At 67.6% G+C, this 55610-nt stretch carries 53 protein-coding genes, 1 tRNA gene and 4 pseudogenes (2 of these 58 running past the window's edge); 24 read left to right on the top strand and 34 right to left on the bottom strand.

The annotated features are described in order from the left end of the window. A protein-coding gene (locus B9D87_RS11770) for an acyl-CoA carboxylase subunit beta (protein WP_007773997.1) crosses the window boundary here: on the top strand, positions 1–1322 show its 3' portion. It extends 175 nt beyond the left edge of the window; the window shows 1322 of its 1497 coding nt (coding positions 176–1497); its start codon lies off the left edge, out of view; it ends in the stop codon at positions 1320–1322. Positions 1323–1423: 101 nt separating this feature from the next. Here B9D87_RS11770 and B9D87_RS11775 read toward each other — a convergent pair whose 3' ends face one another. From B9D87_RS11775 to B9D87_RS11785, 3 genes and pseudogenes are all read right to left on the bottom strand, one after another. After that, the gene (locus tag B9D87_RS11775; protein ID WP_007773995.1) at positions 1424–2467 is read right to left on the bottom strand and encodes a TIGR03857 family LLM class F420-dependent oxidoreductase; all 1044 of its coding nucleotides are present in this window, start codon (positions 2465–2467) and stop codon (positions 1424–1426) included. Further along, complete coding sequence (locus B9D87_RS11780; protein ID WP_007773993.1) at positions 2464–2844, bottom strand: nuclear transport factor 2 family protein; 381 nt, start codon at positions 2842–2844, stop codon at positions 2464–2466. The genes B9D87_RS11775 and B9D87_RS11780 overlap by 4 nt, the downstream gene beginning before the upstream one ends. Continuing rightward, a pseudogene (locus tag B9D87_RS11785) lies at positions 2844–3182 on the bottom strand (alpha/beta hydrolase); the annotation flags it as partial. The pseudogene B9D87_RS11785 and the gene B9D87_RS11780, both read right to left, overlap by 1 nt. A gap of 134 nt (positions 3183–3316) precedes the next feature. Here B9D87_RS11785 and B9D87_RS11790 point away from each other — a divergent pair. The 5 genes from B9D87_RS11790 (at position 3317) to B9D87_RS11810 (ending at position 8244) form a co-directional block, all read left to right on the top strand. Beyond that, complete coding sequence (locus B9D87_RS11790; RefSeq protein WP_007773991.1) at positions 3317–4324, top strand: Rieske 2Fe-2S domain-containing protein; 1008 nt, start codon at positions 3317–3319, stop codon at positions 4322–4324. After that, complete coding sequence (locus B9D87_RS11795; RefSeq protein WP_007773989.1) at positions 4321–4950, top strand: cysteine hydrolase family protein; 630 nt, start codon at positions 4321–4323, stop codon at positions 4948–4950. Before B9D87_RS11790 ends, B9D87_RS11795 begins: the two co-directional genes overlap by 4 nt. After that, complete coding sequence (locus B9D87_RS11800; protein WP_007773987.1) at positions 4947–5567, top strand: PaaI family thioesterase; 621 nt, start codon at positions 4947–4949, stop codon at positions 5565–5567. The genes B9D87_RS11795 and B9D87_RS11800 overlap by 4 nt, the downstream gene beginning before the upstream one ends. Positions 5568–5575: 8 nt before the next feature. Next, the gene (locus tag B9D87_RS11805) at positions 5576–7228 is read left to right on the top strand and encodes an acyl-CoA synthetase (protein ID WP_007773986.1); all 1653 of its coding nucleotides are present in this window, start codon (positions 5576–5578) and stop codon (positions 7226–7228) included. A gap of 191 nt (positions 7229–7419) precedes the next feature. Beyond that, positions 7420–8244 (top strand): SDR family NAD(P)-dependent oxidoreductase, encoded by an 825-nt coding sequence (locus B9D87_RS11810; RefSeq protein WP_040631258.1) that lies wholly within the window; start codon positions 7420–7422, stop codon positions 8242–8244. On the opposite strand, the gene B9D87_RS11815 is transcribed toward B9D87_RS11810, so the two are convergent. Next, the gene (locus B9D87_RS11815; protein ID WP_040631255.1) at positions 8213–9658 is read right to left on the bottom strand and encodes a coniferyl aldehyde dehydrogenase; all 1446 of its coding nucleotides are present in this window, start codon (positions 9656–9658) and stop codon (positions 8213–8215) included. The two genes, B9D87_RS11810 and B9D87_RS11815, sit on opposite strands and share 32 nt — an antisense overlap. Before the next feature lie 195 nt (positions 9659–9853). Here B9D87_RS11815 and B9D87_RS11820 point away from each other — a divergent pair, with 195 nt between their 5' ends. Genes B9D87_RS11820 through B9D87_RS11830 form a run of 3 tightly spaced genes read left to right on the top strand, consistent with a single transcriptional unit; the run spans position 9854 to position 13502 of the window. After that, positions 9854–11062 carry a cytochrome P450 gene (locus B9D87_RS11820; protein ID WP_007773982.1) on the top strand — a complete coding sequence of 403 codons (1209 nt, stop codon included), beginning with the start codon at positions 9854–9856 and terminating at the stop codon, positions 11060–11062. 22 nt (positions 11063–11084) lie between these two features. Next, positions 11085–12299, top strand: a complete 1215-nt coding sequence (locus B9D87_RS11825) for a CaiB/BaiF CoA transferase family protein (RefSeq protein WP_007773981.1) — start codon at positions 11085–11087, stop codon at positions 12297–12299. Positions 12300–12356: 57 nt separating this feature from the next. Next, on the top strand, positions 12357–13502 hold the full coding sequence (locus B9D87_RS11830) for a thiolase family protein (RefSeq protein ID WP_007773980.1): 1146 nt from the start codon (positions 12357–12359) through the stop codon (positions 13500–13502). 27 nt (positions 13503–13529) lie between these two features. Here B9D87_RS11830 and B9D87_RS11835 read toward each other — a convergent pair whose 3' ends face one another. From B9D87_RS11835 to B9D87_RS11860, 6 genes and pseudogenes are all read right to left on the bottom strand, one after another. Further along, entirely contained in the window at positions 13530–14729 is a 1200-nt protein-coding gene (locus B9D87_RS11835; RefSeq protein ID WP_007773979.1) for an acyl-CoA dehydrogenase family protein, read from the bottom strand. Continuing rightward, the gene (locus tag B9D87_RS11840) at positions 14730–15776 is read right to left on the bottom strand and encodes an acyl-CoA dehydrogenase family protein (RefSeq protein ID WP_007773978.1); all 1047 of its coding nucleotides are present in this window, start codon (positions 15774–15776) and stop codon (positions 14730–14732) included. Positions 15777–15778: 2 nt separating this feature from the next. Continuing rightward, positions 15779–16609 (bottom strand): amidohydrolase family protein, encoded by an 831-nt coding sequence (locus B9D87_RS11845; RefSeq protein WP_040631199.1) that lies wholly within the window; start codon positions 16607–16609, stop codon positions 15779–15781. Further along, a pseudogene (locus B9D87_RS11850) lies at positions 16606–18230 on the bottom strand (acyl-CoA synthetase). Before B9D87_RS11850 ends, B9D87_RS11845 begins: the two are co-directional and overlap by 4 nt. Positions 18231–18234: 4 nt before the next feature. Continuing rightward, positions 18235–19427: pseudogene (locus B9D87_RS11855) on the bottom strand (amidohydrolase family protein). A 25-nt stretch (positions 19428–19452) separates the two neighbouring features. Continuing rightward, a complete protein-coding gene (locus tag B9D87_RS11860; protein ID WP_007773975.1) occupies positions 19453–20277 on the bottom strand; it encodes an enoyl-CoA hydratase in 825 nt (274 codons plus the stop codon). Between the two features lie 343 nt (positions 20278–20620). Between B9D87_RS11860 and mbp1 the strand changes: the two genes are divergently transcribed. Further along, positions 20621–20860: a microaggregate-binding protein 1 gene (gene mbp1 / locus B9D87_RS11865; protein ID WP_007773974.1), complete on the top strand. Its 240-nt coding sequence runs from the start codon at positions 20621–20623 to the stop codon at positions 20858–20860. Between the two features lie 61 nt (positions 20861–20921). Here the strand turns inward: mbp1 and B9D87_RS11870 are convergent, their stop codons facing one another. Further along, on the bottom strand, positions 20922–21938 hold the full coding sequence (locus B9D87_RS11870) for a dihydrodipicolinate synthase family protein (protein WP_007773973.1): 1017 nt from the start codon (positions 21936–21938) through the stop codon (positions 20922–20924). Between the two features lie 43 nt (positions 21939–21981). Continuing rightward, positions 21982–22779, bottom strand: a complete 798-nt coding sequence (locus B9D87_RS11875; RefSeq protein WP_040631198.1) for an SDR family NAD(P)-dependent oxidoreductase — start codon at positions 22777–22779, stop codon at positions 21982–21984. A 192-nt stretch (positions 22780–22971) separates the two neighbouring features. Between B9D87_RS11875 and B9D87_RS11880 the strand changes: the two genes are divergently transcribed. After that, positions 22972–23775 (top strand): TetR/AcrR family transcriptional regulator, encoded by an 804-nt coding sequence (locus B9D87_RS11880; RefSeq protein ID WP_040631197.1) that lies wholly within the window; start codon positions 22972–22974, stop codon positions 23773–23775. 19 nt (positions 23776–23794) lie between these two features. Here B9D87_RS11880 and B9D87_RS11885 read toward each other — a convergent pair whose 3' ends face one another. Beyond that, entirely contained in the window at positions 23795–24703 is a 909-nt protein-coding gene (locus B9D87_RS11885) for an enoyl-CoA hydratase/isomerase family protein (RefSeq protein ID WP_007773968.1), read from the bottom strand. After that, positions 24700–25395 carry a hotdog family protein gene (locus B9D87_RS11890; RefSeq protein ID WP_007773967.1) on the bottom strand — a complete coding sequence of 232 codons (696 nt, stop codon included), beginning with the start codon at positions 25393–25395 and terminating at the stop codon, positions 24700–24702. Before B9D87_RS11890 ends, B9D87_RS11885 begins: the two co-directional genes overlap by 4 nt. A 121-nt stretch (positions 25396–25516) precedes the next feature. On the opposite strand from B9D87_RS11890, the gene B9D87_RS11895 reads away from it, so the two are divergent. From B9D87_RS11895 to B9D87_RS11920, 6 genes are read left to right on the top strand one after another with little or no spacing between them, the layout of a single operon-like run. Continuing rightward, positions 25517–26338: an enoyl-CoA hydratase/isomerase family protein gene (locus tag B9D87_RS11895; protein WP_007773966.1), complete on the top strand. Its 822-nt coding sequence runs from the start codon at positions 25517–25519 to the stop codon at positions 26336–26338. 15 nt (positions 26339–26353) lie between these two features. Then, positions 26354–27166 (top strand): enoyl-CoA hydratase/isomerase family protein, encoded by an 813-nt coding sequence (locus tag B9D87_RS11900; RefSeq protein ID WP_007773965.1) that lies wholly within the window; start codon positions 26354–26356, stop codon positions 27164–27166. Then, the gene (locus B9D87_RS11905; protein ID WP_007773964.1) at positions 27163–27957 is read left to right on the top strand and encodes an enoyl-CoA hydratase/isomerase family protein; all 795 of its coding nucleotides are present in this window, start codon (positions 27163–27165) and stop codon (positions 27955–27957) included. Before B9D87_RS11900 ends, B9D87_RS11905 begins: the two co-directional genes overlap by 4 nt. Continuing rightward, positions 27957–29426, top strand: coding sequence for a class I adenylate-forming enzyme family protein (locus tag B9D87_RS11910; RefSeq protein WP_007773959.1), 1470 nt, complete (start codon positions 27957–27959; stop codon positions 29424–29426). The genes B9D87_RS11905 and B9D87_RS11910 overlap by 1 nt, the downstream gene beginning before the upstream one ends. Further along, positions 29416–30984 (top strand): class I adenylate-forming enzyme family protein, encoded by a 1569-nt coding sequence (locus B9D87_RS11915; RefSeq protein WP_007773957.1) that lies wholly within the window; start codon positions 29416–29418, stop codon positions 30982–30984. The genes B9D87_RS11910 and B9D87_RS11915 overlap by 11 nt, the downstream gene beginning before the upstream one ends. Continuing rightward, entirely contained in the window at positions 30977–32503 is a 1527-nt protein-coding gene (locus B9D87_RS11920; RefSeq protein WP_007773955.1) for a class I adenylate-forming enzyme family protein, read from the top strand. Before B9D87_RS11915 ends, B9D87_RS11920 begins: the two co-directional genes overlap by 8 nt. Here the strand turns inward: B9D87_RS11920 and B9D87_RS11925 are convergent. The 3 genes from B9D87_RS11925 to B9D87_RS11935 form a co-directional block, all read right to left on the bottom strand. Further along, positions 32500–32862 (bottom strand): Rv1352/Rv1906c domain-containing protein, encoded by a 363-nt coding sequence (locus B9D87_RS11925; protein ID WP_040631251.1) that lies wholly within the window; start codon positions 32860–32862, stop codon positions 32500–32502. The genes B9D87_RS11920 and B9D87_RS11925 overlap by 4 nt on opposite strands. A gap of 74 nt (positions 32863–32936) precedes the next feature. Next, a complete protein-coding gene (locus tag B9D87_RS11930; RefSeq protein WP_007773953.1) occupies positions 32937–33245 on the bottom strand; it encodes a hypothetical protein in 309 nt (102 codons plus the stop codon). 1 nt (position 33246) lies between these two features. Continuing rightward, entirely contained in the window at positions 33247–33903 is a 657-nt protein-coding gene (locus tag B9D87_RS11935; protein ID WP_007773951.1) for a DJ-1/PfpI family protein, read from the bottom strand. Positions 33904–33978: 75 nt separating this feature from the next. On the opposite strand from B9D87_RS11935, the gene B9D87_RS11940 reads away from it, so the two are divergent. Then, complete coding sequence (locus B9D87_RS11940; protein WP_040631194.1) at positions 33979–34935, top strand: GlxA family transcriptional regulator; 957 nt, start codon at positions 33979–33981, stop codon at positions 34933–34935. Here the strand turns inward: B9D87_RS11940 and B9D87_RS11945 are convergent. From B9D87_RS11945 to fabG, 5 genes are read right to left on the bottom strand one after another with little or no spacing between them, the layout of a single operon-like run. Then, positions 34932–35618, bottom strand: coding sequence for a GntR family transcriptional regulator (locus B9D87_RS11945; RefSeq protein ID WP_007773949.1), 687 nt, complete (start codon positions 35616–35618; stop codon positions 34932–34934). The genes B9D87_RS11940 and B9D87_RS11945 overlap by 4 nt on opposite strands. Positions 35619–35622: 4 nt before the next feature. After that, on the bottom strand, positions 35623–36816 hold the full coding sequence (locus B9D87_RS11950; RefSeq protein WP_007773948.1) for an acyl-CoA dehydrogenase family protein: 1194 nt from the start codon (positions 36814–36816) through the stop codon (positions 35623–35625). 24 nt (positions 36817–36840) lie between these two features. Next, entirely contained in the window at positions 36841–38040 is a 1200-nt protein-coding gene (locus tag B9D87_RS11955) for a CoA transferase (protein ID WP_007773947.1), read from the bottom strand. Then, positions 38037–39257, bottom strand: coding sequence for an acetyl-CoA C-acetyltransferase (locus B9D87_RS11960; protein WP_007773945.1), 1221 nt, complete (start codon positions 39255–39257; stop codon positions 38037–38039). The genes B9D87_RS11955 and B9D87_RS11960 overlap by 4 nt, the downstream gene beginning before the upstream one ends. After that, positions 39254–39988 carry a 3-oxoacyl-ACP reductase FabG gene (fabG, locus tag B9D87_RS11965; protein ID WP_040631249.1) on the bottom strand — a complete coding sequence of 245 codons (735 nt, stop codon included), beginning with the start codon at positions 39986–39988 and terminating at the stop codon, positions 39254–39256. Before fabG ends, B9D87_RS11960 begins: the two co-directional genes overlap by 4 nt. A gap of 128 nt (positions 39989–40116) precedes the next feature. Between fabG and B9D87_RS11970 the strand changes: the two genes are divergently transcribed. The 3 genes from B9D87_RS11970 to B9D87_RS11980 are packed head-to-tail and all read left to right on the top strand — an operon-like array spanning position 40117 to position 42638. Beyond that, positions 40117–41301 (top strand): acyl-CoA dehydrogenase family protein, encoded by a 1185-nt coding sequence (locus B9D87_RS11970; RefSeq protein ID WP_007773942.1) that lies wholly within the window; start codon positions 40117–40119, stop codon positions 41299–41301. A 37-nt stretch (positions 41302–41338) separates the two neighbouring features. Then, complete coding sequence (locus B9D87_RS11975) at positions 41339–42160, top strand: mycofactocin-coupled SDR family oxidoreductase (RefSeq protein ID WP_007773941.1); 822 nt, start codon at positions 41339–41341, stop codon at positions 42158–42160. Positions 42161–42209: 49 nt separating this feature from the next. Continuing rightward, positions 42210–42638, top strand: coding sequence for a pyridoxamine 5'-phosphate oxidase family protein (locus B9D87_RS11980; RefSeq protein WP_007773940.1), 429 nt, complete (start codon positions 42210–42212; stop codon positions 42636–42638). Positions 42639–42642: 4 nt separating this feature from the next. Here B9D87_RS11980 and B9D87_RS11985 read toward each other — a convergent pair whose 3' ends face one another. The 3 genes and pseudogenes from B9D87_RS11985 to B9D87_RS11995 all read right to left on the bottom strand — a co-directional run bounded on the left by B9D87_RS11985 (position 42643) and on the right by B9D87_RS11995 (position 48158). After that, positions 42643–43719, bottom strand: coding sequence for a phosphotransferase family protein (locus B9D87_RS11985; protein WP_040631192.1), 1077 nt, complete (start codon positions 43717–43719; stop codon positions 42643–42645). Positions 43720–43801: 82 nt separating this feature from the next. After that, complete coding sequence (locus tag B9D87_RS11990) at positions 43802–45538, bottom strand: ABC transporter ATP-binding protein (protein WP_007773938.1); 1737 nt, start codon at positions 45536–45538, stop codon at positions 43802–43804. Beyond that, positions 45535–48158, bottom strand: a pseudogene (locus B9D87_RS11995) (ABC transporter ATP-binding protein/permease). The gene B9D87_RS11990 and the pseudogene B9D87_RS11995 overlap by 4 nt, the downstream one beginning before the upstream one ends. A gap of 240 nt (positions 48159–48398) precedes the next feature. On the opposite strand from B9D87_RS11995, the gene B9D87_RS12000 reads away from it, so the two are divergent. Further along, positions 48399–48821 (top strand): thiol-disulfide oxidoreductase DCC family protein, encoded by a 423-nt coding sequence (locus tag B9D87_RS12000; protein ID WP_040631248.1) that lies wholly within the window; start codon positions 48399–48401, stop codon positions 48819–48821. A 6-nt stretch (positions 48822–48827) separates the two neighbouring features. Here the strand turns inward: B9D87_RS12000 and B9D87_RS12005 are convergent, their stop codons facing one another. Continuing rightward, complete coding sequence (locus B9D87_RS12005) at positions 48828–49157, bottom strand: hypothetical protein (RefSeq protein WP_007773935.1); 330 nt, start codon at positions 49155–49157, stop codon at positions 48828–48830. Positions 49158–49246: 89 nt separating this feature from the next. Then, positions 49247–49330, bottom strand: a tRNA-Leu gene (locus B9D87_RS12010). A gap of 94 nt (positions 49331–49424) precedes the next feature. Here B9D87_RS12010 and B9D87_RS12015 point away from each other — a divergent pair. After that, positions 49425–49805 carry a hypothetical protein gene (locus B9D87_RS12015; protein ID WP_007773934.1) on the top strand — a complete coding sequence of 127 codons (381 nt, stop codon included), beginning with the start codon at positions 49425–49427 and terminating at the stop codon, positions 49803–49805. Next, a complete protein-coding gene (locus B9D87_RS12020; protein ID WP_007773933.1) occupies positions 49802–50152 on the top strand; it encodes a DUF3817 domain-containing protein in 351 nt (116 codons plus the stop codon). The genes B9D87_RS12015 and B9D87_RS12020 overlap by 4 nt, the downstream gene beginning before the upstream one ends. Positions 50153–50309: 157 nt before the next feature. On the opposite strand, the gene rdgB is transcribed toward B9D87_RS12020, so the two are convergent. From rdgB to aosR, 7 genes are all read right to left on the bottom strand, one after another. Beyond that, complete coding sequence (rdgB, locus tag B9D87_RS12025) at positions 50310–50921, bottom strand: RdgB/HAM1 family non-canonical purine NTP pyrophosphatase (RefSeq protein WP_040631246.1); 612 nt, start codon at positions 50919–50921, stop codon at positions 50310–50312. Then, entirely contained in the window at positions 50918–51697 is a 780-nt protein-coding gene (gene rph, locus B9D87_RS12030) for a ribonuclease PH (RefSeq protein ID WP_007773930.1), read from the bottom strand. The genes rdgB and rph overlap by 4 nt, the downstream gene beginning before the upstream one ends. 22 nt (positions 51698–51719) lie before the next feature. Then, on the bottom strand, positions 51720–52502 hold the full coding sequence (locus B9D87_RS12035) for a cyclic nucleotide-degrading phosphodiesterase (RefSeq protein ID WP_040631191.1): 783 nt from the start codon (positions 52500–52502) through the stop codon (positions 51720–51722). Between the two features lie 72 nt (positions 52503–52574). Further along, complete coding sequence (murI, locus tag B9D87_RS12040; RefSeq protein ID WP_007773927.1) at positions 52575–53402, bottom strand: glutamate racemase; 828 nt, start codon at positions 53400–53402, stop codon at positions 52575–52577. Then, on the bottom strand, positions 53399–54109 hold the full coding sequence (locus B9D87_RS12045) for a rhomboid family intramembrane serine protease (RefSeq protein ID WP_085977865.1): 711 nt from the start codon (positions 54107–54109) through the stop codon (positions 53399–53401). Before B9D87_RS12045 ends, murI begins: the two co-directional genes overlap by 4 nt. An 82-nt stretch (positions 54110–54191) precedes the next feature. Beyond that, positions 54192–55253: a P1 family peptidase gene (locus B9D87_RS12050; protein WP_007773924.1), complete on the bottom strand. Its 1062-nt coding sequence runs from the start codon at positions 55251–55253 to the stop codon at positions 54192–54194. After that, on the bottom strand, positions 55250–55610 hold the 3' portion of the coding sequence (gene aosR, locus B9D87_RS12055) for an oxidative stress transcriptional regulator AosR (RefSeq protein ID WP_007773923.1). The gene runs 227 nt beyond the window's last position; only the last 361 of its 588 coding nucleotides appear in the window; its start codon lies off the right edge, out of view; it ends in the stop codon at positions 55250–55252. Before aosR ends, B9D87_RS12050 begins: the two co-directional genes overlap by 4 nt.

Genomic DNA, 55610 nt, shown 5'->3' on the forward strand with positions numbered 1-55610 from the left:
CCCTGGTCGGCGGCGAGATCGCGGCCGACGGCCTGATCGTCGGCTCCGGCGAGATCAACGGTTCACCGGTGATGCTGGGTGCCGAGGACTTCACCACCATGGCGGGCAGCATCGGACCCGGCGGCAACTCGAAGCGGTACCGGATCGCCGAACTGGCACTGCGGGACAAGGTCCCGCTGCTGATGCTGCTCGAAGGCGCCGGCTTTCGTCCCGGCGGCGGGCACTACGGCCGCACCCCCACCGACCTGCTGGCCCAGGCGCAGTGCTCGGGCCGCGTCCCGACCGTCGGCGCGGTGCTCGGCCCGTCGGCCGGACACGGCGCGCTGGTGGCCCCGGTCTGCGACTTCCGGATCATGAGCAGGCAGGGCGCGATTTTCACCGCCGGGCCGCCCGTCGTCAAAGAGTCCACCGGAGAAGACATTTCGAAGGAAGACCTCGGTGGACCGGATGTCGCTCTGCCCAGCGGGGTGATCCACAACGTCGCCGAAGACGACGAAACGGTGCTCGACGATATCCGGCGCTACCTGTCCTACTTTCCGTCGAGCGCCTGGTCCTACCCGCCATCGTTGCCGCAGGACGAGGACAGTGAGCCACGTGCCACGCCGGAGCTGCTCGACATCGTGTCGCGGGACAACCGCCGCGTTTACGACATGCGCGCGGTGCTCGACGTGGTCTTCGACCGGCCCGACTGGTTCGAAGTCCAGCCGCAGTACGGCAAGGCGATCATCTGCGCGCTGGCCCACCTCGGCGGTCACCCGGTCGCGGTGGTGGCCAACCAGCCCCAGGTGCTCGCCGGCTCCATCGACGCCGCGGCCGCCGACAAGGCGGCGCACTTCATCATGGTGGCCGACTCGTTCCACCTGCCCATCGTCTTCCTCGCCGACAATCCCGGCATGCTGCCCGGCAGCCGCTCCGAGCGCAGCGGCGTGCTGCGCGCCGGCGCGCGGATGTTCGCCGCGCAAACCGCGGCCACCACGGTGAAGTTGCATGTGACGCTGCGCAAGGCGTACGGGTTCGGCTCGATGGTCATGTCCCTGCTGGGTTTCGACAGCCAGTCCGCGACCTTCGCCTACCCGGGCGCGACGATGGGCGCCATGAGCGCGGCCGCGCTGGGCCGGGCGACACACGCCGGCGAGGACGTCACCGCGAAGTTGCGCGAGGCCGAGTTGCAGGCGTCCTATCGGTCTGCCGAACACATGGGCTTCGACGAACTCATCGATCCCCGTGAGACGCGTGACGTCCTGCTCGCGTCCTTGAAGCGCGGCCTGTCCAGCAGGCAGGCCGCCGCCGAACCGGTCACCCGGGCCGTCATCATGCCGTGAGTGGCGCGCGCAGGCATGCCAGGTTTTGCCCGCCTCGTAGCGACAATCTCCGTGTGGCGTCGCCGCGACGATGAGTTGTCGCTACGAGGCGGGCAAATCTCCTAATCCCCCGCGCGGTAAGCAGCGACGACCGGCTCGAGCTCGTCGGGGGTGGCTCCGTGCATGATGACCGCGTCGGCCCCGTAGTCGAATTCCTTGCGGATGCGATCCACACACTGCTGCGCCGACCCGGTGGCCGAGGGCTCCAGCCATTCGTCGGGAATCAGCGTCGCGATGTGCTCGATCTGCTCGGCCGTGCCCTTGTGATCGATCCCGCCGGCGATCGAGGTGACCACCGGATCTTCGCGGAACCGCTGCAGCACAGCGGGATCCCAGTCGTTGGTCGTGACCAACAGATCGCCGTAACCCTGCAGATAGGTGGCCAGGCGCGCCACGGTCTTCTTCAGCCGCAGTTCTTCGGGCAGGTGGTCGCCGACGGTGGCGAAGCACGACCACACCCGGACGCTGTCCGGGTCGCGGCCGGCCTTCTCCGCCGCGGACTTCACGGTGTTGACGCTGCGCTGCAACGTCTCCGGCGTGAAATACGTGTGCAGGATGACGTCGTCGAACGCGCGCCCGCCGAGCGCGAGCGTGTTGGGCCCGAAGGCCACCAGCGCCAGCCGAATGTCCTCATTGAAGTCGGGGTCCAAGAACAGGATCGGGTACGTGCCCATCGGGCCGTCGTGGTTGAAGATCAGCTCGCCGTGCCACAGCCGGCGCATCACCTGGGCCCAGTCCTCCATCTGCGCCGTCGTCACCGCCGGGATGCCGAAAGCCCCGTAGATCGCGGCGATGCCCCGGCCGATACCGAGAGTGAACCGGCCGCCGGACAGGCGATGCATCGTGGTCGCCCACGACCCGGTGATCAGCGGATGGCGGGTGTTGTGATTGGTTGCGGCCGTGGCGATTTGCATCCGGTTGGTCACCGCGCATGCCGCCCCGACCAGAGACGACGCCTCTTTGACGTTCCACCGCTCGGAGATGAAGCCGGTGCCGAAGCCGAGTTCCTCGCCGCGGCGGGCCTCATCCATCAATGTCGCCGGGCCCTCGCCGCCGGCCCCGGCCAGCAGGTAGAAACCCAACTCGTCAAGCGATCGGTCACTCAATTCCAAACCCCTTGCTGGTAGCCGCCGTTCCAAACCTCGGTTATCTTGCCATCGACCACGCGGAACACCTCGATGCTGGCGATGTTGGTCTCGGCGCCGTCCTTGCTGGTGATCGTCGAGTCGTAGACGATCGCCACGTGCTCGCCGTCGTCGCCCTCGATGACGACGTTGAGGTCGAAGTGCAACGACTCCGCCAGCTCCCACATGTCCACCACCCGCTGCACGGCTTCCGCGTGGGTCAACGTGCGCACCCCACCGACCTCGTGCCGAATCACCGTGTCGCCCAAGAGCTCGTCGGCCAGGTCGATATTGCGTTCGTTCCACACGACGAGGTTGTAGAGCTCGACCACGGTTCGCGCGGTCCACGTGGGTGCCATCAGTCGGGCACCACTGCTTTTCGCGCGATCACGTCGCGCAGGAATCGGTCGGTGATGCGCTGCACGCGCCGCGAGAAGATGTGGCCGACGTGGCTGCCGTCGTACCAGTACAGTTGGCCGCCCCAGCGTTCCTGCAACGCATCGGCGGGCTCGCGCATCGCCATCCGGTCGTGCCAGGCGCCGACCATCAGCCGGCGGTCCGGTGGCGGAGACGGAACGACCGACAGCGGATCGATCACCGAGGTCAGCTGGGTCACCGCGGGCGATTCCAGCAACTCGCGGAATCCTTCGCGCGACGAGCCCCACCTCTGCAGGTGTCGCGCGATGATCGCGTTGAGCGCGCCTTGAGCTGTCGGATGGCTTCCAGCTCGTCAGCCGCTGTCGTCATGTCACTCCCTTGCCGCGCGCGGGCCGGACTGCTGAAATCTATACTGTAATGGATTTAGTATCAACGATCGCGGGAGGCACCGGCGTGAAAGTCCCATTCACCTGGAAAGTCACCGGCTGGTTCATGGTCGGCTGGTCTCCAGAGTTTCCCGTCGGCGAGGTCCGGCCGCTGCAGTACTTCGGTGAGGACCTGGTGGCCTACCGGGATGAGCGGGGTGAGCTGCACGTCTTGGAAGCACATTGCAAACACCTGGGCGCGCACATCGGTCACGGCGGCAAGGTGGTCGGCGACTGCGTCGAGTGCCCCTTCCATGGCTGGCGCTGGGGTCCGGACGGCACCAACCGGTACATCCCCTACCAGCCGGACCGGCCCAACCGAGGGCTACGCCTGAAGGTGTATCCCGTCCAGGAGCAGTATGACTGCGTCTTCGTCTGGCATCACCCGGACGGCAAGGAGCCGCAGTGGCAGATGCCGGACATCTTCGGAAAGTTCCCGCAGTTCGAGACGGACCCGGCGGCGTATTACCGGGCGTACCCGGAGTTCTCGAGGCGAGCGGAGCGCGAACCGGTGCATCCGCAGATCGTCGCCGAGAACGCCCCCGACAGCGCGCATTTCGAGTACGTGCACCACGCCACCGTGACGCCGAGGGTGCTGGAGTGGAAGATCGTCGACCACGAATGGCAGTTCGTCGCGGGCTGGCCGGACGCGCGCAGCGACAACCCCGAGGATCTCGCGTTGCGGTTCCACAGCCACCTGTTCGGCCTCGGCGGGGCGATCAGCGTCTTCGAGGGCGCGCAGAATCATCGGCTGATCTTCACCTGCACACCGGTCGACGACGAATGCTCGGACCTGTTCTATTCGATCTGGTGGCCGCGGCTCCCCGGCGACACCGCCGACGTTCCCGAAGGCAAACTGCGCGACGTCATCGAGAAACAATTCCTGTCCACCGTGTTCGACGATCTGCAGATCTGGCGCTACCAGAAGTATGTGGAACACCCGGCGTTGTCGAAAACCGACGCGAAAGGCTATATGGCGCTGCGCAAGTGGGCGGCGCAGTTCTATGACGTCGCGCCGGTGGGAGCCCCCACATGACGGACCGGCTGACCGCACTGGCCGCACCCGAGCGCACCGCGATCGTCACCCAGGAATGCCAGGGCGCGGTGATGGGGCCCGACGCGGGACTGGCGATGCTCGCCGAGGAGGCGCGCCGCGAGGCGCTGCCCAACATCGCTCGCCTGCTGCCCGCGGCCCGGGCGGCCGGGGTGCGGGTCGTGCACTGCCTGGTGCAGCGGCGCCCCGACGGGCTCGGGTCCAACCACAACGCCAAGATCTTCGCGATGGGCGGTGCCGGCAAGGTCGATATCACACCCGGCACACCCGGTGCCGAGCTGCTGCCCGAATTAGGGCCGGAGCCTTCGGATTTGGTGCTGCGCCGGTGGCACGGCGTGGGCCCGATGGGCGGCACGGACCTGGACGCGATGCTGCGCAATCTCGAAGTGTCGACCATTGTCGTGGTGGGTGTTTCGCTGAACATTGCGATACCCAACCTCGTCATGGACGCCGTCAACGCCGGCTACCGGGTGGTGCTCCCCCACGACGCGGTGGCCGGCGTACCCGCCGACTATGGTGCAGCGATGATCGCCAACACCCTGTCGCTGCTGGCCACGATCACCAGCACCGACGACCTGCTCCGGGCCTGGGACGAAGGACTGCGATGACCGAAACCGCGCCGGAAGTTCGAGGCGGATTCCCCGACGTCAGGCCCGTCGAGGACGCGCCCACGGAGCTGGGCCCGTTCGTCGCCGCGCTGCGCCGCCTGCAGGACCTGACCGTGTCCACCAAACCCGACCCCGCGGCGTGGGAGGCCGCGACCGCGCACCTGGAGAACGCCTGCGCGTTGCTCGAGGGCCACCAGGTCCCGGAGACCGAGGCGGTGGCCGGCAGGGTGCTGAGCCTGCCGGGGTTGGCCCATCCACTGATACCGCCCTGGATGGTGACGGAGTCCGGGCCCGACGGCGTGCGGATGGCCGGTCATTTCAGCACCGCCCACATCGGGGGGAACCGGGCCGTGCACGGCGGCATAATCCCGCTGTTCTACGACTGGCTGTTCGGCATGGTCGTGACCACCGCGGACATCCGGCCGACGCGCACGGCGTACCTGCACGTCGATTTCCGCAGCATCACCCCCATCGACCAACCACTCACGGCGCACGGCCGCATCACCAACATCGACGGCAGGAAGGTTTTCATTGACGCTACTATGATAGCCGCCGATGGAACCTTGCTCAGCGAGGCCAACGGCCTGATGGTTCGTTTGTTACCCCACCAGCCGTGAGAGGCACAATGTCCGACACCACAACAACATTCACGGTTCCGGCCGTCGCGAAGGCCGTCGCCGCCGCGATCCCCGATCGCGAGCTGATCGTCCAGGGCGACCGGCGCTACACCTACCGGCAGGTGATCGAGCGCTCCAACCGGCTGGCCGCGTACCTGCACGCGCAGGGATTGGGCTGCCACACCGAGCGCTCGGCGCTGGGCGGCCACGAGGTGGGCCAAGACCTGCTGGGCCTGTACGCCTACAACGGGAACGAATTCGTCGAGGCGTTGCTGGGCAGCTTCGAGGCACGGGTCGCGCCGTTCAACGTCAACTTCCGTTACGTCAAGAGCGAGCTGCAATACCTGCTGGCCGATTCCGGGGCGACCGCGCTGCTCTACCACGCCGAGTTCGCGCCGCGGGTGGCCGAGATCCTGCCGGATCTGCCACAGCTGCGCGTGCTGATCCAGATCGCCGACGACTCCGGCAACGACTTGCTCGACGGCGCAGTCGATTACGAGGCCGCCCTGGCGTCGGTGTCCCCCGAGCCGCCGCCGGTGCAGCACTCCCCCGACGACCTCTATGTGCTGTACACCGGTGGTACGACGGGCATGCCGAAGGGCGTGTTGTGGCGCCAGCACGACATTTTCATGACGTCCTTCGGTGGCCGGAACCTGATGACCGGCGAGCCATCGACGTCGCTCGACGAGATCGTCGAACGCGCCGCGTCGGGCCCGGGCACCAAACTGATGATCCTGCCGCCGCTGATCCATGGCGCCGCCCAGTGGAGCGTGATGACCGCGATCACCACGGGGCAGTCCGTCGTCTTTCCCACCGTCGTCGATCACCTGGACGCCGAGGACGTGGTGCGCACCATCGAGCGGGAGAAGGTCATGGTGGTCACCGTGGTCGGGGACGCGATGGCGCGTCCCCTCGTCGCCGCGATCGAGCAGGGGATCGCCGACGTGTCGTCGCTCGCGGTCGTCGCCAACGGCGGTGCGCTGCTGACCCCGTACGTCAAGCAACGCCTGATCGAAACGCTGCCGAACGCCGTCGTCATCGACGGCGTCGGCTCGTCGGAGACCGGGGCCCAGATGCATCACATGTCGACGTCGGGAGCTGTGGCCACCGGCACGTTCAACGCCGGGCCGGACACCTTCGTGGCCGCCGAGGATCTGACGGCAATCCTGCAACCCGGCCACGACGGGATGGGCTGGCTGGCGCAGCGCGGCTACGTTCCGCTCGGATACAAGGGCGATGCGGCCAAGACGGCCAAGACATTTCCGGTGATCGACGGCGTCCGGTACGCCATCCCCGGTGATCGCGCGCGCCATGGCACCGACGGCTCCATCGAACTGCTGGGCCGGGATTCGGTGACCATCAACTCCGGTGGCGAGAAGATCTTCGTCGAGGAGGTCGAGACGGCCATCGCGTCACATCCCGCGGTGGCCGACGTGGTGGTCGCCGGCCGGCCGAGCGAGCGGTGGGGCCAGGAGGTCGTTGCGGTGGTGGCGCTCGCACCGGGAGCCAGCGCCCAGCCAAACGAACTGGTGTCGCACGCTGCGCGGACGCTGGCGCGCTACAAACTCCCCAAAGCGATCGTGTTCCGTTCGGTCATCGAGCGCAGCCCGTCGGGTAAGGCCGACTACCGGTGGGCGCGCGAGCAGGCGGTGAGTGGCTGACCGGTTGACCCGGCAGCCCGCCGCGGGAAGGCGAAGGGCATGTCGTTGCCGCAAAAGGACGAGACGCTGGCGCGTCTCACCGAAACGGTCCGGATGTGCGTGCCGCTGCCATTAGGCGCAGTGGCCTTCGAGCACCTGTTCTTGTTCGTCCGGGATCGTCGCCGAGTCAGGAGTGGATGCGTGAGGAGCTCATGAGGTACCAAGGTCGCGTCGCTGTGGTCACGGGCGCCGGTTCCGGCATCGGCCGCGCCCTGACCCAGGCGCTTACTCGGGATGGGGCGCACGTCGCCGCATCCGACATCGACCCGGCCGGCCTGGCCGAAACCCAGGCCGCGTGTCCGCCCGGGCAGGTCACGCCGTACCGGGTGGACGTCGCCGACCGCGACGCTGTGCTGGGTTTCGCCGACGAGGTGCGCGAGCAGCACGGGCCCGCCTCCCTGGTGTTCAACAACGCCGGAGTCGACCTGTTCGCCGGCGTGGCGGACATGTCCTGGAAGGACTTCGACTGGCTGATGGAGATCAACGTCGGCGGCGTCGTCAACGGAACCAAAGCCTTTCTGCCACAACTCATCGAGGCGGGTACGACGGGACGGCCCGCCCGGTTGATCAACCTGTCCAGCGCGTTCGGGCTGATCGCGGTTCCCTACCAAGGCGCCTACAGCATGTCCAAGTTCGCGGTGCGCGGCCTCACCGAGGCGCTGCGTCAGGAGATGATCATGGAACGCCGTCCGGTGACCGTGCACTGCGTGCATCCCGGTGTCGTGCGCACCAACTTCGGGGCGAACATGCGCACGGCGGACAACGAGGATCCCGAGATGGCGACCAAGATGTTCGATCGCGCGGCCCTGACGTCCGCCACCAAGGCCGCCCGGCTGATTCTGCGCGGGGCCGAGCGGAACCGCGCCCGCATCCTTATCGGGGCCGACGGCCGCGTGATGGCCGCGATGCCGCGCCTGCTCGGCGCGGGCTACGCGGGTCTGTTGGCTAGGGCCGGGAGACTGACCGACTCGCGCTGAGCCGGCGGCGGTTGCGGGCCTTCGTTATTCGCATCATGACGTCGGCGTACATTCGCATCGACTTCCCGAACGGCGGAGCGGCGCTTCCGGTGATGCTGAAGGGCAGGTCGTTGCCCACCACTGTCCGGTGATGGCTGAACGTGTCGAAACCGGCCTTGCCGTGGTAGGCGCCCATCCCGCTGCGGCCCACTCCCCCGAACGGCGCCGCCGACGGAATCATCTGTGCGGCAAAGTCGTTGCGGGCCACGCCGCCACTGCGGGTGTTGCGCACGAAGTCGCGGAAATCGGCGTCGTCGGCCCCGTACCAGTAAGCCACCAGCGGGGCCGGCCGCTGATTGATGTAGTCGATCGCCTCCGTCAGTCTGGAATACCCCCGCACCACCAGAACCGGGCCGAAGACCTCCTCGCCCGCGATCCTCATGCGTTCGTCGATGTCACGGACAATGGTGGGCGCGATCTTGCGCGAGGCGCGGTCCGGCAGCGACTCCCCCTCCGGGGCAATGGTTTCCACAGTCGCGCCCTTGTCGCGCGCATCCTCGATCAGCCCGATGACCCGGTCGAAATTCGCGTGATTGACGCTCGAACAGTAGTCCTTGTTGGACACGATCTCGGGAAACATGTCGCGCAGGGTGCGTCGGGCGTTGTCGACGAACGTGTCCAGCCGCGCCTCGGGCACGAACACATAGTCGGGGCACACGCAGACCTGTCCGCCGTTGACCATGCGAGCCTGGGCGATCCGCGCCGCCGAGCGGCGGATGTCGGCGCTCGGGGCCACGACGACGGGATTCTTCCCGCCGAGTTCCAACGTTACCGGGACCAGATTCAGCGCCGCCGAGCGTTGCACCAAAGCTCCGACCGACGGTGAGCCGGTGAAGAACAGATGGTCGAAGGGCAGGGCGGCGAAGGCGGCCGCCACGTCGGGACCGCCGGTGACGACGTGCAGCTCGTCGGACTCGAAGTACTCCGGTGCCAGCGACGCCATCAGGTCGGCGGTGTGCGCGGTGACCTCCGACATCTTGACCATCGCGCGGTTGCCGGCCGCGAACGCGGTCGCTGCGGGCAGCACCACGAGGTTGAGCGGAAAGTTCCACGGTCCGATGATCCCGATCACTCCGAGTGGCGAGGGCTGGACCTCGGCGCGCAGTCCACACAGCCGCGCCGCCCGCATCAGCTTGGTTGGCCGCATCCACTGAGCCACATGGGATCTGGTGTGCTCGATGACCGAGATCATGCCGATGACCTCGGTGAACAACGTTGCAGCCCTGGAGCGGGTGCCGAAGTCGGCGGCCATGGCGTCCACGAACGCGTCGGTGTTGTCGAGGACCAGGGCCATCAACCGGTCGATGCGATTGTGCCGCATCGCCAGGCTGGGCGGGCCCTCATTCATGAATGCTCGCCGCTGCCGGTCCAGCACCGCGGCCAGGGCGGCGTCCGGCTGTTCGACTGTGCCGTGACCACGTTCGTCGAGTGTGCTCATGAATCACCTTTCGGTGTGTGGACCGGCGAGCGACCTCGCATGGTCATGCCCATATTGCCTACTGTAATAATTACAGTACGATCTTACGAAGCAAGTGTCCGATCGTGCTGAGATCAAGATGCTGGAGTTCAGGTGACGACCAACGTTCACACCGCGGCCGGTGCCGGCGACGAGACCGTCAGCCTGCGTGACCCCTACCCGTTCTTTGGCCGCAAGCGGCGGGAGGCCGGCGTGTTCGCCGGCACGGTGATGAACTACTCCAAGACGCCGGAGTCCCTGCTGCCCAAGCAGGAGTACTCGGCGATGTCGTTCAACGCGGTCAACACGGTGTTCCGGGACGGCCGGGTGTTCAGTTCCAAGCCGTACGACAAGACCATCGGCCTGTTCATGGGGCCGACGATTCTGGCCATGGAGGGCAAGAAGCACCGCGACCACCGCAACCTGGTCTCCGCGGCATTCAAGTCCAAGGCGCTGGCGCGCTGGGAGCCCACCATCGTGCGGCCGATCTGCAACGGCCTGATCGACGAGTTCATCGAGGCCGGTCGGGCCGACCTGATCCGGAACTTCACCTTCGAATTCCCCACCCGCGTCATCGCCGAGCTGCTGGGACTGCCGGCCGACGACCTGCCGAAGTTCCGCAAGCGCGCCGTCCAATTGATCAGTTACCACGTCAATTACGAAGCCGCCTTCGAGGCGTCGGCCGCACTCAAGGACTACTTCCTCGCACAGATCGAGCAGCGCAGGTCCAAGCCCACCGAGGACATCATCGGCGACCTGGTCAGCGCGGAGATCGACGGCGAAAAGCTCAGCGACGAAGCCATTTACTCGTTCCTGCGGCTACTGCTGCCCGCCGGCCTGGAGACCACCTACCGCTCGTCGGGGAACCTCCTGTATCTGTTACTCACCCATCCCGAGCAGTTCGCCGCGGTGCAAGCCGACCGCGAGTTGCTGGCGCCGGCCATCGAGGAGGGGCTGCGTTACGAGACGCCGCTGACCGTCGTGCAACGCTTCACGACCGAAGACACCGAGGTGGAAGGTGTCAAGATTCCGACCCGTTCGGTGATCGGAGTGTGCATCGGTTCGGCCAACCGTGACGAACGGCGCTGGGAACGCTCCGAAGAGTTCGACATCTTCCGCAAGCACGTGCCACACATCTCGTTCGCCGCCGGTGAGCACACCTGCCTGGGCCTGCATCTGGCGCGCCTGGAAACGCGGGTCGCGATGGAATGCCTGCTGAACCGGCTGACCAACGTCACCTTGCTGAGCGACGATGACCCGCATATCCACGGTCAGCCCTTCCGGTCACCGAATGTGCTTCCGGTGACGTTCGACGCGAAGTAGGGTCCGACAAATGACCAAAGTCATGACGGGCTTTCGGGTCCTGGAGCTTGCGCAGTTCACCTTCGTTCCGGCGGCGGGAGCCATCCTGGCCGACTGGGGAGCGGACGTCATCAAAGTCGAACATCCGGCGCGCGGCGATACCCAGCGCGGCTTCCTGAATATGGGTGGCATTCAAATAGATCCGGAACGCCACCCCCTGATGGAACATCCCAACCGCGGCAAGCGCAGCGTCGGGATCGACGTCTCCACCCCGGGCGGTCAGGAAGTGATCTACGAGCTGGCCAAGACCGCGGACGTGTTCCTCACCAACTACATGCCCGCCCAGCGCCAGAAGCACAGGTTCGACGTGGAGCACATTCGCGCGGTGAACCCGAACATCGTGTACGCCCGCGGCTCGGCCTACGGCGACAAAGGCGCCGAACGCGACACCGGCGGCTATGACGGGACGGCGTTCTGGACGCGCAGCGGGATCGGCTATGCCCTGACCCCCGAGGAACTGGGCGGTGCACTGGGACAAGGCATTCCCGCATTCGGCGATTCGATCGGCGGCATGTTCATCGCCGGCGGCATCTCGGCAGCGCTGCTGCATCGCGAGCGCACCGGTGAAGCCGTCGAGCTGGACGTGTCGCTGCTGAGCACGGCCTGGTGGGCGGCGGGTGCCAGCGTGACGCAGGGCATGGAGACCGGCGAGGTCATGCGCACGCCCATGCCGGGTTCGCTTGCTCCATCGGTGAATCCGTTCATGGGCAATTACGAAACCTCCGACGGTGGCACGATCAACCTGTGCATCATCAGCCCTACCGGCCTGATCCGCGACACGTTCGAGCACCTGGGCATTCCCGAGGCGGCCGACGATCCGCGTTTTTCCGAGGTGCTCCCGTTGATCCAGAACGCCGACGCCGCCGCCGAATTGATTTCACAGGCCTTCGCCGGCAAGCCGTTTGACTATTGGCGACAGCACCTCAAGACCATGAAGGGTCAGTGGGCGCCGTTCCAGAGCCTCCTGGACCTGGTCGACGACGAGCAGGCCATCGCCAACGACATGATCGCCGAGGTCGAGCTCGCGGGTGGCGGCAAGCCGTTCCGCGTGGTCCGCGGCCCCGTCCAGTTCAACCACGAGCCGTTGACGACGACGCGGGCGCCGCAGGCCAGCGAGCACACCGAGCTGGTCCTGATGGAGCTCGGCATGGACTGGGATCGCATCGAGGAACTCAAGAACGCAGGAGCCATTGCGTGACCTCCAACAGCCGCCGCGCGGCGACGCTGCAGAGCGAAGCGATGAGGAGCGGCACCCATGAATGACGTCGCCATCATCGGCGTGGGTTTGCACCCGTTCGGGCGCTTCGAGGGCAAGTCGGCGATGCAGATGGGTGTCGACGCCATTCTCGCCGCGGTCGCCGATGCCGGTATCGCCTGGCGGGACGTCCAATTCGCCACCGGCGGGAGCTGGACGGTGGCCAACCCGGACGCGATCGTCGGCATGGTCGGCCTGACGGGCATCCCGTTCACCAACGTGTTCAACGCGTGCGCGACCGCGGCCAGCGCGGCCAAGGCGTGCGCCGACGGGATCCGCCTGGGCGACTACGACATCGGGATCGCCATCGGCCTGGACAAGCATCCGCGCGGCGCGTTCACCGAGGACCCCGCGCTGGTCGGCATGCCACGCTGGTACGCGGAGAACGGCCAGTATCTGACGACCCAGTTCTTCGGCATGAAAGCCAACCGCTACCTGCACGATCACGGCATCTCCCAGCAGACCCTGGCCAAGGTCGCCGCCAAGAACTTCCGCAACGGGACGATCAACCCCAACGCATTTCGCCGCAAGCCGATCTCCGAAGAGGACATCCTGAACTCGGCCATGCTGAATTACCCGCTGACCCAATACATGTTCTGCGCGCCCGACGAGGGCGCCGCCGCCGTGGTCATGTGCCGAGCGGACATCGCCCACCGCTACACCTCCAAGCCCGTCTATCTGCGCGCGGTGGAGGTGCGCACCCGCCGCTACGGGGCCTACGAGGTCAACACCACCTGCGCGCCCGTCGAAGAAGACATGGCCCCAACGGTTTACGCCGCCCGGACCGCGTTCGAGAAGGCCGGCATCGCGCCCGGCGATGTCGACGTGATCCAGCTGCAGGACACCGATGCCGGGGCCGAAATCATCCATATGGCCGAGTGCGGGTTCTGCGAGCACGGCGATCAGGAGAAGCTCCTCGCCGACGGCGCCACCGAGATCAACGGCGCGATGCCGGTCAACACCGACGGCGGGCTGATCGCCAACGGCGAGCCGATCGGCGCCTCCGGCCTGCGCCAGATCCACGAAATCGTGCGTCAACTGCGCGGTGAAGCCGGCGAGCGACAGGTGCCCGGCAACCCGAAGGTGGGATTCACCCAGCTGTACGGCGCGCCGGGCACCGCCGCGGCGACCATCCTGACGACCTGACGACACACTCCCCCAGCGCCGGGCGAGCTAGGAGGCTTTCCGCGCGACCGGCGCGTAGGCCGGCTTGCCCAGGCCCAGCACGTATTGCGCGATCATGTTGCGGAATACCTCGAGCGTGCCGCCGTAAATCCCGACCAGCGGGGCGAACCGGTACACGTACTCCGCGGCCCCGTTGTCGGCGGCGCCGTCGGTGCCGAGCGGCAGCGTGGCCGCTGTGCCGAGGATGTCCATCAGGTCCGGGGAGATGTCACGCATGGTCTGCGCCAGGGCGACGCGCCCGAAGATGCTGGGCGCGCTCAGCGACGCTTCCATCCGCGCGGCGCTGCGGCCCAACCGATATGCCACCGCGGAGTCGTCGATGAGCCTGCGCCCGTTCGGATCCCGCTCCGCGACTTTGGCCGCGGCCTTGTCCAGGGCGTCGGCCATGAAGCCGGCCTGGTGCATCATGATCGACACGTCCTGCAGCCCGTCCGGGGCGGCCGCCACCGCGCCGTGCTCGGTGTTGAGGGGTTCACGCAGCACCGTCCAGCCCGCGTTCACGTCGCCCAGGCGGTACTTGTCGTCGACGCGCACATCGCTGTAGTAGACGATGTTGGTGCGGTCACCGTCGACGGTGCGGATGCCCTGGATCTCGATGCCCGGGGAGTTCAGCGGGACCAGGAACATGGTCAGGCTCTTGTGCTTCTGGGCGTCCGGATCGGTGTTGGTGATGAGGAAGACGTACTGGCAATTGTGGGCTCCGGTGGTGAACATCTTGGAGCCGTTGATCACCCAGCTCGATCCATCCGCTTCCCGCACCGCGCGCGTCTTGCAGGTGGCGATGTCGGATCCGCCCTCGGGTTCGGTGTAGCCCAGGCACAGCCGGACGTGCCCGCTGAAGACGCCCGGCAGCACCTCGTCGCGCAGCTCGGCGGAGCCGAATCTCGCGACCGAACGGGCCACCATGGCGGTGGTGCCCCAGGTCACCCAGGGCACGTGTGCGCGCCGCTTCTCCAGCTCCCAGATGCGGCGACGCACCCGGCTGAAGCCGCCGTCGGCCTCCGACTTCCATTCGCGTTCAAGATAACCGGCGGCGCCCAACGCCAGGTGCACACCTTCGTCGAAGTTGTCACCCGTCTCCCGGTCCCGGCGCTTGACGTCTTCCGTCACATGCGTGCGCAGGAAGTCGCGCGCTTCGGTGAGAAAGCGCTGATCGTCGTCGGACAGCGTGACCCGTGAGAAATCCACTTAGGCGCCCTTTCCACTTTCGCGCGCGGCGACCAGCTCGCCGACGTACTTGGCACTGGCGCCGGGATCGCCGCCGGCCAGTGCCCAGCCGCGGGCACGCACCAGATACGCGGTCGCTGCGGCCTCCGCCGAAACACCAAGTCCGCCTTGGATATGTACCGCCATGGTGGCCGCTTTCGCCGCCTCTTCGGCCATGAACACGAACGCCGACGGCGCCAGCTCCGGTCGCTCCTGCGGCTCGTTGTCCAGGAACCAGGCCGCACGCCGGGCCAGGTTGCGGCCGCCCTGCACGGTGATCGCGATGTTGGCCAGCGGGTGAGAGATGCCCTGCAGCGTCGAGATCGGCACGCCCAGCGTGTAGCGGGTCTTGGCGAACTCGGCCGCGATGGTCATGGTCTCCTCGACCAGCCCCACCAGCGCCGAGGCGCTCAGCACCCGCCACTCGTCCAGCGCCCGTTGGTATTCCGCCAGCGCGTCGGATCCGCTGGCCAGCACGGTGCGGGTGTCGGCGGTCGCAGGATCCACCCAGGCCATCGGCAACCGGCCGATGTTGTCCACCTTGGTCGGGCGGGTCCCGAAGGTCAGTGCGACCACATCGTCTCCCTCGCGAACGATGATCTGGTCGGCGATCGACCCGGTGGGCAGGAGCCGGGTGCCGGACACGCAGTCGTGCTGGGGATCGAACGCGGCGAGTCGCTTGCCGTGGACGACGTCGGGTTCGACCGCGCCGAGCCGCGCCAGCAGCCGTGCGGTGCAGACCTGGTCGATCCACGGGACCGGCGCCAGCGACCGGCCGATCTCCTCGGCCACCAAGGTCAGGTCGACCAGCGTCGCACCGTCCCCGCCCGCGGATTCCGGGACGGCCATGGTCGTTGCGCCCATGGCGCACAACCGTTCCCACAGGTTCTTGTCGAAGCCGGTTTCCTCGGCGGCGCGCACGGTTTCGATCGAACAGTGCGTCTTGAAGAAATCGCGGTAGGCGGCCTGCAGCGCCTCGTGATCCGACGTCAGGCTGTAGTCGAGCCTACGTAGTTCATAGCGGTCCATCCTCAGCCTTCCTCCTGGCCACCGAAGAAGAATTCTTGGGCATTGTTGTAGAGATAGTTGTCGAGCACGTCGGCCGGCAGGTCCAGCGCGGCCGCTTCGGGAACCACGCGATGCATTTTCAGCACCGGCCAGTCGGATGCGAAGATGACCTTGTTCGGCCCGCGGGTCCGCATGTAATGCAACAGGCTGTCCGGCAACCGCTTTGGCGACCACGCCGACGTCATCAACCGCAGGTTGGCGTATTTGATCAGCAACCGAATCGCGACGTCCCACCACGGGTCCGCACCGTGAATCATGCACAGCTTCAATTCCGGGAAGCGCACGCAGACCCGGTCCAGGTGGATCGGATTCTGCACCTCGCCGGGGATGGGCGGCCCGGGAATGCCGGTGTTGATGCACAACGGCAGCTCCAGCTCGGCGCACTTGGTGTAGAGCGGGTAATAGACGGCGTCGCTGGGCGGGTACTGACCGTCACCCCAAAAGCTCGGCCCGACAGCGGCATACGCCACGGGCAGGTCTTTGACGACGGCGGAAAGTTCACGCAGGGACGGCATCGGGCGCAGCAGGTTCACCCCACCCATCGCCAGGGCGAAACGGTCCGGCTTCTCCTCGACGAATTTGCGCGCGGTCACCGACGGCTTGGCCAGGTTGTCCATCAAGATCGCCTTGCGCACACCCTCGGCGTCCATCTCGTCGAGCAACTTCGACAGCTCGACCGGCGCGAACATCGACTCGGGGCCCTTGAAGTAGTCATCGCGCACCTTGAGCATCCAGGTCGGCTGCTGCTCGGTCTCGCCGAAGTGGACGTTGACCAGGCAATCGATAGCTTTCATGTTGACATCGGCGCCTTTGCTGTCGCGTGACGTTTCGCCCAACGGTAATCGGCCTTGCCGTTGCCCAACCGCTGGACGCGTTCAACGAAGATAACTTCCTTGGGCGCCTTGAACCGTGCCAGTTGCGACGTGCAGTGCGCATGCAGCTCCGCGGCGTCCGCCTCCGCTTCGTCACGGAGTTCGACGAGGGCGACGAGCTCTTCCCCCAGCGCTCGCTGGGGCGGCCGACCACCAGCGCGTCGGCGATCGACGGATGGGCGCGCAGCACCTCTTCGACCTCTTCGACGAACACCTTCTCGCCGCCGGTGTTGACCACCAGGGAGTCGCGGCCGAACAGCCGCAGGGTGCCGTCGGCCTCCAGGCTGGCGCGATCGCCCGAGATGACAACTCTCTTGCCGGCGACCTCGGGGAACGTCGTGCGGGTGGCGTCGGCGTCGTTGAAGTATCCGAGCGGGATTCGTCCCTCCCTGGCCACCCATCCCACCCCCGGCTCGCCGGGCACCAGGAAGTGGCTGTAGTCCTCCGCGAGAACCAGGCCACCTTCGCGCAGCGTGAACGCGTCGGTTCGGGTGCGACCGCGGCTGTGCCCGAAGCCCATGTTTCCGGTCTCCGACGACCCGTATCCGTTGATGAGCGTCAGCTGGGGTATCAATTCCAGCAGCGCCCGTTGATATTTCGGGTTTGTCGCGGCCCCTCCGGTGCCGATCGCGTACAGCGACGACAGGTCGTATCGACCACGCTGCAGTTCGGCAACCAGCGGCGCCGCGTACGCGTCCCCGACCATGGTCATCATGCCGACTTTCTCGCGCTCGGCCGTCTCCCACACCAATCGGGGGTCGAGCTTCTTGGCGGTGTCGTAGAGCACCACCGGCGTGCCTGCCATGATCGCCGAGAAGGCCGTCCACATGCCGGCGGCGTGCATCAGCGGTGAGACGGCGAACCACGGCGCCCGGCCATCGGCACGCACCTTGTCGTGAATCTCCTGCGCGGACTCATGATCCGCGCCGACCATCGACGACACATAGATGTCGGACTGTCGCCACAGCACGCCCTTGGGCCGGCCGGTGGTGCCGCCGGTGCAGATCATCAGCAGATCATCGGGTGACGGCGTCACGCTGTGATCCGTATCCCCCTGTGCGAGTGCGTTATCCAGGGACACCGCACCGGGTAACTCCGGGACGCCGGTTCCGTCGTCGACCGACAACAACAGATCCACGCCGGCGCCAGGCAGCACCTCGGTGAACTTCGCGCCCAACCCGCGGTGGTAGATGACCGCTCGTGGTTTGACGTAGTCAAGCAGCTCGCCGACCTCGCGCGGCGTGTAATAGTAATTGATGTTCACCGGCACGGCGCGGGCCTTGAGGCAGCCGATGACCATGTCCGCGTACAGGTCGTTGTGCATGATCAGCGCCACGCGATCCTGACCGCATTCCCAGTTCTGCAGGGATGCGCGTTCCCGATGCGCCCCCAACCCGTTGCCCGCCAGGTAGTTCGCCAGGCGGCGGGTGCGCTCCGCCGACTCGCGGAAGGTGCTGCGGCGGCCGCCGCACACCGTCATCGTCCGGTCTCCGATGACGCCGGCGATCTCGTCGAGAACCGCCCCTATGGTCCATTCACTCATGCGATCAGGCGGGTACTTTAACGCCGAGAAGGTCTAAGGCATTGTCCCGCATGATCTTCCGAACGTCGGATTCACTGAAGCCTTCCAGTTCCTCGACGAACGACACCGGCGATTCGAGGCCCTCCCCGTGCGGCCAGTCGGAACCGAACAGAATCTTGTCGACGCCGATGGCCTCGGCAAGCTCCGCCAGGTCGTCCTCGTAGTAGGGGCGATCCACACGTTGTTGCGCAATTGCTCCACCGGGTCTTCGGGGAAGAACTTGGGCTGGGTGTTCGCCGCCTTCTTCAGGCGCTTGATCAGCCGGTGCACGAAGTAGGAACCGTTCTCGATGCTGACCGCCTTGAGTTTCGGATGACGGGTGAACACCCCGTGCACGATCATCGAGGCCATCGTGTCGTGGATGGCGCGGTCGTCAAGGAGAACCTGATCCAGCGGGTCCTTGGCCCCGAAGCCCTCGAAGGTCGCCTTGCCGCCCCACGCCGCCGCGATGTGCAGATAACCGCTGTCGGACAGGTGGAATCCCACCGGCACCCCCGCCTCGGCCAGCCGGGCCCACACCGGGTCGTGGCTGGGATCGCCCAGCGACCGCGGCTTGACCAGGCCGGGCACCGGCGCCGGACGCACCAGGACCAGCTTGGCGCCGCGCGCCAACACGAACTCGACCTCTTCGACGGCCTTGGCCGGATCGGCCAGCGAAATGATCGGCGCGGCAATGATTCGGCGGTCGGGGCGGTCGAAGCCCCAGTCCTCGTCGAGCCACAGATTGAACGCGTGCACCGACGCCATCGTCGCCTCGATGTCGTGTTTGAGCGCCTCCTCGACCCCGCATCCGAACGTCGGCAGCATGAACACCGTCTCGATGTCCTGGGTGTCCATCACCGCGATCCGTGCGTCGCGGTTCTGATACTCGGGATGGTCCGCCAGCCGCTCGACCTTCATCAGCGAGGCCGGGTCGACGCCCTCGGGAATCTCGCCGCGGAACAACAGGTCGAGGCAGCCCGGCACGATGATCGGGTCAAAGGTGGGATTGGGAATGAAGTGATTGATCCGGCCCCCGATCACGGCCCAGGTCCGCTTGCCCTCGGTGACCATCTGGACGCCCCGCCCCTTGAACTTCTTGTCCAGGTGGCGGGTGAACGAGTCCAGCGGCTCGTAGTAGTGGTTGTCGACGTCGATCGCCTGATAATTCAGGGACATGGCCGTAATCCTTTCCGTCAGCTCGTTACTCGCTCAGCGGCGGGAAATCCGGCGGCCGCTTTTCCAAGAAACTGGTAATTCCCTCGATGACGTCGGGCCGCGCCAGCGACTCGTGCATCAGCTTTTCGGCGCGGTCGCTGACGTCGGCGACATCGCGCAGCGCGTCGCCGTAGGCCTGCTCTTTGATCACCGCCATCGATGCGGGCGAACAATTGCGGGCGATGTCGTCGGCGTACTCGATGGCGCGGGCCATCAGCTGTTCGGGTGCAACCACTTCCTTGACCAGACCGAGTTCCGCGGCCTCCTCGGCGGAGAAAGTGCGCCCACTGAGCAACAAATCCATCGCGGCGCCCCATCCGGCGAGCCGCGGCAGAATCCACGAGATCCCGTACTCGGCGATCAATCCCCGCCGGGTGAACGCAGTGGCGAACTTGGCGCCGGCGGCCGCGAACCGGACGTCACACATCAGGGCGTGGGTCAGGCCGATGCCGACGCAGGCGCCGTTGACCGCGGCGATGATCGGTTTACGCAGCGCGGTGAGAAAGTGCGGGTGGCGGTCGCCGACCAGCTGGCTGACGTCGGTGTCGCCATCGCCCAGCTTTTCATCGATGGTTCCCGCGCCGCCGAGATCCGCGCCGGCGCAGAACCCCTTGCCGGCACCGGTCAACACGATCACCCGAACCGCGGGATCGGCCTCGGCACGATCGACGCACGCGTAGAAACCCGCGGAGATGTCGGGGCCCCAGGCGTTGAGCCGCTTCGGGCGATTGAAAGTCAGAATCGCCACACCGGTTTCAGTGGTCTCATAAAGCACCGCCTCATCGGTGACCACACGCTCGGCGGCGCTCATCGGACCGTCCCCTCATAGCTGACCAACAGGCGAGTTTGTACCCATACTGTATACCTATCGGTACTGCATTCCACAACCGGCGCCAGGCGGGTGTGAAACCCCGACTAAACTGCGATTTCGCGCGCCGAACCAGCGCTCCAGTCACCCGCGGATCGCCGGTCCGGCGGGCAACGACTTTGACGGCACCGTAACCGAGCGCCGCAACTCTTTTTCGGCGCACAAACGCCCCGGCGACGTGGCAAGACTTAATTCTTGTGGCGTGTGCCACGTTGGCACCACGTTTGCACCGGTCGCGCGATCGGGAAACCCATAGCAAGCCAGCCGACAATGGGAGGTAGATGCAATGGTTGACGTCAAGAGCGGCCCGATCGAACTCGTTCGAGGCATCGTCGAAGATGCTCTCGGGAAGACCAAGCAGATCATCGGGATCATCATCGGCAACGACGGCCTGATCGACGAGGGCAAGGCTCAGCAGGACAAGGCGGAGGCGCAGCGCAACGCCGGCAAGAAGGAAGCCGCTGCTGAGAAGGCTCGCGGCAAGGCCAAGGCCTACGAGGAGCGCGAGCGGGCCGAGCAGAACTAAACGGCCAGCTGATCGAGCGGGCCCGGTCACCGACCGGGCCCGCTTCGCTGCGTAATCCCTTCTAGCGCAACGCCGTCTCGAGTAGGCCCAGACGCTGGTAGGCGTTCTCGATCTGGGCCTTGGCCTCGGCGGGCAGCTCGGCCTGCGGGGGACGGGAATGCGGATACGCCCCGATGGGCAGGCCAAGCAGCGACGCGGCGTACTTGAACGCCTCGCCCCAGTGGGTGAAGTAATCCGCGCGCCCGGGGTAGCACGTCCACCAGGATCCGACGTCGAGATCGAACTGGTCCATGCCGGACTCGCGGCCATAGTCCATCGCCTCGACCAGCTTGTCGCTGCGCACCAGATCCCAGTACTCGGAAAACAAACGCCGCGTGGGCGTTTCGAAAAGATAGCCCGCGGTGCCCAACTGCGCCGGGCAGACGATCCCGTCGCGCAGCCAGCCGGCCCGGTACACCGTCTTGTCGCATTCCCACACGGCAAGGCCCGGCGCCAGCTCATGCAGCATCCGGCTGGCCGCCGGCCGGAAGGCGCCCTCCTTGGTGGCACACACCGCGGGAACCTCGTGGTAGATCCGGGCGCTTTCGGCCGGAGTCAGCACATAACCCGACGAAGGCGAATTGAACATGCCCAGCGCGATATTCGTGCGCGCCGCCACGTATTCGAAGAAGCGCAGCACGCCGTCACCGCCGTGCGCCTCCATCATCGGTGTTTGGATATAGGCGATGTCGGCGCCCGCATGCTGGGCGTGCAGCGTCAACTCCACACAGTCCTTGGCCGACATGGCGGCCGTGCAGGCCTGCACCACCACGTCGGGATTGATGGCGCGCGCCTCCTCGACCGCCACCTCCAGCAGGCGTTTGCGCTCGTCGAGGGTCAGCGACCAAAACTCGGCGATTCCGCTGGTGCACCACAACATCGGATGCCCGAGATCACCCACGCAGTAGCGCACCAGCGTCCGGTAGGCGTCCCAGTCGATGTCATCGCCGTCGGTGCCGCAGAACGGGGTGTAGAGGGAGTCACCGATCCCCTGCAATGCGCCCGGCGCCCATGCACGCGCCTCTGCTGCCGTAGCCATGGTCGACTCCTTTTGTCTGCCAATCGATTTGTGGAACCCGCGGTCAAGTGAAGTCCGAGCCGCCGTCGACGTTGATGTTGGCTCCGGTCATGTAGGAGTTGCGTCGCGAGGCCAGGAACGCGGCGACCGGGCCGATTTCGTCCGGCAGGCCCGCCCGCGGCATGTGCGCGGGATGACCGAAATGCTTGGCGATGGCCTCCATCAGAGCGTAGGGGTCGCTGCCGTCGACACCCACCGACTCCGCCCAGCCGACCAGGGATTCCGACGCGATGCTGCCCGGTGATACCACGTTGACCAGGATCTCGTCCTTGGCCAGCAGCAGGGAAAGGTTCTTCGAAACGCTGGTCAGCATCGACTTGGCCGCCGTGTAGGCGGGCAGCATGACGCTTTGGCGCTGAGTCGAATGCGCCGAGAAGGTGACGATGCGGGCCCATTGCGCCTTGCGCAACAGCGGAAGCGCGGCACGCACGCAGCGGACCATGCCCAGCACGCCGTCCTCGACGGACTCGCGCCACTGGTCGTCGGTCAGGTCTTCGAACGTGCCCGCGGCGCCGGGTCCCACGGTCACGACCAGAGCGTTCAGCTCGCCGTCCCATCGCCGCGCGAGCTCGTCGAACACCGCCCCGACCGCGTCGTCGTCGCCGATGTCGGCGGTCAGTCCGACCGCGTCGGGACTCCCGCGTTGCGTGAGGTCGGTCACCGCCGCGTCGAGGGCATCTCGGCTACGCCCGACCACCGCCACCCGGGCACCTTCGTCGGCGAAGCAGCGTGCCGTCGCCAATCCCATACCGCGGCTACCACCGACGACCACCGCAGTGGCATTCGCCAGCCCTAGATCCATCGCTTAATCCGTAGCTCTAGTCCGGTCATTTTCGCCTGTCCAGCCGGTTTACCAAAAAGCCTACGATAGGTATTACAGTAGCAGAGGAAGAATGCGACACGAAGGCGTATACGCAGGTCAGATCAGAAGTGCCGGTAAATTCGATATTACCGGCAGCACGGCTGCCAGACCGCATGCACGAAACAGATTTTGATGGAGGTGCCCGTAGTGGCAAAACAGGCAACCGCCGATAAGCGCCAGCGACGCGAACGCGGGTCCATCAATCCCGATGACATCATCAGTGGCGCATTCGAACTCGCGGAGCAGGTGTCGATCGACAATCTGAGCATGCCGCTGCTCGGCAAACATCTCGGTGTCGGTGTGACGAGCATCTACTGGTACTTCCGCAAGAAGGACGACCTGCTCAACGCGATGACCGACCGCGCCCTGAGCAAGTACGTGTTCGCCACTCCCTATGTCGAGGCCAGCGACTGGCGCGAAACATTGGCCAACCATGCGCGGTTGATGCGTAAGACGTTCATGGGCAACCCAATTCTGTGCGACCTGATTCTGATTCGGGCGGCGCTTTCCCCGAAGGCGGCGCGGATGGGTGCTCAGGAGATGGAAAAGGCGGTCTCCAATCTGGTGGAGGCCGGCCTGTCACCGGAGGATGCGTTCGACACCTATTCGGCGATCTCGGTTCACGTTCGGGGGTCGGTGGTGCTGCAACGCCTCTACGAAAAGAACCAATCGTCGGACATCGGTCCCCGGGCCATCGAAGACGCCGTGTCCATCGATCCGGAAAAGACCCCGCTACTCGCTCAGGTCACCCGGATCGGCCACCGCATCGGCGCGCCCGACGAAACCAATTTCGAGTACGGGCTGACCTGCATTCTCGACCACGCCAGCCGGCTGATCGACGAGAGCAAGGGGCCGAAGGCCAGCAAGGCGGCGCCGTCACGCCAGCGCAAGCCGACCGCCACCCGGAGCCGGACCAAGGCGGCAGCCGCGCGCTGACCCTGCCCGAAACGGATTGTCACCCTTCGGGTTCCGGTACGTGGAAATGCTCGTCGCGTAACCGAAACGCCTCCCTGGCGCCGTGCTGCGCCCGGGTTTTGACGAAGTTGAATTCGCCCGGCCCGAATTGCAGGTTGGTGCCGTAGGCGTGGAACAGATAGCTGGCCACCTCTTCGCCCTGGTACGCCTGGCTCTGCTCGACCAACCGGAACGCCTCCTTTGCTATCACGACCCCGTCGGCGGGCATCTTCGCCGCCTTCTCGGCCCAATAGCGCGCCCGGGCCGTCACCGCGCCGGGCGCGCAGGTATCGGTGAAGATTCCGAGGTGTTCGATCTCGGCCGCCTCGATGATGTCGCCGGTCAGGAGCAGGCGACGGGCCAGCACCGGCCCGAGCCGGTGAAAGAACATGTGCAGGCTGCCGAGCGCGGGCCCAAGGAAGCGGGTTGCGGGCATGCCGAGCTTGGTGTCACGGGCGATGACCGAGATGTCGGTCATCAACGCCATCTCGAAGCCGCCGCCGAGGGCGTAGCCGGCGATCTCCCCCACCGTCACCTTCGGGAACCCCATGAAATTGTGGTAGAAGCCAAAAGACTTGCGGTCCACGGTGAGTCGCCGGCGCTGACTGGGGCGGCGTTTGGACGCCCGGTCGTCGTCGGCCCCCCGGTCCGGTTGCGCTGACGAGCCATACCAGCCGTAGGCGTTGTTCATGTCGGCTCCGGTGGAGAAGACCCCTTCGGCACCACGCAGTAGCACCACCGTCAGGTCGTCGTCCTCGGCCACCCGATCCAGACAGCGCGCGAGAGCCTCACGCATGGTCGCGTCATACGAGTTGCGTTGCTTGGGGTTGTTCAGCGTGATGGTCGCGATGCGCCGATCGGGATCGACGTCGAAGAGCACGCGATCGTCTGAGGTGCTCGAGGCGGTCATGTATCGGACTCCTTTCGGCGCCTGCCGAATCGCGATCCGGCAAGCTTCTCCGGCCGTGAGGCCAACGTGCTGACCTCGCCGGTACACAGGACTTCGTCGTCGAGCAACAGCCGCCCGGTCGACGTGATCCCGCGTTCACCCGCGGAGCGGGCGATGTCGAACCGTAGCGCCGTCAACACCGGTGTCGGCCGGCGGAAGGTCACCACGAGGGATCGGGTTTTGCCGGACAGGCCGGTGACACAGTTGTGGTGCTGAATGACGCAGTCGAAGAAGACACCCAGGAATCCGCCATGCACCAGCCCCGGCGGCCCCTCGTACACCAGCGGGAACTCGACACTGCCCGTTGCGTTCTCGGCATCAAGCCGGTCGAAACGGTATTCGGGAAAACACGGGTTGTACGCGCCGATATCGGTCGCGTGGTTGAGGTAGACGCGGCGAGGATCGTCGGGCAGTTCGCCGATGCGCGGGGCGTTGTCCGCCGGTGCCGCGGCCGACAGCTCGCTCTCCCACTCGGCGAACTTCTGCAACATGGCGTCGACCGCTCGGTGTGGGTGCTCGAGGGAGACCAGCAGCGAGCTGAGGCGCCGCATGGCGGCCGCTGCGGCGACGGTCTGGTCGAGCGGCGCCTCACCGAACCTGGCGTCGCCGTTGCTCGTCGACGCGGGCGCCTGACGCCCCTCCGACAAGCTCATAGTTCCCTCTTTCACCCGGGTTGTTTCGCAGGCAGCGTATCCTTGCTAACTTATACAGCGTATCAATCGTATTGCCTACTGTATGGGTAACCGTATCGGCGAGGAAAGGCCGGATTCGACGGTGAGTCAGGGGGCCGACACGGCCGGTGCCGAGGGTTCGGTGACAGTGCACCGCGACGGTGCGGTGTTACTGGTGACGATCGACCGTCCAGCACGGCGTAATTCGTTGACGCAGTTGATGATCGGGACTCTGGTCGAAACACTGACCGACGCCGCCGCCGACGATTCGCTGCGAGCCGTGCACCTGCGCGGAGCCGGCGACGACTTCTGCGCGGGCGCCGACTGGGTGGCCGCCAACAATCCGGGCGGGCAACGTCCCCGCAGCGGAGATCTGGTGCGACGCATCCCCCATGCCGCGCACCGCGTGATCGAGCTCGTCGCGACCATCCAGTTGCCGGTGGTGTGCAGCGTGCGGGGCTGGGCCGTGGGCTTCGGCTGCAACCTCGCGCTCGCCGCCGACTTCACCGTGGCCGCCGACGACGCGGTGTTCTGGGAGCCCTTCATCGCCCGCGGCTTCAGCCCGGACTCCGGATCCACCTGGCTGCTACCACGGCTCGCCGGCCTGGCTCGGGCTAGGCGCATGCTGCTGCTCGGCGAGAAGGTCAGCGCGCCGGATGCGGCCGATTGGGGACTGATTCACCAGGCGGTAGAAGGCCCCGACCTGGACAATGCCGCCGAGGAGTTGGTGCGCCGGCTCGCCTCCGGACCGACGGCAGCAATAGGCCTGGCCAAACAGGCGCTGAACTTCGGTCAGCACGCCACGCTGAGCCAATCGCTCACCCAGGAGCTGTTCAACCTCGAATTATCCTGCCGGACGAGCGATTTCAAGGAAGGCCTGGAGGCCTTCCGGCAGCGACGCGATCCGAAGTTCGAAGGCCGATGATCGAAGGGATGATCAATGCCCACTGATTCGTTCGACACGATCAAGTACGAAGTCGCTCGCCACACCGCGACCATCACGCTGAACCGCCCGGATGCCCTCAATGCGCTCAGCCCGCACATGATCACCGAGCTGCGAGCCGCCTACGACGAGGCCGAAAACGACGACAACGTGTGGCTGACCATCGTGACCGGCACCGGCCGCGCGTTCTGCACCGGCGCCGACGTCAAAGAGATTCCCGAAGACGGCAAGGTGATCTACGAGCGGCCGTACCTGTCGACGTACGACCAGTGGGAGGCGCCGCAGGAGGGCACGCCGCCGTTTCGCACCATGGCCAAGCCCGTGCTGACCGCCGTGAACGGAATCTGCTGCGGCGCCGGCATGGACTGGGTCACGACGACCGACATCGTCATCGCTTCCGAGCAGGCGACCTTCTTCGATCCGCACGTCAGCATCGGGCTGGTGGCCGGCCGGGAACTGGTGCGGGTGTCTCGGGTGTTGCCCCGCTCGATCGCACTGCGAATGGCCTTGATGGGCAAGCACGAGCGGATGGGGGCTGAGCGCGCCTACGAGCTCGGGCTGATCAGCGAGATCGTCGAGCACGACCGCCTGCTGGAACGGGCTCACGAGATCGCCGACATCGTCAATTCCAATGCGCCGCTGGCCGTTCGGGGCACCAGACTGGCAATCCTCAAGGGCCTGAACGTGCCGCTGCACGAGGCGGAGATCCTCGCCGAGACCTTCCGCGAACGCGTGCTGCGCACCGAGGACGCCGCCGAAGGTCCCAGGGCGTTCGTCGAGAAGCGCAAACCGAACTGGCAGTGCCGATGAGCTTCGAAACCATCCTGCTCGACGTCGACGCGGACAGCCACGTCGCCACCATCACGCTGAACCGTCCCGATCAGCTGAACGCGTTCAACCGCACCATGTGCGAGGAGATGGCCCGCGCCTGGCGCACGGTCAAACTCGACGAGTCGGTGCACGCCGTGGTGCTGCGCGCCGCCGGCGACCGGGCGTTCAGCGCCGGGCTTGACATCAAGACCCCGTACGGCCAGCCCGAAAACATCTGGAACCACGAGGATCCCGGGGAGCTGCTGAGCCCCAAGTGGCAGAAGATGTGGAAACCCGTGGTGTGCGCGGTCCAGGGCATGTGCACCGCGGGCGCGTTCTACTTCGTCAACGAGTCCGACGTGGTCATCTGCGCAGAAGACGCCACGTTCTTCGACTCTCACGTGTCGGCAGGCCTGGTCTGCGCATTGGAGCCGATCGGCCTGATGCGGCGGATCGGCCTGGGCGAAACATTGCGCATCGCGCTGATGGGCAACGACGAACGCGTCAGCGCCGACACGGCCCTGCGGATCGGACTGGTCTCCGAGGTCGTCGCCACCGCCCAGCTGTGGAACCGCGCCCACGAGATCGCGGCGACCATCGCCGCCAAGCCACCAACCGCGACCGCGGGCACCGTCAAAGCGATTTGGGAGTCGCTGGACAAGCCGTACCGCGCCGCCATGGAGCAGAACCTGATCTACACCCGGCTGGGCAATCCGCTGGGCACCGCCGAGCTGGCCGCTCGAAGCGATTCCCAAGCACCGGGCCCGGCGAGTAGACCGAAGATTCGCTGATGCCGCGTCACCCTCTGGTTCAACGCATCGCCGACGTGCTCGACCTGGAGCCGGACGCGCACGCGATCGAGTATGGCGGCCAATGGATCTCCTGGGGCCAGGTCGCCGCATCGGCGCAACGCATCGCCGATGCCACCGCCGGAGCCGAGGTCGGGATGCTGTTGCGCAACCGGCCGGGACACGTCGCCGCGTTCCTTGGCGTGCTGCTGGGCGGCGGAACCGTCGTGGTCATCAACCCGTCCCGCGGTGACGAGCGCACCAAGAGCGACATCGCGAGACTCCAGCTTCCCGTGATCGTCGGCGAGGCTGACGATCTGACGAAGCTGGTCGCCGCCGGCACACCGACATTCGCGATTTCGGGCCTGCTGGACGGCGCCGGCGACTGCGCGGCCCCCGCCGGCCACGCCGCTTCGCCGTCCGGTGTCGCGGTGCGCATGCTGACCAGTGGCACGACGGGCCCGCCCAAGCGAATCGATCTGGGCTACGACATGCTGGCCCGCAGCGTGCTGGGGCCGGATCCCGACCACACCGCGCCGCCTCAACAGCTGCGCCGCGGCGTCGCGATCGTGAATTCACCGCTGGTGCACATCGGCGGCGTGTTCCGGGTGCTGCAATGCATCGCCGAGGCGCGACCGTTCGTGCTGCTGGAACGATTCGAACTCAACGTGTGGGCCGAGGCGGTACGCAGGCATCGGCCCCGCGCGGCGTCGCTGGTACCGGCCGCCCTGCGCACCGTCTTGCACTCCGATGTTCCCCGCGCCGACCTGCAGAGCCTGCGTGCCGTCACCTGCGGCACCGCGCCGCTGTCGGCCGAGGATGCCGACGCCTTCACCGAGAAGTACGGCGTTCCGGTGCTGACGTCTTATGCGGCAACCGAATTCGGCGGGGGCGTGGCGGGCTGGACCCTGGCCGACTACCAGCGGCACTGGCAGGCCAAACGCGGCAGCGTCGGTCGGGCCAATCCGGGCGCTCAGCTCAGGGTGGTCGCCGAGGACGGAACACCCCTGGGCCCAGACGAAGTCGGCCTGCTGGAGGTCAAGCCGGGCCAGCTGGGCCCCGCCGCGCAATGGATGCGAACCACGGACATGGCGCGGATCGACGCCGACGGGTTTCTCTGGATCGTCGGTCGCGCCGACCAGGCGATCATCCGCGGCGGTTTCAAGGTGATGCCCGACGACGTTCGCGCCGCACTGGAGAGCCACCCGGCGGTGGCCGGGGCGGCCGTGATCGCCCGGCCCGACGAGCGGCTCGGCGAGACACCGGTCGCCATGGTTGAGCTACGCGAACGCGCCCACGCCGATGCCGGCGCGCTGGTGCAGTACCTGCGAGAGCGGCTGGCCCGCTACGAGATACCCACCGAAATCGCGATCGTCGACGCCATCCCCCGAACACCGTCGGGGAAGGCCGATCTGGGTGCGATCCGGGGCTTCTTCCGCGAGTCCGCGGTGCAGCGCGACCATGCCCGATGATCCCCTGACGGTCGCCGGGCTGCTGCGGCGGCAAGCCCGTTTACGCGGCGATCACCCGATTCTGGTCTGTGATGCCGACCGGATCAGCTACGCCGAGGCCGAAGTCCGGTCGGCGGAACTCGCGCGCGGGCTGATCGCGCTCGGCGCCGGCAAGGGAACCCATGTGGGGCTGCTGTATCCGAACGGGCCCGAGTTCATCGCCGGGATGCTGGCCGCGGCGCGAATCGGTGCCGTGGTGGTGCCGATCTCGACCTTCGTTACCGCCCGCGAGCTGCGCGAGCAACTGGTCGACAGCGATGTGCAAATCCTGTTGACCGCCACGTCGTTTCGATCTCACGATTACGCGCAACGACTGTCCGAAATCGTCGCCGGCGTCGACATCGGTTCCCGATTGCTGTGTGCCGCGGCACCGCAGCTGCGCCACGTGGCGATCACCCACGAGCCGGTGTATCGGCTGGCGGGCACCGTCGATCCGGCGCTGCTGGCCGCGCTGGAAGATGATGTCGCGGAGTGTGATCCGCTGGCGATCGTGTACACGTCGGGCTCCACCAGCACCCCGAAAGGCGCGGTGCACACGCACGGCGGCCTGCTCGCGCATCAGCGGAACCTCAATGGCATCCGCGGCCTGACGGCCGACGACAGGCTGTTCTGCAACTCGCCGTTCTTCTGGATCGGCGGGCTCGCGTTCGGCGTGCTGGCGACCTTGCTGGCCGGATCGACCCTGGTGTGTTCCAACGCCACCGATGCGGGCGTGACGCTCGATCTGCTGGAGGCCGAAAAGCCAACCGCCACCAACGGATTCGCGGCCGCAATCGCCCACCTGGCCGACCACCCCAGCTTTCCCCGACGCGACCTGTCGTCGATGCGGCGCGGCAACTTGTACCCGATCATGGCTCCCGACGCCCGCCCGGCCGACCCGGAACTCCGGCACAACATGCTGGGCATGACCGAGGCCGGCAGCGTCGTGCTGATCGGCGATGACGAATCCGACCAACCCGAGCGCCGGCGCGGCTCGTTCGGCAGGCCGGCACCGGGATTCGAGACCAAGGTCGTCGATCCCGACACCGGGATCGACGTGCCGGTCGGCGAGGTCGGTGAACTGTGCCTGCGCGGGCCATACCTGATGCAGCGGTACTACAAACGCAGCCGGGAGGAGTGTTTCGATGCCGACGGCTGGTTCCACAGCGGCGACTTGGTGCGCTTCGACGCCGACGGATTCGTCTACTTCGCCGGCCGACGCGGCGCGATGATCAAAACGGCGGGCGCCAATGTCTCGGCGGCCGAAGTGGAGAAGACCATCAGCAGGGTCACCGACGGGGCGCCGGCTTATGTGATCGGCCTTCCCGACGCCCGGCGCGGTCAGCTCGTCGCCGCGGTGGTCGTCCAGCCGGACGGTGCCGCGGATTTCGACGAAGCCGCGCTGGTCGCGCTGCTCAAACCGGAGCTGTCCGCCTACAAGGTTCCCAAGCGGTTCGTCGCCCTTCGCAGCTCCGAGGTTCCGCTGCTGTCCAGTGGCAAGGTCGACATGCGGCGGCTCAGGGAGCTGTTCGATGCCTGACACCATCGACCAGCTGGTGCGGTTGCGGGCCGACCGCGACGGCGACGCGCCGATGGTGATCGATCCCACCTCCCGGCTCAACTACCGCGAACTCGACTCCACCACAAGGGATCTGGCTGCCGCCTTCGTCGACGCGGGCGTGGGCAAGGGCACCCGGGTGGGACTCATCATGCCCAACAGCACCCGCTGGGTGCAGGTCGCCATCGCCGTGACCCGGATCGGCGCCGTGCTGGTGCCGCTGAGCACCCTGCTGACGGCCGCCGAGCTCGCCGCACAGCTGCGGGCGGCCGCGGTGCAGTTCCTGGTCAGCGTCGGGGAATTCCGCGGCCACCGCTACCTGGATGACCTCGCGACGATGCGAGGAACCGAACTTCCCGCGTTACGCAACGTTTGGCCGGTCGACCGGCTCGATAACGCCGTGGCGAGCGAACAGGCCCGCAGGATCGTCGACCCCATGACGGCGACCGTCGCGCCCGCCGACCCCTTGGTGATCATGTTCACCTCGGGCAGCAGCGGATCCCCCAAGGGAGTCATCCACTCGCACGGCAACGCGTTGGGCGCCGTGCGGTCGGGCCTCGCGGCGCGGTGCATCACCGCCCGGACCCGCCTGTATCTGCCGATGCCCTTCTTCTGGGTGGGCGGCTTCGGCAGCGGAATACTCTCGGCCCTGCTGGCCGGCGCCACCCTGGTGACCGAGGAGATCCCCCGGCCCGAGGCGACCCTGAAATTGCTGGAAGACGAACGGGTGACACTGTTTCGGGGCTGGCCGGATCAGGCCGAGGCATTGGCACGGCACGCCGCCGATGTCGGCGCCGACCTGTCGGCCCTACAGGCGGGAAGCCTGCAGGCGCTGCTGCCGCCCGGGCAGCGGGCCCGGCCCGGCGCGCGGGCGACGCTGTTCGGCATGACCGAGGCCTTCGGCCCGTACTGCGGTTATCCCGCCGATACCGACATGCCCGCGTCGGCGTGGGGCAGTTGCGGAAAACCATTCCCCGGCATGGAGGTCCGCATCGTCGACGTCGACAGCGGCGCGCCCGTCGAATCGGGAGCCACCGGGATGATCCACATCCGCGGACCGCACACGCTGCGCGGCATCTGCGGGCGCACCCGCGAAGACCTTTTCACCGCCGACGGCTTCTACCCCACCGGTGACCTCGGCCACCTCGACGACGACGGATTCCTGTTCTATCACGGACGATCCGACGACATGTTCAAAGTCAGCGGTGCGACCGTCTACCCCAGCGAGGTCGAGCGGGCGCTGCGCACGATCGACGGCGTCGACTACGCCGTCGTCACCAACGTTGCGGGCGGCTCGGGGGAACGCGTCGGGGCTGCGGTGGTGTGCCGCACGCTGACCGCCGAGCAGCTGCGCGCCCGTGCTCGAAGTGTGTTGAGCGCCTTCAAGGTCCCGACCGTGTGGTTACTGCTGGACTCCGACGACGACGTTCCGCGCGGCGGAACCGGCAAGGTCGACGTCCGCCGGCTGCGCGAGATGTTGATCGACGCGGCCCCGCCCTAGGACACCCGCGTCCACGGCTGGCAGTTCTGCGACTCGAACGCCTTGACCGTGGTGTTGATGTTCGCGAACATCGGACCCACGGACATGTTCGTCTGGACCACATGGTCCTTGTTCGCGTCGGGCGTGCTGTAGGTGAACCACGCGCACATCGAGTCCTGGGTCGGCACGTTGTTGATCCAGACCCCGAAGGTCGACGCCGAGCCGGCCGTTCGGTACAGACCCGGTGCGATGTCGGGGCCGACGACGAAGACACCATTGCCGGGTATCGGGTCGACCGGGTCGGCGACGACCGTCGGCGCGGCGGCGATCGCCGTCACGGTCGCAACGAGTAGGGCCGATGCGCGAAGCATTGCGGGCATCTTCTTCACTCCGTCCGTGGCCCTCCCCTGGCAGCGTATGCCCAACGTCGCTGTGCGACAAGAGATGGCGCCGGCTAGCGACGAGTCCCGGTTACCGCCGAACGTGGCAGCCGGCCCGCGCGCGAATGCCCGCTCAGGGCGTCACCCCGCACCACGACGTCGAAATCGAGGTTCAGGCGCATGGGCCTGGTCACCGACTGTCGCCACGTGAGGCGAGTGCCGCCGTCGGCTGTTTCGGACGTAACATGTTGCAACGCAACTGTTTCGTCCTTGTAGGTCGCCGTGCCGACGACCCCGTCCCGCGATCGGGTGAACGCGTACAGCACCGGCAAGGTGCCGATCGGGGTTTTGATCGTCACGTCCCAGTGACCTTCGATGCTCAACCTAAACCTCCACCGGTTCGCGGCCGACGGGCCGCCACACCGTGCCGCGCCGCTCGTATTCGAAGAGTTGCTCGACGGCATGGGCGATTCGCGGGCCGTAGAAGCGGTCGAGCAGATGCAGGCCCAGGTCGAGTCCCGAGGTGACGCCACCCGCCGTGACCAGGTCCCCATCGTCGACGACGCGGGCCGCCACCGGATGCACGCCCGCCGCCTCCAGCAGGTCCAGACCCAGGTGGTGCGTCGCCGCGCGCCGCCCTTCGATGAGCCCCGACATCGCCATGACGATGGAGCCACCGCACACCGCTGCCACCGTCATGTCCGCGTTGCCGAATGCTTTGTGCAACAGCGGAGTCAGCTCGCTGTGAGCGGCTCGGCCCAACAACACCGGGATGGTCTCGACCCCGTCATCGGGGTCACCGACGGTGGGCCCACTGGCGCCGGGCACGACCACGCAGCCCGGCTCGGACGGATCGAGCCGGGCGGTGGCGGTCAACGCGAGACCCCGCGTGCCGCTGGTCACGGCGCGCGGTCCTTCGGCCGCCACCAACGTCACCGCGAGGTCGCCCGAGACCATTTCGCTGCCGGCGGCGAGGACTTCGAAGGGCGCGATGACGTCGAACGGGTCGAACCCGTCGTACAGAACGATTTGCGCATGCACTCGGCCATGGTCACCGGCCGCCGCGCATCACACCAGTGGCTGGATTGCCACCTTCCACCGGTATATTGCCAAGCCATGCACGCCGTCGCGATCCTGGCCGAGCCGGATGTCATCGCGTTCGATCTCGCCATGGCGATCGAGGTGTTCGGCCGTGTCCGGCTCGCCGACGGAAGGCCCGGCTACCGGGTGCGCGTGTGTGGCTGCGAACCTCTTGTGGCGGCCGGGCCGATCGGGATCGCGACGGACCATGGGCTGGACGAGCTCGCCGCGGCGCACACCATCGTGGTGCCCGGCCGCAACGACGTCGCGGCGCCGGTTCACGACGACGTGATTGCCGCGCTGAAGTCCGCCTACCGCAACGGCATTCGAATCGCTTCCATTTGTAGCGGCGCCTTCACCGTGGCCGCTGCGGGCATTCTCGACGGCAAACGGGCAACCACTCACTGGGTCGCGGCGGAACTGTTCGCGGCGCGCTATCCGACCGTCCGGCTCGATGCCGACGCGCTGTACGTCGACGAGGGCCACGTGCTCACCTCGGCCGGGGCATCCGCCGGACTGGATCTGTGCCTGCACATGGTCGCCCGCGACTATGGTTCGGCCGCGGCCGCCGACGCGGCCCGGCTGGCCGTGACCCCGCTGCACCGCAGCGGCGGCCAGGCACAATTCATCATCCGCAATCGCCGGATGTCCAACACCGAGCTGGACGACGTATTGGTCTGGATCGAGAACAACGCGCACCTGCCGCTGACACTGCGCGACATCGCGCGCCAGGCGTCCAGCAGCGAGCGGACGATCAACCGCCGGTTCAAGAACGAGACCGGCCACACCCCCATGCAGTGGGTCAACAACGTCCGGATCAGGCACGCGCAGCAGCTCCTGGAGAGCACCGCCGACAGCATCGAAACCATCGCTCGCAAAACGGGTTTCGCGTCGTCGGCAAACTTCCGTGAGCAGTTTCGCCGACTGGCGGGAGTGTCACCGCAGACTTATCGGCACACGTTTCGTGACCAGGGCACCCGCGGGCGCGACTAGGTCAGAGGGCTCTCGTCGGCGACCACCCCGCGCGCCACCAGGTGATCGATCAAGGGCACCGCGCCGGCGGCAAGGTGTTCGGACATCGCCGCGCGGGCGAGCTTGTCGTCGTGCTTTTTCAGCGCGGACAGGATCCGCCGATGGTCCTGCATCGATTGCTCGGGCCAGCCCCGGATTGCGGGAAACACCGATTCGGGGGCGTAACGGGTGATCTGCGACATCAGCTGAGCGAGCTTGGGCGAGTCCGCCGCGACGTTGATGGCGCGGTGGAACTCGTGGTTCAGCCGCACCGTACGCTCGTGATCATCGCCGGCATAGGCGTCCTCCAGCTGGGCCTGGATCTCCTTGAGCTGGTGGAGTTGGTCATCGGTAATGTTGAGCGCCGCCCGCGCCGCCAACTCGCCACCCACGTGCGCCTGCACGTTCGCCACGTCGGTGACGTCGCGTCCGGTGACCGGCAGCACCACGAAACCCCGGCGCGGCTGCTGGTTGATCAGGCCTTCGGCGCACAGCGCGAACAGCGCCTCACGCACGGGTGTGACGCTGATACCCAGCTCCGCGGCCAGTTGGTCCAACCGGACGTACGATCCGGCGGCGTACGCCCCGTCGAATATCCGCCCACGGATGATCCGCGCGACGTCCTCGGAAAGTTGAGGCCGCGCAGCGAATTCCGGCACGCTCATCCGCTTACACCTGATACTCGGCGAGCAGTCGCTTGCTGATGATGTTCTTCTGGATCTCGCTGGTGCCCTCACCGATCAGCAGGAAGGGCGCGTCGCGCATCAGCCGCTCGATTTCGTATTCCTTGGAATAGCCGTAGCCGCCGTGGATCCGGAAGCTCTGCTGGGTGACCTCGGTGCAGTACTCGCTGCACAGGTATTTGGCCATCCCGGCGGCGACGTCGTTACGCTCCCCGGAGTCCTTCAGCCGAGCCGCGTTGACCATCATCAGGTGTGCCGCTTCGACTTTCGTCGCCATCTCGGCAAGCTGGAACGCGATGGCCTGGTGCTCGGCGATCGGCTTGCCGAAGGTCTGGCGTTGTTGGGCGTAGCGCACCGCGAGCTCGAAGGCACGAATGCCGAGGCCACAGGCGCGCGCGGACACGTTGACGCGGCCGACCTCGATGCCGTCCATCATCTGGAAGAAGCCCCGGCCGGTGGTGCCGCCGAGCACGTCGTCGGCACCGGCCTGGTAGCCGTCGAAAATCATCTCCGTCGTTTCGATGCCCTTGTAGCCCAGCTTCTCGATTTTGCCCGGAATGCGCAGGCCGGGAACGACTTCGCCGAATCCGACCGGCTTCTCGACGAGGAACGCGGTGAGGTTGCGGTGCGGTTTGTCCGACCCTTCGTCGGTGCGCACCAGCACCGCCACCAGCGTGGAGGTGGCGCCGTTGGTCAGCCACATCTTCTGGCCGTCGATCGTGTACGTGCCGTCGTCATTGCGCCGGGCCCGGGTGCGGATCGCGGCCACGTCCGAACCCAGTTCCGGCTCGGACATCGAGAAGGCGCCGCGGGTCTCCCCGACCGCCATCCGCGGCAGGAACCGCTGCTTCTGCTCCTCGGTGCCGTGCTGGCGCAGCATGTAGGCCACGATGAAGTGGGTGTTGAGCACCCCGGACACGCTCATCCAGCCGCGCGCCAGCTCCTCGACGCACAGGGCGTAGGTCAACAAGGACTCACCCAGCCCGCCGTACTCCTGCGGAATCATCAGGCCGAACAGGCCCATCTCGCGCATCTGGTCGACGATCGCCTGCGGGTAGGTGTCGCCGCGTTCCAGTTCGGCCGCGTGCGGAATGACTTCCTTCTCGACGAATTTCCTTACGGTGGCGATGATCTCGGTTTGCACCTCGGTCAAGCCCAGGGTCTGGGCGAGTTTGGTCATGTGCTGTGTTTCCCTTCCGGCCGCTCAGCAGGCGATGGTGTTGGCGTGGGTCAGGCGCTCGATGTCGGCGGCGCGCAACCCCAGACGCGCGAGGACGTCGGCGGTGTCCTGGCCGAGGGCCGGCGCGGGCGCGCTGGCCGGATGTGCGCCGTCGAATGCGGCCGGCAGGCCCGGGGCGAAGTACTCGCCGAGCCCGGGTTGCCGCAGCCGCGAAAACAACGGGTTGTCGGTGACTTTCGGCCCCGCCGCGACCTCGGCGAAGGTGCGGTACCGCTCGAACAGCACCGTGGTGGCGGACAGCGCGGCGGCGATCTCGTCGGCGGTGTGATCGCTGAACCAGGTGGCGAACAGGCTCGACAGCACGTCACGGAAGCGGTAGCGGTCGCCCTCTGAGCCGAAATCGGCGCCCAGCGCCTCGGCGAGCGCCGACACCGCCGCGCCGGTGCCCGTCACCGCGAGCAGGTCGCGAAAGTGCCTGCCGGTCAAGGCGACCACCATGAACCTGGCGCCGTCGCTGCTGACGAAGTCCTGCCCGTACTGCCCGTAGATCGCGTTACCCAGCCGTTCGCGTTGCGTCCCATTGACTTGCGGTTCGGTCAGCAGCCCCAGGTTGGCCGCGGTGGCCAGGGCGACGTCCTCCAACGCCAGGCTGATCCGCGCTCCCGTCCCGGAGTGCTCGCGGCGGCGGACGGCGGTGACGACGGCCAGCGCTGCATACAGTCCGCAGCACACGTCCCAGGCCGGGAGCACGTGATTGATCGCCCCGCCATGCTCGGCCGGACCGGTGACGAGCGGATAGCCGAGACCCGCGTTCACCGTGTAGTCCACTCCGGTGGAACCGTCGCCGCGCCCGAGTAACTGAACGTGAATCACGTCGGGGCGCTTGGCCGCCAGCACATCGTGGCCAAGCCAGGACAACCCCGCGGCGTTGGTCACCACGACGCCGTCGCCCTCGACGATCAGCCGCTGAACCAGTTCCTGGCCGTCCGGAGAGCGCAGATCGATGGTGGCCGAACGCTTTCCCTTGTTCAGGCCGGTCCAATAGATCGAGGTGCCATCCGCCGCCAATGGCCACCGTTGCACATCGGAAGCGCCACCGATCGGGTCGACGCGGATGACTTCCGCGCCAAGCTGACTCAGCGTCATGCCGCACAGCGGGGCGGCGACGAAACTCGACACCTCCACGACGGTGAGGCCTTCCAGCGGCAACGCCGAATCGGTCATCGCGATGCGACCCGTTCGAAGACGGCCGCCAGGCCCTGGCCGCCGCCGATGCACATGGTCTCCAGGCCGTAGCGCGCCTCGCGGCGATGCAGTTCGCGCGCCAGCGTGGCCAGCATCCGGCCGCCCGTCGCGCCCACCGGGTGGCCCAGCGAGATCCCGGAACCGTGCACGTTGGTCCGCTCGTGATCGGCCGCGCCGAAGTTCCACTCCCGCATCACTGCAAGCGCTTGCGCGGCAAAGGCTTCGTTGAGCTCGATGAGGTCGATGTCGGAAAGCTGCAGGCCCGCCCTGGCCAGCGCGACCTCGGTCGCGGGCACCGGCCCGATGCCCATGACGTCGGGTGCCACCCCCGCCACGCCCCATGACACCAGGCGCACCAACGGCTTCAGGCCGTATTCGCCGGCCTTCTCCGGGGTGGTGACCACGCACATCGAGGCCGCGTCGTTCTGCCCGCTGGCGTTGCCGGCGGTGACAGTTGCCTCCGGATCATCCTTCAGCAGAACGGGTTTGAGCTTGCCCAGCGACTCGACCGAGGTGTCGGCGCGCGGGTGTTCGTCGGTGTCGATCAGTTCCTCGCCGTGCCGGGTAGGCACCGCGACCGGGATGATCTCCTCGGCCAGGACGCCGTCCTTCTGTGCGGCCACCGCACGCTGGTGGGATCGCACCGCGAGCTCGTCCTGCTCCTGGCGCGAAATGCCGTACCGGCGGCGCAGATTCTCGGCCGTCTCCAGCATCCCGCCCGGCACCGGGTAGTTCCGGCCGCCGGCCGTCGTGCGTCCCCGGGCCAGCCCGTCGTGCACCTGTACACCGGTGCGGGCGCCGCCCCAGCGCATGTCGGTGGAGTAGAAGGCGACGTTGCTCATGCTCTCGCAGCCGCCCGCGACGACGAGGTCGTTGGCCCCGGCCGCCACCTGCAGGCACGCTTGGATGACCGCCTGCAGGCCCGAGCCGCAACGCCGGTCGACCTGCATGCCCGGAACCGTCACCGGCAGACCGGAATCCAGCGCCACCACGCGCCCGATGGCGGGCGCATCGCTGTTGGGATAGCAGTGACCCAGGATCACGTCCTGCACGGCATCGGGCGCCAGCCCGGTCCGTTCCAGCAGCCCTTTGAGCGCGGTGACGCCGAGGTCGACGGCGCTGCACGCCTTGAACATTCCGCCGTAGCGGCCGATCGGCGTCCGAACGGGCTCACAGATGACGGCCTCGGCACTCATAGGTGGCGGCCGCCGGTGATTTCCATAACGGTACCGGTCATGTACGACGACAGATCCGACGCCAGGAACAGCGCCACGCTGGCGACCTCGCTGGGCTCACCGGCCCGGCCCAACGGCACCTCGGCGACCTTGGAATCCCAAATGCGCTGCGGCATGGCCTCCGTCATGGCGGAGCGGATCAGGCCGGGCGCGATCGCGTTCACCCGGACGCCCAGGTAGGCCAACTCCTTGGCGGCAGCTTTGGTCATGCCGACGATGCCGGCCTTGGCCGCGGAGTAGTTGGTCTGGCCGATCATGCCGACCTTCCCGGACACCGAGGACATGTTGATGATGGCGCCGCGCTTGTTTTCGCGCATGACGTTGGCGGCCAGCCGGGTTCCGTTCCACGTCCCCTTCAGGTGCACATTGATCACCTGATCGAATTGCTCCTCGGTCATCTTGCGCATCGTCGCGTCGCGGGTGATCCCGGCGTTGTTGACCATGATGTCCAGGCCGCCGAAACGCTCGACCGCTGTCTGGATCAAATTTTCGACGTCCGACGACTGGGTGACATCGCACCGAACGGCGACCGCGACGTCATCGCCACCGAGTTGCTTCGCCACGACTTGGGTTTCCTCGAGGTTGACGTCGCCGAGCACGACCCGCGCACCCTCGGCGACGAAGCGCTCCGCGATGGCCAGACCCAGCCCCTGCGCTCCACCCGTGATTACCGCGGTCTGACCTGTCAACATCGCCAACTGGATCACACATCCTTCACTGTCATCGCCGCCACCGGGCGCCCGTCAGGCAAATATCATATTTGATATAGGATCCTGCTCTGAACCGGGGTGTTCTGGATCGAGACAGGAGTGTGGAGCCCATGGCCGCCGCCGAAGCCGCGGAAGTCTCCGACGAGGACTTCCGCGAGATCCTCGCTCAGACAAGGGAATTCGTCCGCAGCGCCGTTGTCCCCCGCGAACAGGAGATCCTCGACACCGATCGCGTCCCCGACGACCTGCGCGACGAGGCCAAGAAGATGGGCCTGTTCGGCTACGCGATTCCGCAGGAGTGGGGCGGCCTTGGCCTCAACCTGATGCAGGACGTCGAGATGGCGATGGAGCTCGGCTACACCTCGCTGGCGCTGCGGTCGATGTTCGGCACCAACAACGGCATCGCCGGACAGGTGCTGGTGGGGTTTGGCACCGACGAACAGAAATCCCGCTGGCTGGAGTCGATCGCGTCCGGCGACGTCGTCGCCTCCTTCGCGCTGACCGAGCCCGGCGCCGGGTCCAACCCGGCCGGCTTGCGCACCAAAGCCGTTCGCGACGGCTCCGGAAAGGACGCGGCCTGGGTCATCTCCGGGCAGAAGCGCTTCATCACCAACGCGCCCGTCGCCAATCTCTTCGTGGTGTTCGCGCGGACCCGGCCCGCGGACGACCAGGGTCCGGGGATCGCCGTCTTCCTGGTTCCCGCGGACGCCGCCGGTGTCGAGGTGGGCGCCAAGGACGCCAAGATGGGCCAGGAGGGCGCCTGGACGGCCGACGTCAACTTCACCGACGTCCGCGTCGGCCCCGATGCCCTCGTCGGCGGCAGTGAAGACCACGGATACCGCGCGGCCATGACCTCGTTGGCCCGCGGGCGGGTGCACATCGCCGCCCTGGCGGTGGGCGCCGCCCAACGCGCACTGGACGAATCGGTGTCGTACGCCGCCACCGCGACGCAGGGCGGGACCCCGATCGGGAGCTTCCAGTTGGTGCAGGGCATGCTCGCCGACCAGCAGACCGGGGTGATGGCCGGCCGTGCGCTGGTGCGCGAAGCCGCCCGGCAGTGGGTCGCCGGCGAGGACCGCAGGATCGCGCCATCGGCCGCCAAGGTCTTCTGCACCGAAATGGCCGGCAATGTCGCGGATCTCGCGGTGCAGATCCACGGCGGCACCGGTTACATGCGCGGCGTTGCCGTCGAGCGCATCTACCGCGATGTGCGCCTGCTGCGACTGTACGAGGGCACCAGCGAAATCCAGCGGTTGATCATCGGATCCAACCTCGTCAAGGCGGCGCAGCGATAACGGTGGGCCCGCAACCGAACCAACCCGAGGAGCACCTATGAGCGGCAGGCTTGCCGGACGAGTGGCATTCATCACCGGCGCGGCACGCGGCCAGGGCCGGGCGCACGCGGTGCGCATGGCCTCCGAAGGAGCCGACATCATCGCCGTCGACATCGCCGGCAAGCTGCCGTCCTGCGTGCCCTACGACCCGGCGACGCCCGACGACCTGAGCGAGACCGTGCGCCTGGTCGAAGCGGCGAACCGCCGGATCATCTCGTCGGTGGTGGACACCCGCGACTTCGACGGTCTGCGCAAGGTCGTCGCGGACGGCGTCGCCGAGCTGGGCCGGCTGGACATCATCGTGGCCAACGCCGGGGTCGCGGCTCCGCAGGCCTGGGACGACATCACGCCGGAGGACTTCCGCGACGTCATCGACATCAACGTGACCGGCACCTGGAACACCGTGATGGCCGGCGCGGACAAGATCATCGAGGGCGGGCGCGGCGGCTCCATCATCCTGATCAGCTCCGCGGCCGGAATGAAGATGCAGCCGTTCATGATCCACTACACCGCCAGCAAGCACGCCGTCACCGGGATGGCCCGGGCCTTCGCCGCCGAGTTGGGCAAGCACTCGATCCGGGTCAACAGCGTCCACCCGGGCCCGGTGAACACCGCGATGGGCTCCGGCGACATGGTCAACGCGGTGGGCAGGACCATGGAAACCAATCCACAGCTGTCGCATGTCCTCACACCGTTCCTGCCCGACTGGGTCGCCGAGCCGGAGGAGATCGCCGATACCGTGTGCTGGCTGGCCAGCGACGAGTCGCGCAAGGTCACCGCCGCCCAAATCCCGGTCGACCAGGGCTCGACGCAGTACTGAGCATCGGTTCTGCGGGAATAGCGGCGCTGCCCGGGCGTTTGCACTCGGCATGAAAGCCTTCAGCGAATCCGAGCGCCAGGAATTCCTCGCCGACAAGCATGTGGCCGTGCTGTCCGTCGCCGCCACCGAAGGCCGCCCGCCGGCCAGCGTCCCGATCTGGTACGACTACACCCCGGGCGGAAACATCCGGATCATGACCGGGACGTCCAGCCGCAAGGCCCGGCTGATCAAGCAGGCGGGGAGAGTGACGCTGGTGGTCCAGCGCGAGGAGCCGCCGTATCAGTACGTCGTGGTGGAGGGCACCGTGGTCGAGACCACCGAGCCGGCGCCGGCCGACGTCGCGGAGACGGTCGCCATCCGCTATCTGGGCGAGGAGGGCGGGCGCGCGTTCGTGCGCAGCATGGAAGGCGTCGAGGAGGTGCTCTTCACCATCCGGCCCGACCGCTGGCTGAGCGCCGACTTCACCGGCGACCTCTGAGGCCTCAGCCGATCAGGTCCAGCGTTCCCAGCTCGCGGATCGCCTGGCAGCCGCGGCTCAGCATGGTCAGCACCATGTCGTCGCCGCGTTCGGTGGCTGCGGCGAACGCAAAACCCAGCGCCGAGATCAGCGGCGCCTGCAATACGCCGAGCCGGTAATCGCGCCAACACGTTTCGCGGTCGTAGTCGCCGACCCCGCCCGCCGTCAGCGCGCGGTGATAGTCGGTGACGAGCTGTTCCTCGATACTCGCCCGCAGTTGCGAATTGAGACTGGTCGCCGTGAAGTAGGCGAGATCCCGGGCCGGCAGCCCCACGCCGAGCGTCTGCCAGTCCACCACGCTAACCCTGGTTCGCTCGGGATCGAACAGCAGGTTGTCCAGCCGGTAGTCGCCGTGCAGCAAGGCGAACCGGTCGTACTCGGACAGCAACCACGGCGCGATCGAACCCATTGCCGCACCGAAGGTGTCGCGGTCTTCCGCGCTCATCCGGTCACCCAGCTTCTCCAGCGTGATGTCGGCGCTCATCTTCGCCACCTCGCCCATGCCGTTGGCCCCGGCCTCATCCGGCCGGCTGAATGCGATGCCCGGGAAATCGAGCCATCCGGGGTCGCACCAGCTGGGCGCGTGCAGGCCCGCCAGCGCGGTAACCGCAAGGCGCGCTTCGGCTTCACCGCAACCGACGAGCTGATCGCCCTGCACCGCCGGCGCCTGATCGGCGAGTAGTAGGGCGAAATCCATTGCGTCCTCGGTGATCTCGGAGTAGAAGCACCGCGGTGTGGGTACCTGCACCCGGTCGGCCACCGAGGAGTAGAACGCGCATTCGCTGCGGTAGCCGATCACCACCCGGTCGCGCACCGTGTCGTCCTGAGCGGGCAGCTTGATCACAAAGGTCTGCGGCAGGTCACCGGGGTCCGTCGCGTAGCGGGCGGTCACCCGGTAGGTCGCGCCCGTCTGTCCGGTGCCGATCGCGACCACGTCCACGTCCGCGACCTCGACGGGTGTGCCGCTGCCAGACAGCGCGGCGGACAGCCACTGCGGGGTCACGTCGGCGGGGTAACGCGGTATCGACAGCACAGCACTCATAAGCAGCACGCCTCCTGTACGCACTCGGTCCGACTGACAAACTGTAAGGCATACCGCAAGAGTTGCGGTGAACCGCGGTGCGCTAGTCGGCCAGAATCCGCCATTCGGCGGCTTCGTGCTGCTGGCGCCAGAATTCGTCGAAACGGCCACCCGCAGCGAGCAATTCATCGACCGTACCGTCCTCGATGACGCGGCCGTTGTCGAGGAACAGGACGCGGTCGGCGTGACCGATGCTGGCCAGCCGATGCGCGACGATCACCTGGGTGCGCGATTGCGGGTCGGCGGTCAGGGCGTCGACCACCGCGGCCTCGTTCTCGGTGTCCAGCGCGCTGGTCGCCTCGTCTACCAGCAGTATCGGTGCGGGCTTGAGCAACGCGCGGGCGATGCTGACCCGCTGCCGCTCACCACCGGACAGTGCCGAGCCGGCCTCGCCGACCACGGTGTCGGCGCCGTCGGGCAGCCGCCCGACGAGCTCGTCGACGCGCGCGAGCGCCACCGCCCGCGCGAACCGCTCGTCGTCGGCGCCGGGGTCTCCGGCGAACACGTTGTCGCGGATTGACCCGTGGAAGAGGTACGGGTGCTGGAACACCACGCTGCTGGCCGCGCGCCGGGCGCCGCCGTCCAGGGTCGCCGCGTCCACCCCGTCGATCAGCACCCGGCCGCCGGTGGGCTCATGCAGCCCGGCGATCAGCGCCAGGATGGTGCTCTTGCCCGAGCCCGACGGTCCGACGATCGCCGTCGTGCTGCCCGGCTCCAACGCGAAGCTCACGCCGTCGAGCACCGGCGCAGCGGCGCCGTCGTAGCCGAACACGACGTCATCGAACTCGATACGCGGCGCCGCACCGCCGGCCAGCGCGCCGGTGCCGGCATTCATCAGCGGCGCGGTCAGCACCGAACGGATGTTGTCGAGCGTGGCGCGGGTGCTCTCCAGCGCGGGCGCCAGCTCGCTGATGGTGGTGAACGGTTCGAGGTAGCGCACGATCACGACGATCAACGCGATGGCCTCGGCCACCGTGAGCGTGCCGTTCACGGTCAGCGCGGTGGTCGCCCCGGCCAGCAGGATCAGCGCAAGCTGGCTGGCGAGGCTGAACAGCAGCTGCCCGGGGACCTGCATGGAAAGCAGGCGCATGGTGGCGCCGTGCTGGGCGGCCAGCGCATCGCCGACCAGGCTTCGCGCCGGCTCGACGCGCCGTGCGGCGCGCAGCGCCTGCTGGGTGCGGGCGAACTCGATGATGCGCTCGGTGAGCGCGCTATTGGCCTCGGCCGCCGCGGCATCGGCGCGCCGCGCCAAGCGGGCCGACGCCCACAGCGCGCCCAGCAACAGCGGCAGGCCACCCAGCGCGGCGGCCCCCAGCTGCCAGGAGACGGGCAGCAGGGCCACCGCGATCGCGGCGGGCAGCAGGATCGCGGAGATCAGCGGGGTGAGCAGGTTGACGACCAGACCGACGAGTTCCGGTCCGGTGGCCGCGATCGCCTGCCGCGCCGTCGCGGTGTGCTCGGCGGTGAACCAATCCAGCCGCACGCCGGGCAGCCGATCCGCCACGTCGTGCTGGCTGTGATCGAGCACCGCGAAACCCAGGTTGAAACCGATACGGGCCGTTGCGGTGTCGATCACCCAGCCGGTCACGGTGGCCGCGGTCAGCCACCCCAGCCAGGCCAGCGCGCGCTGCGGGGCGTCGCCGAACAACGCCCCCACCAGGGGGACCAGCAGCACGGTGGCGACCGCGCGCACCACCACGGAGATCAACGCGAGGACGGTGTAGGCGATGACCCCGTTGCGGCGATCCGCCGGGACCAGACCCAACCACGTGCGGATCATCGCGGCCCCTCCCCGGTCGCGCCGGCGGGCGCCGGGTCACGGTGGCTCCGCTGGCCGCCCTCCCACAGCCGCCGGTACCGGCCGTCGGCGGCCAGCAACTCGTCGTGGGTGCCGCGTTCGACGATGCGGCCGTGGTCGAGCACCACGATCTGGTGGGCCCCGGTGATCGTGTGCAATCGATGCGCGATCACCAGAACGGTGCGGTCCCGCGTCAACCGGTTGAGAGCTTGCTGCACAAGGTATTCCGATTCGGGATCGGCGAAGGCGGTGGCCTCGTCGAGGATGAGCACCGGGGTGTCGGCCAGGATCGCCCGGGCGATGGTGAGCCGCTGGCGCTCACCGCCGGAGAGCCCGCTTCCGGCGCCGAGCATGGTGTCGTAGCCGTGCGGCAGCCGCATGATGCGGTCGTGGATTTGCGCCTCGCGGGCCGCCTGCTCGACCTGTGCGGCGGTGGCATCGGGAACGGCCAGCGCGATGTTTTCCGCGACGGTGCCGTGCACCAATTGCGTTTCCTGCAGCACGAATCCCACCTGAGCATAGAGCTGGTCGGCGGTCATCGACCGAATATCTTGTCCCCCAACACGTATCGCGCCCTGCCCGACGTCGTGGAACCGGGCCAGCAGGGCCGCCAGCGTCGACTTGCCGGACCCGGAGGGCCCGACCAGCGCGGTGACCGTGCCGGGCCGCAAGGTCAGCGACACGTCGTGGATGACGGGAACGTCTGGGCGGTAGCCGAATCCGACGTTGTCGAACACCACTGTGGCGGCCGGATCCCGGTGGGCCTCGTCGTTGTCTCGCACGGCGAGGTCGGGCTCGTCGAGGGTGTTCTGCAGGCGCCGGGCGGCCAGCATGCCGGCGCGGATGCCGCCGAGGCCGTACGCGATGCCGAGCAGCCGGGAGCCAAACGTGGTGCCCAGCAACAAGAACGGCAGCAGATCCACCGGATTCATCCGCCCGGTGATCACCAGCAGCGTCCCCGTGACCGCGATAAGCCAGAGGAAAGTGGACGGACGGGTCACCAGGTCCATGAACGTCTTCTTGCCGGCCAGCGGGCGCTGCCAGGCGACAAGGAAGCCGACGTACTCGTCCAGGCGGCGCCGGAAGCTGGACGCGGCGGCGCCACCGAAGACGCGGATCACCGGCTGGCCTTCCAGGTATGCGCCGGCCTCGCCGCTCATCGTCTCGGCCCAGCGCTGTGACTGCGGAATGCGCGGGCCCGACTGAATCGTCAGCGACGACGTCAGCACCAGGTAAACCAGGACGGGCACGAACAACACCAGCGCCACCCGCCAGTCGACGGCGAACAGGTAGACCAGCACCGCGACCGGCGCGACGGCCGCGGCCACCGCATCGGGGATGGCGTGGGTGACCAGGTAGTGCAGCGACAGCGTGTCGTCGGCCAGCAGCTGCTTGATCGACCCCGAACCGCGTGCGGTGAACCAGCCCAGGGGTAGCCGAGACAGCTTGTGCAACAGTCGCGATCGCAGATCGCGCGCGAATCGGGCGTCGACCACGTGCAGCCAGAGCGTGAGCGCGGCACCGAACAGCGCACCCAGACCCAGCAGGGAAACCGCGGCGATGCCGATATCCCACAGCCGGGACGCGGGCGCCCGGAAACCAGCAGCCGGGCCAGCTCGACCAGCAACACGAACGGCGCCAGTTGCACCAGGGTGATTACCGCCTGCAGCACGCCCGACGCGATCAGCGCCGACCGCAGCGGCGCGAGCAGCCGGCCTGCGCCCTGGGCACGCCAGTTCCCGCGGGCCGCCGGGGCGGGGGCCGCGTCGGATACCTGCGGAGCCGATTCCAGCTGCGCGGCAATGTCTTCCGTGGACACGCCGGGGGCGACGCCGTCGGATGCCGCCGGCTCTTCGCCGCGCCGGGTGCCCATCGCGCGCCCGGCGCTCCAGTAGGCCTGCGCGTGCACCTCGGATTTGGGAAAGCCGAACTCGTCGCGAAGCCGGGCCCTGACCTGCTTGAGCGTGGTGGCCTCCGGCGTCGCCCAGGCGTACCAGTTCGACCAATCCCGGCTCTCGATCGCGGCGGCCAGCGACTTCTCGTCGTGGCGGACGACCCAGTGCACCCGCAGCCGGGGATGCTGCGCGACCGGGATCAAGGTGTCGTTGTCGTCGTGCTGTTCGAGGTACATCTCGATCGGGACGTCGTCGGGGACGACCCCGATGATCCCGTTCATCCCCGGGATCGATGCCGAGTCGCCGATCAGCAGGTAGCCGGCCGGCTGCTCGTCGGGCACGTCGAAGCGCGACGAGCCCATCAGGGCCATCACCGCGATGGTCGCGCCGGGCTGCACGGTGCGCGCCCACGACGACGCCGGGCCGGCGGGATCGTGCAGCACGATGTCGACCGCGAAACGTCCGGCGGGAACGTCCGCCTCCGAGATGGTGTACGCGCGCTGGAATTCCGTTCTGGACCCGTCCGGGTCCGGGAACCAGAACCGCAGCCACGCAGCCGGTTCCGCATCGACGTCTTCGAACAGCGTCGGCGACACCATGCGTACCCGCACGAAATGCGGTGCGATCCGGACGGTTTCGAGCACCGTCGCGGTGTGATCACGCGCGCCGAAGCTGCGCAGCATCACACCGGAGAATCCCCGCGCCATCAACGGTCCTTTCTCGCGGCACCCCGCGCCGCCACGGCCTCGCCGACCTGACGACGCGGCGAGGCCACGGCTCGATGCGGCCCGCATGGCCCGCTCACACCCTGGATTCGGCGCCTGCCACGACCCCGTGTGGGCGCCGAGGGCACCGGCCAGGCGGTCACGGCTTGGTACGTTACCCCACAAACTAAGGGTTGCCTTACCATAGGTCAACCGGGGGTGCCGGCCGGTAACCTGGGAGACATGAGCGCTGGATCGCCGCCCGTGTTGCTGTACGACGGGGTCTGCGGGGTGTGCAACCGGTCGGTGCGCACGATCCTTCGATTCGATCCCACCGGCCCCCTGCGCTTCGCGGCGCTGGAAAGCGTCTTCGCCAAAGCGATCGTCGAACGCCACCCGGAGATCGGCAGCGTCGACTCGATGGTGTTTGTGGATGACCCGGGCGGGCCCTCGGAACGGGTCGCCGTCCGATCCGCCGCCGTGCTACGCGTGGCGAGTTACCTCGGGGGACCGTGGCGGATGTTCGCCGTCGCGCGCGTCATTCCCGCTCCGCTGCGCGACTGGCTGTACGACAGGTTCGCCGCGGTCCGCTACCGCATCGGCGGTAAGTACGACAGTTGTCCGCTGCCGGCCCCGGAGGTTCGCGCCCGCTTCGTGGCGGACTGACCGGCCTCAGTCGGTGCCCGGCGCCGAAGTGAGGTCCGCTTCGGATTCCTCGCGCTTCAACCGGGCCAGCTTGCGGTCCTCTTCCGCCGCCTGACGGTGCTTGAGCGCCGATCTGTGGTGCACATCCGTGTGCGAGACGCCTTGTTCGACGCTCCAGTCTTGGATCTCGGCGACTCGGTCGTGCTGGACGGCCGATTCTTCGAAGCTATGCGCCGCTGACAGCCCCGCGCGAGCTGCCCGTTCGCGTGCCGCGGCGGCGGCGTGTTCGGCGCGTTCGACATCTGCTGCGGTGACGGCATTTTCGTCTCGCGGTGAGGGGCCGCTTTCAGTGGACATGGCGTCTCCCTTGTGTCCCGTGAGTTTCAGGTACCCGCCAGGGAGGGTTTGACGCCCATGTGGCGAAGTTTTTCGTCTGGGGCGATGAGTGCGGGCGGAGGGACTCGAACCCTCAAGCTCTTTCGAGCAATGGCACCTAAAACCATCGCGTCTGCCAATTTCGCCACGCCCGCGGCTTGGCGATCGTATCGCTTGGGACTCCGACGAGCTGTCGGGACGGGTTGAACGAATTCGCCGGACCCAAATCCCGAGCGGTACGGTCAAGGGGTGTCCACTACGCATCGTCGCAGGCCCGCGCTCATCGCGCTGGTGATCGTCGCGGCGTGCGGCTGCCTGGCTTTGGGCTGGTGGCAGTGGACCAGGTTCAATTCCGTCTCCGGCTCCTTTCAGAACCTCGGCTACGCATTGCAGTGGCCGCTGTTCGCCGGATTCTGCGTGTACGCCTACCGCAAATTCGTTCGCTATGAAGAGGAACCACCACAGCCGCGGGACACCGGCGCGATGACGGAGATACCCGACGGGCTGCTGCCCGAGCGGCCCAAGCGCGCCTCGCAGGCACCCGACGATCCCGCGCTGCGCGAGTACAACACCTACCTGGCCGAGCTCGCCGCGCAGGACGCCGAAAAACAGAAGAGGACAACCGCATGACCACACCCGAGACGCCCGGAACATCAGTGCCCGCAGTGCCCGTGGACAAGATCCGCACCGCGCTGCTCGGCTACCGGATCATGGCGTGGACGACGGGTCTGTGGCTCATCGCGCTGTGCTACGAGATCGTCTCGCACCTCGCCTTCGGCCACGAGATCCGGTGGATCGAAGTGGTCCACGGCTGGGTGTACTTCATCTACGTGCTGACCGCCTTCAATCTGGCGGTCAAGGTCCGCTGGCCGCTCGGCAAGACAGTCGGCGTGCTGCTGTCCGGGACCATCCCGCTGCTCGGCATCATTGTGGAGCATTTCCAAAGCAGAGACGTCAAGGCGCGTTTCGGGTTGTAAGCCCGCGTAGCTCAGCGGGCATGGCACCGCGAGTCGCCCACCTTCGAGCGACAACGTCGCTACACACCACGTTGTCGCTAAGAGGCGGGCAAAAGGTCAACACACCCTGAGCCGGGGCTGGTGTGACGACAGCTGCCGGCGGCCGCGGCCCGGAGCCCTAGCCCGCGGAACGGGCCAGCGTTTCCAGCGCCGGCAACAGCAACCGCAGCGCGCGACCACGATGCGACACCGCATCCTTCTCCGACGGGCTCAGCTGCGCCGCGGTGCGGTCATGCCCCTGCGGCACGAAGACCGGGTCGTAGCCGAAGCCGCCGTCGCCACGAGGTTCGCGGGCGACGGTGCCGGGCCACTCGCCGCGGACGACGACCTCGCCCGCGGCCGAGACGAGCGCACACGCGGACACGAACGCCGCACCGCGCCGACCGTCGGGCACGTCGCGCAGTTGCGCCAGCAGCAACGCGGTGTTGCCGGCGTCGTCGCCGTGCCGACCCGACCAGCGCGCCGACAGCACACCCGGCATCCCGTTGAGCGCGGCGACCTCCAGCCCGGAGTCGTCGGCCACACTCGCCAGCCCGCTCGCGGCGAAGGCATCCCGCGCCTTGGCCAACGCGTTGTCCTCGAAAACCGCGCCGGTCTCCGGCGCTTCCTCGAACGGCGCCACGTCGTCGAGCGACACCAACGACAGTCCCGTCAGGCCGGCCGCGTCCAACACCCGGCGCAGCTCGGCCAGCTTCTTCGGGTTGCGGCTGGCGACCAACAAGCGCGTCAGCTGCCGAACGCCTTCGGCGCCGGCGCCCCCTCGGGGAGCACACCGGGGTACGGCAGGGCCAGCGCCTCGCGCTGCGCGGCGAACAGCTTGTCGCACGCGGCCAGCGCCACGTCGAGCAACTTGTCCAGCGTCGACCGCGGGAACGTAGCTCCCTCACCGGTCCCCTGAACCTCGACGAGGGTCCCGGTGTCGGTCGCGACGACGTTCATGTCGACCTCGGCGCGGGAGTCCTCCTCGTAAGGCAGGTCGACCCGGATCCGCCCGTCGACCACGCCGACGCTGACCGCCGCGATGGCACAGGACAACGGCCGCGGATCCGACAGCTTGCCCGCCGCCGCGAGATAAGTCACCGCGTCGGACAACGCGACGAAGGCGCCGGTGATGGCCGCGGTGCGGGTGCCGCCGTCGGCCTGCAAGACGTCGCAGTCGACGGCGATGGTGTTCTCCCCCAACGCCGCCAGGTCGATGCACGCGCGCAGCGACCGCCCGATCAGCCGGCTGATCTCCTGGGTGCGCCCAGACAGGCGGCCCTTCACCGATTCGCGGTCCGAGCGGGTATGGGTCGCCGACGGCAACATCGCGTACTCCGCGGTCAGCCACCCCAGGCCCGATCCCTTGCGCCAGCGCGGCACCCCTTCGGTCACGCTGGCGGTGCACATGACCTTGGTGTGGCCGAATTCGATCAATACCGAACCGGCGGGGTGGTCAGTGAAACCGCGGGTGATGACCACGGGCCGAAGCTCGTCGTCCAGGCGGCCGTCTTCTCGTCTGGTCACGACGCCAACACTAGCGGGCGGCTCAGACCCTTTCGGAGCGGCGGATATCGAACGTCTCGCCGCACACCACCGCGTGGACGGGACCGTCGAACTCCGCCTTGGCCTCGCTGATCACGTCCTCGCGGGAGGTCCACGGCGGGATGTGGGTCAGCAGGAGTTCGTGCACCCCGGCCTGGGCCGCGGCACGGCCGGCCTCGGTGCCCGACAGGTGCAGCGCGGGCGGCCGGTCCGGCGAGTGCGTCCACGACGCCTCGCACAGGAACACGTCGGCGCCGCGAGCCAGCTCGACGAGCTGATCGCAGAAGCCGGTGTCACCGCTGTACACGAACGAGGCGCCGGAGGGGTCGGTGATCTTCAGGCCGTAGGACTCGGTCGGATGAGCCACCACTCGCGGCGTCACCGTCAGCGCGCCGATCGTCACCGACTCACCTTCGACCCAATGCCGAACGTCGAAAATGTCTGAACAGTCGTCGATCTCACCGCCGTAGGGCGACGAGGCCGCACCCAACCGCGACCAGGTGTCCCCCGGGCCGTAGAGCAACGCCTTACCCAGCGGACGCGTCGGGTGGTAGCGGCGCCACACGAAAAGTCCGGGCAAATCCAGACAATGGTCGGCGTGCAGATGGGACAACAGCACGTGCACTGAACCGGGATCGGCGTAGCGCTGCAGCGCGCCCAGAACGCCTCCGCCGAAGTCGATGACCAACGGCGGAGTGTCCGGTGCCCGGAGCAGATAACCCGACGCGGGCGAATCCGGACCCACCACGCTGCCCGAGCAGCCGAGCACGGTTATTCGCACGGACACTACTGTGCCATGCCCGATAGGACCGTGACGAAAACATCGCCGCATTGGTGTGACGAGAATCTCGTCCGCAGGTCAATCAATGTTCACCCGCGCGACGGGCCGGACACCGGTGACCACCGGACCCAGGAAACGCGCCGCCAAAGCGGTGAATGCTTCGGGGTCGCCGGTGGCTTCGAAAACGCGGGACGGCGGGGCGGCGTCGGGATCATCCGGGTGTGGCCGGAGCAGGTCCCGTTCGGTCAGCACCCGCAGCACTTCCTTGGCGGTCTCCTCGGCGCTGGAGACCAGCGTCACGTTGTCACCCATCGCCAACTGGATGAGCCCGGACAGCAACGGATAGTGGGTGCAGCCGAGCACCAACGTGTCGACCTGCGCGCGCTGCAGCGGCTCCAGATAGCCCTCGGCCAGTCCGAGCACCTGACGGCCGCTGGTCACGCCGCGCTCCACAAAATCGACGAAGCGCGGGCAGGCCACCGCGGTGATCTCGGTGTCGCGGGCCGCGGCGAACGCGTCCTGATAGGCGTGCGAGTTGATGGTCGCCTGCGTACCGATGACGCCGATGCGCCCGTTGCGGGTGGTGGCGACCGCGCGGCGCACCGCCGGCAGGATCACCTCGACGACGGGCACGTCGTAGCGTTCGCGCGCGTCGCGCAGGCACGCCGCGGACGCGGTGTTGCAGGCGATGACCAACGCCTTGACGCCGCGGCCGACGAGGTCGTCACCGATGGCCAGCGCGTGCGCGCGCACCTCGGGGATGGTCAGCGGGCCGTACGGACCGTGGCCGGTGTCGCCGACGTAGACGATGTGCTCGTCGGGCAGCTGGTCGATGATCGCCCGCGCGACGGTGAGTCCCCCTACACCGGAGTCGAAGACCCCGATGGGTGCCGACGCCGAACTCATGTCGTGGGCCGCGGAACGGTGCTGCCGGTTTTCCTCGACGTCCGGCCCTTACGTTCCGGCGCGGACAACAGGTAGGCGGCGACGACGCCGGCGATCGCCCCGCACAGGTGGCCCTGCCATGACACGCCACCGCACCTGCCGAGCACGGGCATGGCGCCGAGCAGGACGCCGCCGTAGGCGAACAGCACGATCAGCCCGATGATGATGTCGCGCATCCGGCGCACGAAGATGCCGAACACCAGCAGGAAGGCCAGCCACCCGAAGATCAGGCCGGAGGCACCGATGTGGTCGGTGGGGCCGCAGCTGCTGCCGACATTGCCGATCAGCCAGGTGCCGAAGCCGCCCAGGATCCACACGATGACGGTCGCCCAGACGAACCGGGACAGGCCGGCCAGCGTCATCAGGAACCCCAGGATCAGCAGCGGCACGGTGTTGGCCGCCAGGTGCTGCCAGCTCTCGTGCAACAGCGGGGCGAAAACGATGCCCCACAACCCGTCGGTCTCGAGCGGCCTGATGCCGTTGGCGTCCAGTGAATGCCGGGACAGCTGGTCGATCAGCTCGACGAGGTAGAGCAACGCCACGAAGGTGAAGATCGTGACGGCGCCCACGGTCGCGGTGGATCGCTTCGCCGGCTGGGCGGCGGGCGCGCCGGGGCGTCCCCGCGAGGAGCCACGGGCGCCGCTCCTGCTCATCGCTCCGCTCTGCATCGCCGCGACGCGGTCATACCCATGGCTGCCCTTCCAGCGTGTTTCCAGCATGTCAAGGCTACCGGCGCAGCGGCCGGTCGACTCATCGACCGAATGCCCCGGGCAGCACATCGCGGTAGCTCGGTATGCCGGCGATCGATTCCGCGGCGAGCACACCGCCCAGCACCGCATCCGCCAGGCAATCGGCGGCGGCGATGCCCACCTCGGTGGCCAGCCGCGTCTCCGGCGAAAAGGCGGCGGGCGGCGGTGTGGAATTCGCCGCCGGAGCCACCTCGACCGCCCCGGTCGCCAGCACGAACACCGTGTCACCGTCGACCGGCGTGTGGGCCGGCCGGATGCTGCGGGCCAGGCCGTCGTGGGCGGAGATCGCCACCCGCCTGCACGCCGCCGAGCTCAGGGCGGCGTCGGTGGCCACCACGGCGATGACCGTGTTGAGCGGGTTGTCCACCGGGTTCGACGGGGACGGCAACCGGGCGAAGGCGTCGATCTGCTCGGCCGGCGGCGGCCGCAGGCCGAACCGCCGGGTCAGGTCCGCCATCCACGGCAAGCCGGTGCCCGGGTCCACGACCTCGCCCGCGGAGTTCACCACGGCGACCGCCCCGACGGTCACCCCGGACGGCAGCACCCTGGACGCGGTCCCGACGCCGCCCTTGAGCGCGCCGGCGCGCGCCCCCACCCCGGCGCCGACGGTCCCCACCGCCATCGGCGCGCCGTCTGCGCCGTCCTGCGAGGCGGCGGCGCAGGCCGCGTAACCGAACTCGGCCGTCGGGCGGCACTGCCAGCCGCCGACCGGCAGATCGAAGATCACCGCTCCCGGGACGATGGGCACCACCCCGCCGTCCATCGCCACGCCGCGTTCGCGTTCCTCCAGCCAGCGCATGACACCGTCCGCGGCGGCCAGCCCGTAGGCGCTGCCGCCGGCGAGCAACACCGCGTCGACGAACCGCACGGTGTTGGCCGGGTCCAGCAGGTCGGTCTCGCGGGTACCGGGCGCACCGCCGCGGCAGTCGACGGCGCCGACGGTGCCCGGCGGGGTGAGCACGACGGTGACGCCGCAGGCCCAGCCGGCGCCCAGGGACGCGTCGGGGTCCAAGCGTTGGTAGTGACCGACGCGGATGCCCCCGACGTCGGTGATGGCGTTCATCGGTCGCGGGGCCCCATCAGCACCAGCACCAGGTACTCCTGCAGCACCGTCAGCCACTGATACACGTCGAAGTGCACGGCCAGCGGGTGGTCGGCCGGCAGTCGTTCCGGTCCATCCGGCCCGACCTCGAGCATCACCCCCAGGGTCAGCCGGATGTCATTGACGGCAGCCACCCACGAGTTCGCGTCGTCCTCGGTCAGCTCGAAGCGGCCGCCGTCGTCGGGAATCGTGCTCAATAACCGCTGCGCGGCAACGCGTTTGGCGTCGACGATGTCGGGCTCGTGCAGGCTGCGCAGCGCGGCGTTGAGGCTGTCGGCGTCGTCGGGCGGCGCGGTGTCCTCGTCGTCGTGCCGGTAG

It is taken from the genome of Mycobacterium colombiense CECT 3035 (genome assembly GCF_002105755.1).
GTDB classification, from domain to species: domain Bacteria; phylum Actinomycetota; class Actinomycetes; order Mycobacteriales; family Mycobacteriaceae; genus Mycobacterium; species Mycobacterium colombiense.

Bases quoted from the DNA above. Each gene is read 5' to 3' on its own strand.
- B9D87_RS11780 (WP_007773993.1), bottom strand. From the start codon at position 2,844: ATGGCACCCACGTGGACCGCGCGAACCGTGGTCGAGCTCTACAACCTC.
- B9D87_RS11795 (WP_007773989.1), top strand. From the start codon at position 4,321: ATGACGGACCGGCTGACCGCACTGGCCGCACCCGAGCGCACCGCGATC.
- B9D87_RS11800 (WP_007773987.1), top strand. From the start codon at position 4,947: ATGACCGAAACCGCGCCGGAAGTTCGAGGCGGATTCCCCGACGTCAGG.
- B9D87_RS11805 (WP_007773986.1), top strand. From the start codon at position 5,576: ATGTCCGACACCACAACAACATTCACGGTTCCGGCCGTCGCGAAGGCC.
- B9D87_RS11810 (WP_040631258.1), top strand. From the start codon at position 7,420: ATGAGGTACCAAGGTCGCGTCGCTGTGGTCACGGGCGCCGGTTCCGGC.
- B9D87_RS11825 (WP_007773981.1), top strand. From the start codon at position 11,085: ATGACGGGCTTTCGGGTCCTGGAGCTTGCGCAGTTCACCTTCGTTCCG.
- B9D87_RS11830 (WP_007773980.1), top strand. From the start codon at position 12,357: ATGAATGACGTCGCCATCATCGGCGTGGGTTTGCACCCGTTCGGGCGC.
- B9D87_RS11840 (WP_007773978.1), bottom strand. From the start codon at position 15,776: ATGGACCGCTATGAACTACGTAGGCTCGACTACAGCCTGACGTCGGAT.
- B9D87_RS11845 (WP_040631199.1), bottom strand. From the start codon at position 16,609: ATGAAAGCTATCGATTGCCTGGTCAACGTCCACTTCGGCGAGACCGAG.
- B9D87_RS11860 (WP_007773975.1), bottom strand. From the start codon at position 20,277: ATGAGCGCCGCCGAGCGTGTGGTCACCGATGAGGCGGTGCTTTATGAG.
- mbp1 (WP_007773974.1), top strand. From the start codon at position 20,621: ATGGTTGACGTCAAGAGCGGCCCGATCGAACTCGTTCGAGGCATCGTC.
- B9D87_RS11870 (WP_007773973.1), bottom strand. From the start codon at position 21,938: ATGGCTACGGCAGCAGAGGCGCGTGCATGGGCGCCGGGCGCATTGCAG.
- B9D87_RS11875 (WP_040631198.1), bottom strand. From the start codon at position 22,779: ATGGATCTAGGGCTGGCGAATGCCACTGCGGTGGTCGTCGGTGGTAGC.
- B9D87_RS11880 (WP_040631197.1), top strand. From the start codon at position 22,972: ATGGAGGTGCCCGTAGTGGCAAAACAGGCAACCGCCGATAAGCGCCAG.
- B9D87_RS11885 (WP_007773968.1), bottom strand. From the start codon at position 24,703: ATGACCGCCTCGAGCACCTCAGACGATCGCGTGCTCTTCGACGTCGAT.
- B9D87_RS11890 (WP_007773967.1), bottom strand. From the start codon at position 25,395: ATGAGCTTGTCGGAGGGGCGTCAGGCGCCCGCGTCGACGAGCAACGGC.
- B9D87_RS11900 (WP_007773965.1), top strand. From the start codon at position 26,354: ATGCCCACTGATTCGTTCGACACGATCAAGTACGAAGTCGCTCGCCAC.
- B9D87_RS11905 (WP_007773964.1), top strand. From the start codon at position 27,163: ATGAGCTTCGAAACCATCCTGCTCGACGTCGACGCGGACAGCCACGTC.
- B9D87_RS11910 (WP_007773959.1), top strand. From the start codon at position 27,957: ATGCCGCGTCACCCTCTGGTTCAACGCATCGCCGACGTGCTCGACCTG.
- B9D87_RS11915 (WP_007773957.1), top strand. From the start codon at position 29,416: ATGCCCGATGATCCCCTGACGGTCGCCGGGCTGCTGCGGCGGCAAGCC.
- B9D87_RS11920 (WP_007773955.1), top strand. From the start codon at position 30,977: ATGCCTGACACCATCGACCAGCTGGTGCGGTTGCGGGCCGACCGCGAC.
- B9D87_RS11925 (WP_040631251.1), bottom strand. From the start codon at position 32,862: ATGCCCGCAATGCTTCGCGCATCGGCCCTACTCGTTGCGACCGTGACG.
- B9D87_RS11940 (WP_040631194.1), top strand. From the start codon at position 33,979: ATGCACGCCGTCGCGATCCTGGCCGAGCCGGATGTCATCGCGTTCGAT.
- B9D87_RS11945 (WP_007773949.1), bottom strand. From the start codon at position 35,618: ATGAGCGTGCCGGAATTCGCTGCGCGGCCTCAACTTTCCGAGGACGTC.
- B9D87_RS11950 (WP_007773948.1), bottom strand. From the start codon at position 36,816: ATGACCAAACTCGCCCAGACCCTGGGCTTGACCGAGGTGCAAACCGAG.
- B9D87_RS11955 (WP_007773947.1), bottom strand. From the start codon at position 38,040: ATGACCGATTCGGCGTTGCCGCTGGAAGGCCTCACCGTCGTGGAGGTG.
- B9D87_RS11960 (WP_007773945.1), bottom strand. From the start codon at position 39,257: ATGAGTGCCGAGGCCGTCATCTGTGAGCCCGTTCGGACGCCGATCGGC.
- fabG (WP_040631249.1), bottom strand. From the start codon at position 39,988: ATGTTGACAGGTCAGACCGCGGTAATCACGGGTGGAGCGCAGGGGCTG.
- B9D87_RS11970 (WP_007773942.1), top strand. From the start codon at position 40,117: ATGGCCGCCGCCGAAGCCGCGGAAGTCTCCGACGAGGACTTCCGCGAG.
- B9D87_RS11975 (WP_007773941.1), top strand. From the start codon at position 41,339: ATGAGCGGCAGGCTTGCCGGACGAGTGGCATTCATCACCGGCGCGGCA.
- B9D87_RS11980 (WP_007773940.1), top strand. From the start codon at position 42,210: ATGAAAGCCTTCAGCGAATCCGAGCGCCAGGAATTCCTCGCCGACAAG.
- B9D87_RS11985 (WP_040631192.1), bottom strand. From the start codon at position 43,719: ATGAGTGCTGTGCTGTCGATACCGCGTTACCCCGCCGACGTGACCCCG.
- B9D87_RS11990 (WP_007773938.1), bottom strand. From the start codon at position 45,538: ATGATCCGCACGTGGTTGGGTCTGGTCCCGGCGGATCGCCGCAACGGG.
- B9D87_RS12000 (WP_040631248.1), top strand. From the start codon at position 48,399: ATGAGCGCTGGATCGCCGCCCGTGTTGCTGTACGACGGGGTCTGCGGG.
- B9D87_RS12005 (WP_007773935.1), bottom strand. From the start codon at position 49,157: ATGTCCACTGAAAGCGGCCCCTCACCGCGAGACGAAAATGCCGTCACC.
- B9D87_RS12020 (WP_007773933.1), top strand. From the start codon at position 49,802: ATGACCACACCCGAGACGCCCGGAACATCAGTGCCCGCAGTGCCCGTG.
- murI (WP_007773927.1), bottom strand. From the start codon at position 53,402: ATGAGTTCGGCGTCGGCACCCATCGGGGTCTTCGACTCCGGTGTAGGG.
- B9D87_RS12045 (WP_085977865.1), bottom strand. From the start codon at position 54,109: ATGCAGAGCGGAGCGATGAGCAGGAGCGGCGCCCGTGGCTCCTCGCGG.
- B9D87_RS12050 (WP_007773924.1), bottom strand. From the start codon at position 55,253: ATGAACGCCATCACCGACGTCGGGGGCATCCGCGTCGGTCACTACCAA.